Source organism: Shewanella sp. Isolate8, from assembly GCF_022398495.1.
In the GTDB taxonomy this organism is placed as follows: domain Bacteria; phylum Pseudomonadota; class Gammaproteobacteria; order Enterobacterales; family Shewanellaceae; genus Shewanella; species Shewanella aquimarina.
Genome location: NZ_JAKEVI010000002.1, coordinates 519045 through 576715, shown reverse-complemented (window position 1 = coordinate 576715; position 57671 = coordinate 519045). Strand labels below are relative to the sequence as shown.

46 protein-coding genes are annotated in these 57671 nt (G+C 53.3%); 27 read left to right on the top strand and 19 right to left on the bottom strand.

Going from position 1 to position 57671, the window contains the following annotated elements:
- Positions 1–266: 266 nt before the first annotated feature.
- A complete protein-coding gene (locus L1D43_RS11735) occupies positions 267–917 on the top strand; it encodes a hypothetical protein (protein ID WP_239851779.1) in 651 nt (216 codons plus the stop codon).
- 74 nt (positions 918–991) lie between these two features.
- Here the strand turns inward: L1D43_RS11735 and L1D43_RS11730 are convergent, their stop codons facing one another.
- Complete coding sequence (locus L1D43_RS11730; RefSeq protein WP_239851769.1) at positions 992–1837, bottom strand: U32 family peptidase; 846 nt, start codon at positions 1835–1837, stop codon at positions 992–994.
- A 56-nt stretch (positions 1838–1893) separates the two neighbouring features.
- A complete protein-coding gene (locus L1D43_RS11725) occupies positions 1894–2895 on the bottom strand; it encodes a peptidase U32 family protein (protein ID WP_239851767.1) in 1002 nt (333 codons plus the stop codon).
- Positions 2896–3091: 196 nt separating this feature from the next.
- On the opposite strand from L1D43_RS11725, the gene L1D43_RS11720 reads away from it, so the two are divergent.
- The gene (locus L1D43_RS11720) at positions 3092–3604 is read left to right on the top strand and encodes an SCP2 sterol-binding domain-containing protein (protein WP_239851765.1); all 513 of its coding nucleotides are present in this window, start codon (positions 3092–3094) and stop codon (positions 3602–3604) included.
- A 103-nt stretch (positions 3605–3707) separates the two neighbouring features.
- Here L1D43_RS11720 and L1D43_RS11715 read toward each other — a convergent pair whose 3' ends face one another.
- On the bottom strand, positions 3708–3965 hold the full coding sequence (locus tag L1D43_RS11715) for a YfhL family 4Fe-4S dicluster ferredoxin (protein WP_011866582.1): 258 nt from the start codon (positions 3963–3965) through the stop codon (positions 3708–3710).
- A gap of 647 nt (positions 3966–4612) precedes the next feature.
- Entirely contained in the window at positions 4613–5452 is an 840-nt protein-coding gene (locus L1D43_RS11710) for a helix-turn-helix domain-containing protein (RefSeq protein ID WP_239851757.1), read from the bottom strand.
- Positions 5453–5692: 240 nt separating this feature from the next.
- On the opposite strand from L1D43_RS11710, the gene L1D43_RS11705 reads away from it, so the two are divergent.
- Both L1D43_RS11705 and L1D43_RS11700 read left to right on the top strand, forming a co-directional pair.
- The gene (locus L1D43_RS11705; protein ID WP_239851755.1) at positions 5693–6766 is read left to right on the top strand and encodes a redoxin domain-containing protein; all 1074 of its coding nucleotides are present in this window, start codon (positions 5693–5695) and stop codon (positions 6764–6766) included.
- Positions 6767–6817: 51 nt separating this feature from the next.
- Entirely contained in the window at positions 6818–8896 is a 2079-nt protein-coding gene (locus L1D43_RS11700) for a protein-disulfide reductase DsbD domain-containing protein (RefSeq protein ID WP_239851753.1), read from the top strand.
- A gap of 123 nt (positions 8897–9019) precedes the next feature.
- Here the strand turns inward: L1D43_RS11700 and yegQ are convergent, their stop codons facing one another.
- Positions 9020–10378, bottom strand: coding sequence for a tRNA 5-hydroxyuridine modification protein YegQ (yegQ, locus tag L1D43_RS11695; RefSeq protein ID WP_239851751.1), 1359 nt, complete (start codon positions 10376–10378; stop codon positions 9020–9022).
- A gap of 291 nt (positions 10379–10669) precedes the next feature.
- Between yegQ and L1D43_RS11690 the strand changes: the two genes are divergently transcribed.
- Both L1D43_RS11690 and L1D43_RS11685 read left to right on the top strand, forming a co-directional pair.
- Complete coding sequence (locus tag L1D43_RS11690) at positions 10670–11512, top strand: HDOD domain-containing protein (RefSeq protein ID WP_041509138.1); 843 nt, start codon at positions 10670–10672, stop codon at positions 11510–11512.
- Positions 11513–11583: 71 nt separating this feature from the next.
- Complete coding sequence (locus L1D43_RS11685) at positions 11584–13089, top strand: bifunctional diguanylate cyclase/phosphodiesterase (RefSeq protein ID WP_239851750.1); 1506 nt, start codon at positions 11584–11586, stop codon at positions 13087–13089.
- An 84-nt stretch (positions 13090–13173) separates the two neighbouring features.
- Here L1D43_RS11685 and L1D43_RS11680 read toward each other — a convergent pair whose 3' ends face one another.
- Together L1D43_RS11680 and L1D43_RS11675 are read right to left on the bottom strand one after the other, a co-directional pair.
- Positions 13174–13614, bottom strand: coding sequence for a thioesterase family protein (locus L1D43_RS11680; protein ID WP_239851748.1), 441 nt, complete (start codon positions 13612–13614; stop codon positions 13174–13176).
- Between the two features lie 196 nt (positions 13615–13810).
- On the bottom strand, positions 13811–14620 hold the full coding sequence (locus L1D43_RS11675) for a transporter substrate-binding domain-containing protein (RefSeq protein WP_239851747.1): 810 nt from the start codon (positions 14618–14620) through the stop codon (positions 13811–13813).
- Positions 14621–14945: 325 nt separating this feature from the next.
- On the opposite strand from L1D43_RS11675, the gene L1D43_RS11670 reads away from it, so the two are divergent.
- The 5 genes from L1D43_RS11670 (at position 14946) to L1D43_RS11650 (ending at position 23243) form a co-directional block, all read left to right on the top strand.
- A complete protein-coding gene (locus tag L1D43_RS11670) occupies positions 14946–17978 on the top strand; it encodes an EAL domain-containing protein (RefSeq protein WP_239851745.1) in 3033 nt (1010 codons plus the stop codon).
- Positions 17979–18062: 84 nt separating this feature from the next.
- Positions 18063–19388 carry a DEAD/DEAH box helicase gene (locus L1D43_RS11665; RefSeq protein ID WP_239851743.1) on the top strand — a complete coding sequence of 442 codons (1326 nt, stop codon included), beginning with the start codon at positions 18063–18065 and terminating at the stop codon, positions 19386–19388.
- A gap of 85 nt (positions 19389–19473) precedes the next feature.
- Positions 19474–20541 carry a GTP-binding protein gene (locus L1D43_RS11660; protein WP_239851742.1) on the top strand — a complete coding sequence of 356 codons (1068 nt, stop codon included), beginning with the start codon at positions 19474–19476 and terminating at the stop codon, positions 20539–20541.
- A 59-nt stretch (positions 20542–20600) separates the two neighbouring features.
- Positions 20601–21959 (top strand): MATE family efflux transporter, encoded by a 1359-nt coding sequence (locus tag L1D43_RS11655; protein WP_239851741.1) that lies wholly within the window; start codon positions 20601–20603, stop codon positions 21957–21959.
- Between the two features lie 219 nt (positions 21960–22178).
- Entirely contained in the window at positions 22179–23243 is a 1065-nt protein-coding gene (locus L1D43_RS11650; protein ID WP_239851740.1) for a TonB family protein, read from the top strand.
- A gap of 207 nt (positions 23244–23450) precedes the next feature.
- On the opposite strand, the gene nadK is transcribed toward L1D43_RS11650, so the two are convergent.
- Complete coding sequence (gene nadK, locus L1D43_RS11645) at positions 23451–24329, bottom strand: NAD(+) kinase (protein ID WP_041509146.1); 879 nt, start codon at positions 24327–24329, stop codon at positions 23451–23453.
- A gap of 100 nt (positions 24330–24429) precedes the next feature.
- On the opposite strand from nadK, the gene grpE reads away from it, so the two are divergent.
- Positions 24430–25047 (top strand): nucleotide exchange factor GrpE, encoded by a 618-nt coding sequence (gene grpE, locus L1D43_RS11640; protein ID WP_041509147.1) that lies wholly within the window; start codon positions 24430–24432, stop codon positions 25045–25047.
- A 108-nt stretch (positions 25048–25155) separates the two neighbouring features.
- On the opposite strand, the gene dxs is transcribed toward grpE, so the two are convergent.
- Genes dxs through xseB form a run of 3 tightly spaced genes read right to left on the bottom strand, consistent with a single transcriptional unit; the run spans position 25156 to position 28168 of the window.
- On the bottom strand, positions 25156–27024 hold the full coding sequence (gene dxs, locus L1D43_RS11635; RefSeq protein WP_239851739.1) for a 1-deoxy-D-xylulose-5-phosphate synthase: 1869 nt from the start codon (positions 27022–27024) through the stop codon (positions 25156–25158).
- Between the two features lie 22 nt (positions 27025–27046).
- A complete protein-coding gene (gene ispA / locus L1D43_RS11630; RefSeq protein ID WP_239851738.1) occupies positions 27047–27928 on the bottom strand; it encodes a (2E,6E)-farnesyl diphosphate synthase in 882 nt (293 codons plus the stop codon).
- Entirely contained in the window at positions 27929–28168 is a 240-nt protein-coding gene (gene xseB / locus L1D43_RS11625) for an exodeoxyribonuclease VII small subunit (RefSeq protein ID WP_011866566.1), read from the bottom strand. It lies immediately after the preceding gene.
- A gap of 395 nt (positions 28169–28563) precedes the next feature.
- Here xseB and pomA point away from each other — a divergent pair, with 395 nt between their 5' ends.
- From pomA to thiI, 3 genes are all read left to right on the top strand, one after another.
- On the top strand, positions 28564–29331 hold the full coding sequence (gene pomA, locus L1D43_RS11620; RefSeq protein WP_041509150.1) for a flagellar motor protein PomA: 768 nt from the start codon (positions 28564–28566) through the stop codon (positions 29329–29331).
- A gap of 4 nt (positions 29332–29335) precedes the next feature.
- On the top strand, positions 29336–30280 hold the full coding sequence (locus tag L1D43_RS11615) for a flagellar motor protein MotB (RefSeq protein WP_041509151.1): 945 nt from the start codon (positions 29336–29338) through the stop codon (positions 30278–30280).
- A gap of 240 nt (positions 30281–30520) precedes the next feature.
- Positions 30521–31978 (top strand): tRNA uracil 4-sulfurtransferase ThiI, encoded by a 1458-nt coding sequence (thiI, locus tag L1D43_RS11610; RefSeq protein ID WP_144203758.1) that lies wholly within the window; start codon positions 30521–30523, stop codon positions 31976–31978.
- Positions 31979–32332: 354 nt separating this feature from the next.
- Here the strand turns inward: thiI and L1D43_RS11605 are convergent, their stop codons facing one another.
- On the bottom strand, positions 32333–32563 hold the full coding sequence (locus tag L1D43_RS11605) for a hypothetical protein (RefSeq protein WP_041509153.1): 231 nt from the start codon (positions 32561–32563) through the stop codon (positions 32333–32335).
- A gap of 182 nt (positions 32564–32745) precedes the next feature.
- On the opposite strand from L1D43_RS11605, the gene L1D43_RS11600 reads away from it, so the two are divergent.
- From L1D43_RS11600 to rlmM, 4 genes are all read left to right on the top strand, one after another.
- Positions 32746–33657: a transcriptional regulator GcvA gene (locus tag L1D43_RS11600; protein ID WP_011866561.1), complete on the top strand. Its 912-nt coding sequence runs from the start codon at positions 32746–32748 to the stop codon at positions 33655–33657.
- A gap of 338 nt (positions 33658–33995) precedes the next feature.
- Positions 33996–34691, top strand: a complete 696-nt coding sequence (locus L1D43_RS11595) for an alpha/beta fold hydrolase (RefSeq protein WP_239851737.1) — start codon at positions 33996–33998, stop codon at positions 34689–34691.
- Complete coding sequence (locus L1D43_RS11590; protein ID WP_041509171.1) at positions 34684–35073, top strand: DUF423 domain-containing protein; 390 nt, start codon at positions 34684–34686, stop codon at positions 35071–35073. Before L1D43_RS11595 ends, L1D43_RS11590 begins: the two co-directional genes overlap by 8 nt.
- A gap of 99 nt (positions 35074–35172) precedes the next feature.
- Positions 35173–36264 (top strand): 23S rRNA (cytidine(2498)-2'-O)-methyltransferase RlmM, encoded by a 1092-nt coding sequence (gene rlmM / locus L1D43_RS11585; RefSeq protein WP_239851736.1) that lies wholly within the window; start codon positions 35173–35175, stop codon positions 36262–36264.
- 120 nt (positions 36265–36384) lie between these two features.
- Here the strand turns inward: rlmM and L1D43_RS11580 are convergent, their stop codons facing one another.
- Entirely contained in the window at positions 36385–37392 is a 1008-nt protein-coding gene (locus tag L1D43_RS11580) for an isocitrate dehydrogenase (RefSeq protein WP_041509173.1), read from the bottom strand.
- A gap of 300 nt (positions 37393–37692) precedes the next feature.
- On the opposite strand from L1D43_RS11580, the gene L1D43_RS11575 reads away from it, so the two are divergent.
- Complete coding sequence (locus L1D43_RS11575; RefSeq protein WP_239851735.1) at positions 37693–40506, top strand: prolyl oligopeptidase family serine peptidase; 2814 nt, start codon at positions 37693–37695, stop codon at positions 40504–40506.
- 143 nt (positions 40507–40649) lie between these two features.
- Positions 40650–41120 (top strand): isoprenylcysteine carboxylmethyltransferase family protein, encoded by a 471-nt coding sequence (locus L1D43_RS11570; protein WP_239851733.1) that lies wholly within the window; start codon positions 40650–40652, stop codon positions 41118–41120.
- A gap of 23 nt (positions 41121–41143) precedes the next feature.
- Here L1D43_RS11570 and L1D43_RS11565 read toward each other — a convergent pair whose 3' ends face one another.
- The 5 genes from L1D43_RS11565 to L1D43_RS11545 all read right to left on the bottom strand — a co-directional run bounded on the left by L1D43_RS11565 (position 41144) and on the right by L1D43_RS11545 (position 47803).
- Complete coding sequence (locus L1D43_RS11565) at positions 41144–41530, bottom strand: DUF3192 domain-containing protein (protein WP_144203755.1); 387 nt, start codon at positions 41528–41530, stop codon at positions 41144–41146.
- A gap of 152 nt (positions 41531–41682) precedes the next feature.
- Positions 41683–42453 carry a flap endonuclease Xni gene (gene xni, locus L1D43_RS11560; protein ID WP_239851732.1) on the bottom strand — a complete coding sequence of 257 codons (771 nt, stop codon included), beginning with the start codon at positions 42451–42453 and terminating at the stop codon, positions 41683–41685.
- Between the two features lie 18 nt (positions 42454–42471).
- Positions 42472–43824, bottom strand: a complete 1353-nt coding sequence (gene ppnN / locus L1D43_RS11555) for a nucleotide 5'-monophosphate nucleosidase PpnN (RefSeq protein WP_239851726.1) — start codon at positions 43822–43824, stop codon at positions 42472–42474.
- A gap of 74 nt (positions 43825–43898) precedes the next feature.
- Entirely contained in the window at positions 43899–45455 is a 1557-nt protein-coding gene (locus L1D43_RS11550; RefSeq protein ID WP_041509179.1) for a GGDEF domain-containing protein, read from the bottom strand.
- A 191-nt stretch (positions 45456–45646) separates the two neighbouring features.
- The gene (locus L1D43_RS11545; protein WP_239851725.1) at positions 45647–47803 is read right to left on the bottom strand and encodes a tetratricopeptide repeat protein; all 2157 of its coding nucleotides are present in this window, start codon (positions 47801–47803) and stop codon (positions 45647–45649) included.
- Positions 47804–47930: 127 nt separating this feature from the next.
- Here L1D43_RS11545 and L1D43_RS11540 point away from each other — a divergent pair, with 127 nt between their 5' ends.
- Positions 47931–49727 carry a PDZ domain-containing protein gene (locus tag L1D43_RS11540; protein WP_239851723.1) on the top strand — a complete coding sequence of 599 codons (1797 nt, stop codon included), beginning with the start codon at positions 47931–47933 and terminating at the stop codon, positions 49725–49727.
- A gap of 167 nt (positions 49728–49894) precedes the next feature.
- Here the strand turns inward: L1D43_RS11540 and rdgC are convergent, their stop codons facing one another.
- A complete protein-coding gene (rdgC, locus tag L1D43_RS11535; protein WP_239851721.1) occupies positions 49895–50806 on the bottom strand; it encodes a recombination-associated protein RdgC in 912 nt (303 codons plus the stop codon).
- Positions 50807–51107: 301 nt separating this feature from the next.
- Here rdgC and L1D43_RS11530 point away from each other — a divergent pair, with 301 nt between their 5' ends.
- The 5 genes from L1D43_RS11530 to L1D43_RS11510 all read left to right on the top strand — a co-directional run bounded on the left by L1D43_RS11530 (position 51108) and on the right by L1D43_RS11510 (position 57614).
- A complete protein-coding gene (locus tag L1D43_RS11530) occupies positions 51108–52058 on the top strand; it encodes a porin (RefSeq protein WP_239851718.1) in 951 nt (316 codons plus the stop codon).
- 187 nt (positions 52059–52245) lie between these two features.
- Positions 52246–52935: a phosphate regulon transcriptional regulator PhoB gene (gene phoB, locus L1D43_RS11525; RefSeq protein ID WP_041406681.1), complete on the top strand. Its 690-nt coding sequence runs from the start codon at positions 52246–52248 to the stop codon at positions 52933–52935.
- A gap of 318 nt (positions 52936–53253) precedes the next feature.
- Positions 53254–54546: a phosphate regulon sensor histidine kinase PhoR gene (gene phoR, locus L1D43_RS11520; RefSeq protein ID WP_239851717.1), complete on the top strand. Its 1293-nt coding sequence runs from the start codon at positions 53254–53256 to the stop codon at positions 54544–54546.
- A gap of 313 nt (positions 54547–54859) precedes the next feature.
- Positions 54860–55831, top strand: a complete 972-nt coding sequence (locus tag L1D43_RS11515; protein WP_041509185.1) for a phosphate ABC transporter substrate-binding protein PstS family protein — start codon at positions 54860–54862, stop codon at positions 55829–55831.
- 886 nt (positions 55832–56717) lie between these two features.
- Entirely contained in the window at positions 56718–57614 is an 897-nt protein-coding gene (locus L1D43_RS11510) for a hypothetical protein (protein WP_239851715.1), read from the top strand.
- Positions 57615–57671: the final 57 nt, after the last annotated feature.

The window sequence follows — 57671 nt, the reverse complement described above, 5'->3', positions numbered from 1 at the left end:
TTGAAAACAAGGTTATGTAATTGTTGCTGAGCTGTTGCGTGGTGGCGGGCTGTTGGGGCTGGGAGGTCTCATAACTGGGATGGTGCGCTATTATTCTCAAGGTATGATTTCTGCCGAGATTTTATGCAGTTCGTGTCAGAAATATGCGCTAGACCTCTGCAAAAATTTCTGATTCCATATATGGTTAACCGATGAGTGTGTTAAATGATAAAGGACCTATGACTTCAAAAGAGCAGAAACTGTCTAAATTAGCATTTAGGTTTGGCTTGCTTGGACTCTTAGGACATCTTATCGGCCTGCTGGCGGCTAGCTTAGGATTTAGCGATTACAGCGGCCAGGGCTTTAGCTTCTTTAATTTTTCCCTGAGTGAGTTGGGTCAGTATGGCCACTCCGAGCTTGCCGTCGTGTTTAACGGTGGTCTCTTCTTTGGCAGCCTGAGCCTGGTGTTGTTTGCCCTGTTTGCCCTGCAAAACAGCGATGGCCCCTGGGTGCTAACTAGTTTCTCTGTGTTGGTCTCGTCGTTGCTGGCGCTGGCCTGTGTCGGCCTGTTTCCGGTTAACGTCTACCATTTGCATATCTTAGGCATAGAATATTTCTTCTACTTCGCGGCGATGAGCGTGGCGGCCTATCTTATCTATCTCCTAAGACGCAGAGGCAGACCCAAGCGATTTGCCCTGCGCGGCAGCCTGTTGCTCTCTGGCCTGACGCTGGGGTTGCTCTTGGTGTTTATTCTGATGGCCCATACGGATGATGGCATGGTGGCTAACGGGACCTGGTTTTATCATGATCTCGTGATGGTCGAGCCAAGACCCGAGATCCGTTTTCCGGTGATCATGGAGTGGGCGGCCCTGTTTAGCTTTATGGGGTGGTTGCTCTCGCTGGTGTGGACCCAGCGAGAGATGCGTCGACTCGATTAACCTTACGCGAGTGGGTTAAGCCGAGCTTTCATTTCCTTAATCTGGCCTAATCCTGATTAGGCTCTATCTTTCAACTAGCTTTGTGTCAGACCCGGCAGCTGGTGCCAGTAGCCGTTACACTGCCTGTCGTGGCTGGCCGATTTGGCCGGGAGTGCATCGGCCAAGTCGATGGATGCCAGTGACGAGGGGGATATGCGGAAATAGTCGACCCCCAGCGTCTGCATCTGAGTCTGCTGGTCGCACAGATCCATATAGTTCGCCGACTGTGTCTGAATACCGTTGAGACGCAGTAGCGGCTGATCTTCCTGAGTCTGCACCAATAGGCCCTCGGAGTTTTCGATACAGATGGTCTGACACTTATCCTTGGTCAGCCCCTTGTGGCGGGCGGTAAAGCAGCGGGCCGAGTGGGCCAGCGGCATGTAGCCGTGACCGAACACCTCGACTTCGACCTGGCGCGGGGCGAGATCGTCGAGCACCTGGGTGAGCCAGGCCTTGGACAGTTCCAGCGGCATCACGAAACGCTGCATGCCCCAGCTGGCAAACTTCTTCAGGGTCGCGGCGTTATAGCTGTTGACGCTGGGGCCACAGACGAAGGGGATCCCTTGCTCCTTGGCCAGGTAGATGGCACCCACATCGTTGGCTTCGATGGCGAATTCGCCATTCTCCACCTGCTTCTTTAGCTCGGTAAATTCCGATTGTGCCTCGATGAGTGTCAGGGTCGAGAGCACCACCTCCTTGCCGGCCGCCTTTAGCATGTGTGCCAGGTCGAGATAGTCACTAAACTTGAGCTCCCGGCGGCGACTGCATACTGTCTCGCCCAGGTAGACTAATGGCACGCTGCTCTGGGCCGCTGTTTCATAAAACTCGATCACCTTCTCTTTGGGCCAGCAATATTGAATCGGTCCTAATGAGGTTTTCATCTTGTTATCCTTTTGTCTTTTTGCTCGCGGCTTTTGTCCGCAGTTATTGCCCGCAATTATTGCCAGGTGCGCTCATAGGCGCCGAGTGTGGTGACCTGTCCTTCGGAGACTTTGGCCAGGGCCTGGTCCCACTGAGCCTGAGTGGTGTAGGCCTGAGGGGCGTTCAGGTAGGTGTCTATCGCCTGACGCCACACCCGAGTGACCTGCTCCACGTAGGCCGGGCTGCGCTGACGCCCCTCAATCTTGAGAGACACCACACGGGCCTTGGCGAGCTCAGGTAACAGGCTGAGCGTATTGAGGCTGGTGGGGGACTCCAGCAGGTGCGAGGCTTCCTGGCTGTCGCTGGTGGTGTAGCGTCCCTTGCAGACCACTGGATAGCCCATCTGCTCATCCTTACCGGACTGGTCGATCAACACATCATTGAGCCGGGTCTGTTGGCTGTCGCCCACATCCTGCCAGCGTACGTGTTTCGCCGGTGAGCAGGAGCCGCCCGTGTTGGGGGATTGGCCCGTCACATAGGAGGAGAGGTGGCAGCGCCCCTCGGCCATGATGCACAGGCTGCCGAAGGCGAACACCTCTAGATCTACCGGGGTCACCTTGGCAAGGTCTCTGACCTGCTTCATCGACAGTACTCGTGGCAGTACCACGCGGTCGATATTGAACTCCTGCTTATAGAGGCTAAGGGCGCCCAGGTTGGTGGCACTAGCCTGCACCGACAGATGCAAGGGCAGGTGGGGATAGCGGCTGTGGGCATAGTCCAGCAGGGAGAGATCGGCCATGATCAAGGCATCGACGCCCGTGTCGGCCGCCAGATCGATCGCCTGGTACCAGCGCTGTTCCTCGCCCGGTTTAGGGAAGGTGTTGATGGTGAGAAAAATCTTCTTACCGGCCCTTTGGGTCAGCCTGGCCGCCTCGGCCAATTTTTCCGGTGTAAAGTTAAGCCCGGCAAAGGAGCGGGCATTGGTATCGTTTTTTAGCCCAAGGTAGACGGCGTCGGCACCGGCGTTTAACGCGACCTTGAGGGAGGCGAGGTTACCCGCCGGACAAAGAAGTTCCATGTGCTGTTCTCCCTTAAAAAGTGTGCAGTGTAAAAGGGATTGGCTGAACAATTCTTGATGTAAAACAGGTTTGTGATCATAAAATCTGGTTAAAATTGATTTCCTTATCACTCTCGACAGCAGTTGTCGGGAACCTGACTAAACATTGATCGAGGTCACGATTTCGGTCCGCAAATTTGGTAGGAGAACGTCAGTCATGCAGCGAAGTGTGTTGGCAAATATGGCCAAACATCTATTGCAATATGGCCCTAAGGTCATAGCTAAGCCTTTAAACTTAGTGCCTTTTTCGATTAAGGCTCAGCTTCTTGAGCGCATCTTAAATCTGCTGATGTCGGCGCAGGTCAAAGATGGTGAACTGGATTTCTTGCAGGGGCGCTGGGTGAAGATCTCTGTGACCGATCTCGAGTTAAGCTTCGAGGTGAGTTTCGATGAGCGTCTCATCGTTCGCGAAAGTGGCGAGGCGGAGGTGAGCTTCAGCGCCTGTAGCCAGGCGCTATTGCTGATCGCCGCCGCGAAGGAAGACCCTGACACCCTGTTTTTCCAGCGCCGTCTGGCCATCGAAGGGGATACCGAGCTGGGTCTCGAGGTCAAGAACCTGTTGCTCAGTATAGAATTCGATTCCATGCCGCTGATTATGCGCCAGAGCATCACTCAGGCGGCGAGCATGCTGACCCAGTTGCAGCGTCAGGCCGACATGTCTTGGGCCTGATAGCCTTCTGAAGGCGGGCGGCAATAAAAAAGCGAAGCCTGAGCTTCGCTTTTTTATTTGTTCATATTTGACCATCTGATGATAGCTACCTGTGCTTGGCCAGTTAGTCGATCGGCTTGCCGGTGATCAGGTGATACTTGACCAGGAGTTCATCCTGGGATTCCACATGGGCTGGGTCCGGGTCGATACAGTCGATGGGGCAGACGGAGACGCAGGTTGGCTTGTCGTAGTGGCCGACGCATTCGGTGCACAGGTTAGGATCTATCTCATAGATCTCTTCCCCCATGGTGATCGCCTGGTTGGGACACTCAGGTTCACACATGTCACAGTTGATACAGCTGTCGTCGATCAGTAATGCCATTTTGTTTGTAACACCTTGTTTCTGTCTTTAATAACAATCGCTTACATATAGTTCGGATTGTTGTCGATACTTTACGTTAGGCCGTATAAGGGCCCTTGCTTCACTTTGATTTTCTCGTGCCAGTTATATAAGACAGTCGCACAAATAGTCACACGAGTAGTCACACAAACAGCTACTCAGATTCGGCCGAGTTTGTCGTGGTGCTACTCGTCCAAATGAGGCGGAGTGCGCGCTTATTTACCGCAGAAAATCCATTAAGGCCCATTGTATCACAGGGCTCGGCTATCTGATGACAAATTAGCTTTGGTTAGGTGTGCGTCGATTTGCTTTTATTTTTACTTTAGTTTGCAGATCACACATATCTGCTTGCGTGACAGGGCAATAGATACGGGTCCTAGGGCCTGTTTATCTTTCGCGTTCATTTTTGCAGCACTCTGTATTGATTTTATACAAGGCAGAGCGATTGTAATCTAGTGCACTACATCAATGAGCGATAACGCAGTAGAAAAATGATACAGACGCTGCCCGCAGGGGTCTTCTTGAGCACGTTCAACTCTTTGTTACTCGGCTTTTATACTCCAAGCCTCATGCCGCGATTTGAACGTGCTCAATTAGAACAAAATTTGTTCTCAAAAGGTCAACAGGCCCTAGCGTTTTTGATTGTGCAAGGCCTTGTTCCTGTAACTCCCAGGCGTAATACCTATCACCTTCTTAAATTCTCGAATGAAGTGGGCCTGGTCGTAGAAGCCAGCGTGATAGCCTATGTCAGTGAGCGATTGGGCAGTGTCCTGCCTGAGCAAGTCTTTGGCGAAGCCGGTGCGCTGTAAGATGCTGAAGTATTTGGGCGATAAGCCTAGGTTTTGCTGAAACAAGCGTTCGAGCTGTCGTTGACTTATGTCTATCTCAGTCAGTAATTTGTGCAGCTCTCCCTGACCTTTCTGCTTGGTTATCCAGTTTAATGCATATCGCATGCTGGGCTCGCTTGTTTCGGCCAATGGCGTTTTGCCAGCCAGATATTGCATCAGCCTGGTTTCCAGAAGGGTGATACGCTCCTGTAGTGTCGGCTGTATGGCCAGGCGCTCAACCAATTCATCGCTAAGCAGCGTCAGGGATAGCTCCTCTGGTGTCAGATTTTGCCCCAGCATCTCAGAAAGAGGCGAGCTTAAAAACGCGCGTCCTGTGCCGGGCCAGAAGCGGATCCCCAATGCGTCCACCTGGCCAAACAACTCCAATTTTGTGCTTTGCCTCGTAGGGCCTGTGACCAGACACGACGACCTATGGGGCACGCCGTCAAGGTGGATGGGCGCACCAAAATTGAAGATGATGCCACTGCCGCCCTCTGGATGCATAAATTCCGTCGATGAGTACTCAGATCCCGCCGCTCTATATATGTGCCAGTAGCACTTGATATATGGCTGCAGCGCGACGCTGGGTTGAAGGCGCTGAAAGCCAAGGTGTGGCAAGGGGGGCATGTTAATCTGCTCCATTAACCTCTCTGTCCAGTCTATCTATGTCCGAATGGCGGTAAAACCTCGTCGTTCTCTTTCGAATCTTAATCAAATGTCGAAATTTTACAATTCGCATTTCCAAACTTTACATAAGATTCCTATCGCCGTGTTACCCGTCATTTCGTTGCCCTGCCAACGCCAGACGATGCAGTTATTAGCTGGCATGGCCAATAGGCTCACGGCCTTTATTTGTTCATTACCTAACTATGGGAATACAGCATGACACATCTAACCCTTAAACGATCCAAGTTGCTGATTAAGAGTTTTTCTGCCTTGTTTCTGTTCACAGTGTTTGCGGGGCAGGCCTTAGCAGAAGATGATTTTGCCGCAGAAGGGGAGAGAAGGGCCAAACTCGCCGGCAGTGAACTGCTTGGCACGCCGGCGCCACAGCGACAGCTGACGACACTGGCCGGAGAAACGCTCAATCTGGGCGAGCTTTATGGTAACAAGCCGGTTTACATCAAGTTTTGGGCTACCTGGTGTGTACCATGTCGCCAGCAAATGCCCGGATTTGAAGAGATCTATCAGCAGTATGGCGACAAGCTACAGGTGATTTCCGTCAATACAGGGATCAGCGACGACATCAATTCTGTCAGTGCCTTTATAAAGAAGGAGGGGCTGACCATGCCGGTAACCATAGACGACGGCAGCTTGGCTCGGGCCTTTAAGTTGAGGGTGACCCCACAGCACTTCTTGATCGATAAGAGTGGCCGTATCGCATACGTGGGGCATCAGGATGACGAAGCCTTTCATCAGGCATTGGAAGAGGTTGCCAGCGGCAGTGTTGCCGACGCGGCGCCGCTTAGCGGCGTTGTGGCAGAGAGGGTCTCGGGCTACCAGCTCGGCGATAAGCTGGCCTCTTTGGCATTGAGATCGATTGATGATACCTATCACCCGCTGCCGTCCTCCGATCAACAGGGTAAAGCGACGGGGTTGGTGTTCTTCTCTCCATGGTGTGAGTGGTACCTAGTCGATTCAGAGCCGGAAACGGCCAAATCGTGTCAGTTGGTGCGGGAAATGGTTGAGCAGTCAGCCTCTAACAGCAAAACCCAGTGGCTGCATGTTTCCACCAACCTCTGGGCATCCCAGGCCGAGCTGGCTCAATACCAGACCAACTACCACACGCGTTTGCCAATCGTCTTTGACGAGGAGGGCACTCTTTTCGGACGATTTGGCGTGACTCAGTTGCCAACCATAGTCTATATCGATGAGTCGGGCAGGATAACTGAAAAGGTCAGTGCCAAAGCAGCTGATTTTATCGATCGCCTCAAATCCTTGTTCAACAAACAATAAACGGTTTGGAGTGCAAAGCATACGATGAGAACAACCTCGTTATGGATGAAAATGATTGCCAGCTGCCTGCTCATGGTGTGCTTTGCAATATCGGTACAGGCTAGTGAAGAAGATAGCCAAAAGATGGCGGCGTCGCTTTTACTCGAATCCCTTTCGCCTGCGGCTGGCACTGAGACCAGCTTGGCAATACGTATGTCGCCGCAAGCGGGCTGGCATGGCTACTGGTTAAATCCGGGGGACGCCGGATTCCCCATGCAACTAGAGTGGCACCTGCCTGAAGGGGTGACTGTAGGCGAGCTGCAATACCCGGCGCCGGAGCCGATGGTGTTAAGCGACCTGATGAACTACATCTATCATGGTGACTATGCTCTCTTGGCACAGCTTAAGCTTGCTGACGATCTGCCCGAGGGCATTCCCATTAGCCTTGCCGTGGATATTCGCTATCTGGTGTGCAGCCCCAAGCTCTGCGTTCCCGAGCAGCAAAGCTTGCAAGCTCAGTTTAACGTGGGGGAGTCAAGCGCTCCCAAGGCTGCCCAGGAGCGCTTCGATACCTGGCACAGGCAAATCCCTAAGCCCTTGGAGGCCAGTGCAGCGTTTTCCGTTAACGACGGGCAATTTGTGTTGTCGCTGCCACTACCCGAATCCGTCGAGCTGGCCGAGGATATTCGCCTCTATCCGGAAATTAACGGGGTGATATCTAACACGGCGCCACAAAGCTTTGTTCGACGCGGGGAGCGCCTCTTCATGACAACCGTGGCGGCCGAGGGGAGCGCCAGTCACTTTCACGGCGTGATAGCCCTCAATGAGTCGATGGCTGTCAGGGTGAATGCCATCCTGCAGGCAGAGGGGCTTGTTTTTCCGACTCAGGTCAGCTTGCCACCCAAGGAGGACGATCATCTGATTGTCGTTTCTACGGTGGCCGTGCTCGGGGCGATATTGGGCGGGCTTTTACTCAATCTGATGCCCTGCGTATTTCCGATCCTCAGTTTGAAGGTATTAAGCCTCGCCAACCTAGGGGATGAACGTGTGGCAAGGTCCGGTGCGCTGGCCTACACCCTGGGAGCCGTGTTGGTGTGTCTGCTTCTCGGCGGCCTCATTCTGATGTTGCGCCAATTCGGTCTTCAGGTGGGGTGGGCGTTTCAGTTGCAGCGCCCGGAAATTATCGTGGCGCTTATCCTATTGATGATGGCCATAGCGCTTAATCTCGCCGGTTTGTTTGAACTCGGCACCCTGAGTTCGGGCGGCAAGTTGCAACATAAGCAAGGGCCGGTGGGAGATTTTTGGACCGGCGTGCTGGCCGCATTTGTGGCGACACCCTGCACCGGCCCCTTCATGGCCACCGCCTTGGGGGCCGCCCTGGTACTGCCGACGGGTGTCGGACTCATGGTGTTTGCCGGACTGGGGTTAGGGATGGCCTTGCCCTTTTTGCTGGTGGGCTTTATACCTGCGCTGCGTCGACGCATGCCTAGACCCGGCGCCTGGATGTTGACGGCAAAACGCTTCTTCGCCGTGCCCATGTTTTTGACTGCCCTAGGGCTGGTCTGGGTATTGATGCAGCAGTCTGACAATCAATACGTGCTTCTTGCGCTGCTGCTGGTCTTGCTGCTGAGTCTGGGATTATGGCTCACCGGACTATTCCAACAGGCGGGGCGCCAAAGGCAGTGGTGGCCTCTGGTGTTGGTGTTGATCATCGCGGGCGGGAGCCTGATGACTGTATCTCCCAGCATGAGCGCCAAGGCGGCTAACTCGGAGACAGCGGCTAAGGCGATAGAGGCGGATACCGAAACCTCAGGGGTTATGGCGTTCGATGAACAGCTTCTCTCGGCCCTGGTCAAAAAGCAGGATGTCTTCGTCTATTTCAGTGCCGACTGGTGCTTAACCTGCAAGGTGAATGAGAAGACGGCCATAGAGCGGCAGGCGACCCAGGCCGCTTTCGCCCGCAGCAACACGGCGGTGATGTTAGGCGACTGGACAGGTGGTGAGCCTGAGATCACCCGTTTTCTGGCAAAACATCAACGCTCGGGTGTGCCCTTATATCTCTGGTATCAAAAGGGAAATCTTGAGCCAAGTGTGCTACCACAAGTATTAACCTCTTCGCTCTTGATTGAGCAAGCCACGGGAGCTGGGTGACTTGTCGCAGTGGCAGGCAGGGGGCTTGGCAATGAGCTAGAGGCTTTAGATGGTTTTTCGTGAGTAAAAAAATAGCCCGAGATTCTCGGGCTATTTATTAGGTGTGTTTACGCTAGCTGGCACTTATGGGTGCGGCTGACGTGTACTCTGCTCACCGGTGAGGTTACGCATTAAAATGGCGCGCTCAACCTCGACCTCGGCCGGTACCGGCAGATAAACGAAGTGCCCCGAACCTAGCCCCGCCTCGACGCTCTCGCCTTTGCGGTTTTCCAGGTGTTCTATGGTCAGGTTGATGTTGCCCTGAGGGGTCATCAGCTCGACGCTGTCACCGACGGAGAACTTGTTCTTCACGTCGATCTCGGCCATCCCCTTAGCGTTACGCTTACCGGTAAATTCGCCGACAAACTGCTGGGTATCGCTGATGGAGTAGCCGTAATCATAGTTCTGGTATTCGTCGTGTACGTGACGACGCAGGAAGCCCTCAGTGTAACCGCGATGCGCCAGTCCTTCGAGTTGGTACATGAGTGCCGGATTAAATTCGCGGCCGGCCGCGGCATCTTCGATCGCCTGGCGGTAGAGCTGGGCGGTACGGGCCACATAGTAGAAGGACTTGGTACGGCCTTCGATCTTCAGTGAGTCTACGCCCATCTTGGTCAGACGCTCGACGTGCTGGATGGCGCGCAGATCCTTGGAGTTCATGATGTAGGTACCATGCTCATCTTCAAACGCCGGCATATATTCGCCCGGACGTCCCGCCTCTTGCAGCAGGACAATTTCGTTGCTTGGCGCGCCTTCGCCCAGGGTTGGGTTGTGCATCTGCACATCAGGGTTAACCGCCACTATGTCGCCAGTTTCTGTCTGCACCGCCTCATGGGCGTCGTACTTCCAGCGGCAGGCGTTGGTGCAGGTACCCTGGTTAGGGTCGCGCTTGTTGATATAGCCCGATAGCAGGCAGCGACCCGAGTAGGCCATGCATAGCGCGCCGTGAACGAAGACCTCGAGTTCGATGTCTGGACAGCGCTGGCGTATCTCTTCTATCTCATCCAGCGACAGCTCGCGGGAGAGGATCACGCGCTTGATCCCCTGTTGTTGCCAGAACTTGACCGAGGCCCAGTTGATGGCGTTGGCCTGCACTGACAGATGCACCGTCTGATCCGGGAAGGCCTCGCGTACCATCATAATAAGACCCGGGTCTGACATGATCAGCGCGTCGGGCTGCATGGCCACCACAGGTTCCATATCCTTGATATAGGTCTTGAGCTTAGTGTTGTGGGGGGCGATGTTGCTCACCACATAGAGTTTCTTGCCCAGGCTGTGGGCCTCTTGGATACCCGTTGCGAGGTTTTCCATCTTGAAATCGTTGTTTCTGACACGCAGGCTATATCTCGGTTGGCCCGCGTAGACCGCATCGGCGCCATATGCGAAGGCATAACGCATATTTTTTAGGGTCCCGGCAGGAGACAGCAGCTCAGGTTTAAACATCATTTCTCTCAATTAACAGGTATCGAACAAACTTGGGGCGGGCATTTTACTCAATGGGACAAGGCTTATGCAAATTAGAAGTTGTTTATTTTATCGACAGCGCGCCATAGCCTAAGGTAAAACCTCAGATGAAGGATAAAATTAAGCCAATTAATAACCAATAATCTGAAACTTAGCTAAAATTACACAAATTCTTAACTAGATGGACGATTTTTACCATCACGGTTAGCAAGAGTGCTGATATACTCTCTGGCAATATCAATATGGGCATAGGTTTATTAAGGAGTTTGCATGTCTAGCGAGCATCAACTACTGGTGGGGTTACTTAAAAAGTTAAAGGCAGATGCGCTGATCTTGCCAACTTTGCCCGAGGTAGCAATGCGCGTTCAGGAGGTGGTTTCCCGCCCCGACTCCAGCCCTAAGCAGGTGGCCGAAATTATCGGTCAGGATGCTGCCATCTCGGCCCGTATGATCAAGGTGGCCAACAGTGCCATGTATAGCCGTGGTATCAAGGCGGAAAACATCAATGCCGCGGTGACCCGTATCGGCCTGACACAGATCAAGGCGATCGCGACCTCTGTGGCCATGGAGCAGCTGTTCATCTCTACCAATGAGATGGTCTGGGAGGTGATGGACGAGGTCTGGCGTGCCTCTATCGAGGTGACCTCGGCGGCCTGCGCCCTGCTACTCAAGTATTCCAAGACCCACAAGGCTTGTGGGCTCAACTACGATACCCTGACCCTGGCGAGCCTGGTGCATAATATCGGTGCCTTGCCGGTATTGACCGAGGCCGAGGCCAATCCCCATCTGTTTACCAGCATAGAGCAACTCAGGGCGCTGGTGAGAAAGATGCAAGGGCCACTCGGACGCGCGGTGCTGAAGAGCTGGGACTTCTCTCCCGAGGTGATGGAAGTGGTCGAGCGCTGGGCGGATCTTCCCTATCTGCCAGAGCAGGTGACCTACCTGGACTTCGTGCGTGCGGCGGCCTTCTATACGGGCGAACTGCGCGCCGGTCATGAGCTGGAAGAACGCCTGGATGTGTTCGTTAAGCGTGGTCTACCCGTGAGCCCAGAATATCTGGGATCGGATGAGTTTCTCGACAACTACCATTCGATTAAATTAAGTTATGAATAGATAAGGCCCGGTCGGCAGCGTCTGCCGATCCGTCTTGTCGTTTCTTTATCTATCAAAACATTAGGGATAGTGTGACGGCAACTGAGCTGATTTGGTTAATTGTTTATCTGATAGCAATCGGCATCGCTGGTATCATCTACTGGTACTGGCATAGGCGCACTGAGCTCAAGTTTCTTAAACGTCTGGTGACTCAGCTGAGCCAGCAACATAAGGTGCGTCAGCCCCTCAATATTGCCACCATTCCCTACCGTTTTATTCCCCTATATGTGCAGCTGCAACACCTGCTGAAACAGCTGCCGCCGCCCAAGGGCTGCGACAAGCTGACCGGACTGCTCAATCGCGTCGGCCTAAAGGCCAAGCTGACCCGTAAGATGCCCCTCACTCAGGGGATGTTTGTGCTTATCGATATTCACCGCTTTCGCTATGTGAATGATCTCTTTGGTTTCTCCCTGGGAGACAAGTTGCTGCAGGCCCTGGCCGAGCGGCTGGAGCGGCGCATCGGCGACAAGGATATCTTGGCGCGGATGAATGAAGATGAGTTTCTGATCTATTTCCATACCCCCATGAGCGAAGCCGAGCTTGTCGTCTTTCAGCAGGGGCTGGCGCAGCCCATCAGCATCAAGGGCACAGTGATCAATTTACAGCTGCAACTTGGCTATCTCGACTTGTCCATGCACCACGCCGACGTCAGCCAGATGCTGCGCCGTTTGGACTTGGCATTGGTGCGGGCCAAGTCTGCCAGTAACTATATTGCCGCCTATCAGGAGGGAGACGATCGCAGTCAGCACAGGCAGTTGACCATAGTCAGTTGTTTTCCCAAGGCGCTGGAGCAGAACGAGCTCTATCTGGTGTTTCAGCCCAAATATAATCTGGCCACGGGAGATTGTACCCATGCCGAGGCCCTGATCCGCTGGGACAGCTCAGTGCTTGGCCCCATCTCTCCGGGCGAGTTTATCCCGCTGCTGGAATACGCTGGGATGATCAGCATGCTCAGTCAGTGGGTGATCGATCAGGTGTTGTTGCAACAGGTGCGCTGGCAGGAGAGTGATATTCGCCTGCAGCTGGCGATTAACCTGGCGATTGATGATCTGAGCGAAAAGCAATTGAGCGAGCGGATAATTAGCCGTCTAAAACAGCATGGGCTCAGCGCCCAGGTGCTGTCGATCGAGATCACCGAGAGCCAGCTGATGACAGACATGGTGCGCACAGTGGCCGTGCTCAATCGCCTCAAGCGCGCCGGGGTCAAGGTGGCCATAGATGACTTTGGTACCGGCCACTCTTCGCTGGCCTATCTCAAGCATCTGCCGGTGGACGAAGTTAAGATAGACAGGGCCTTTCTCACCGGAATTGAGTCCGATCCTCGGGCGCAGCATATCGTTCGCAGCGCCGTCGAGCTGGCCAAGGGGCTGGACTTTTCGGTGACCGTCGAGGGCGTCGAGCAGATGCCTGTGTTTGAGCTATTGCAAGAGATGGGAGTCGATAAGGTGCAAGGGGAGATCTATGCCAAGCCGATGCGGGCGCCAGAGCTTGAGATGCACTGGCGTAAGTTGAATCGACCGCTGGGCGATGGTGGTTAAAAAGGCTTAGGTTTTAATAAAGGCACTTGGATTTACTAAGGCTCTAGATTTAATAAAGCGCTAGATTTAATACAGGCTTAGATTTCAGAGATTGACGGTCTGGCTGAAGTGGCGACTGAGCTCCTCGATGAGGGGCGGCGTCATGGGGCTGAGCTGCCTCGCCTTATTCATACAGACCATTTCGATATGGGCGGTGACCGCCGGCTTGACGCCATTGGGTCGCCAGATCTCCTGCTGCCAGACGGTGCGATACTTGCTCTCGAAGTAGAAGCGGGTACGTACATCCACTACATCGGCAAACTCCACCCCTTCATGGCAGAGCATGTCGCTGCGATAGACGGCGAAGCCCAGGCCGTGTTGCTGCCAAAGCGCCGCCAATCGTTCCGCGCCGATCACATGTTCGCGGGCACGCTCGAAGTATTTCAAAAAGTTGGGATGGTACACCACGCCGGAGAAGTCGGTATCTTCGTAGTAGATCTGCACCGGAAAGTGAAAGGTTGGGCTGAACTTATCGTCTGGCTTCATCTGGAGTCTGGGTTAAATAACGCTATATAAGAGAGGCGCCAGCATAGCATACTCTGGGGCTGGCGCGGCACTTCTTGCTTGTGGGCGATTAGCTGGCGCGGCACTTCTTGCTTGTGGGCGATTAGCTGGCGCGGCACTTCTTGCTTGTGGGCGATTAGCTGGCGATCTACTTGCAGGCTATTTACTTAAAGGCCATCTACTTACTGGCGATCGCCTGTAGGCTGTTCATTATGCGCTGATAGCTGCCGTCTTGCTTGAGGGCCTTGAGGCCTTGATCCAGTTTGTCGGCAAATAGCTGAGCGTTGGGGCGCTGCTTGGAGAAGGCCACGTAGAGATCGCCTGTATGGTTATGTACGCTGCGGCTAATCACCTTGGCGACCCCCATCTGACCAAGATATTGATTGGCCACCTCGTCGTACATGATGGCGGCATCGATGCGGTTGAGCAGCAAGAGGTTAATCAGCTGATTGTGGTTATCTACCTCAACCAGCCTGATCTGCTTAAGCTGCGACAGCTCGTCGCCATATTCATAGCCCTTGATGATGCCGACCAGCAGCCCCTGGGGCAGGTGCCATTTGTCTTCTGCCTGTAGCGGATGGGCGTTATTTTGGTAGAAGGAGGCTGAGGTGGTAAACAGTGGCTCCTTGCCGAAGACAAAGGCCTCCTGAGTTTTACGCTCCTTATGCAAATTGAAGACGCCATCGACTATGCCCTGTTTGGTCATCACGACACCGCGGGCATAGGAGACAACCAGACTATCGACGTCGACATTGCTCCTAGCAAAGGCCTGTTTGACCAGGCGATGGGATAACCCCTTGCCATAGGGATCGGCAAAAGGGGCCCAGTTATCTTCGGCGGCCAGCTTGACCTTTAGCGGCGTCGACGTGCCATCGATAGAGGCCATATCCAGCTCTTGGCTGGTGGCGGTGAGACTAAAAAGCGCCAGCATGAATATCAGGCCAGAGATGAGGTAATTGATTTGCCGAGATAAGATGGGGTGCAACATCAGATTCCTTGCAGCGGTCGCGTCCTTATTTTGCTCATAATAAGGGGTTTTCGAGGGAGATCAACCGCATTACTGCGGCAATCGGCGGGAATTTTGTAGCATGCTGGCTACATCTGCTCGCTCCCTAGGCGATTTGGACTGCAAGATGGGGGTTAGACGGTGATTTGTATTGTAGGGCAAAGGCTTAGGGAGAAGGTCGAGAGGCTTTCAAAATCATTGGCTTATTATGATTTAGTGGGTATTTTTTTCGAGGCTTCTGCTACACTCTGAATGATGTTATCAGGTTGATAATAAAAAACTTAGCCCCGAGAAAATTAAAACTTGTATGAATCAAGATACGTTATTTTCGCTCTCTCAAAATGCCGCGCTCTTGTTGATTATGGTATTTATCTATGACGCGATACCGCGTCAGCAGCGTCGTGAGCATTTTCTGTTGTGGCGTCTCATCATCGGGATGGTCATCGGCAGTGTGACCGTGCTGACCATGATGACCTCTTGGGAATATCAGCCTGGGGTATTTATCGACACCCGCTCTGTGGTGTTGGCCATCAGTGGCCTCTTCTTTGGCGGCCTTCCCACCTTCGTCGCCGCATCTGTAGCCTGTGCCTATCGCATGTTTCAGGGGGGAGAGGGGATGTTGGTGGGGGTGACAGTGATTGTGGTGTCGGCCCTGTTTGGTAGCCTGTGGCGTTACTATCGAAAGACCACCATCGCCGATCTCAATTTTCTCGAGCTATATCTGTTTGGTTTCCTGCTGCACTTCTCGACCCTGTCGCTGCTGTTTATTCTTCCCTTCTCCATGTTTGTCGATCTCCTGTTGCAGATCGCCGCGCCTGTGATGCTGATCTTCCCCATAGTGACCGCCTTGCTGGGGATGTTATTGGCTAGACGCCTGGAGGTTGAGAGAGATGCCAAGATCCAGCTGCAGGACGATTTTATTTTTCGTTCCCAATTCAATGTCGGCAACATGGGGATCGCCATCACCTCGGTGGATCAGCATTGGGTCAAGGTCAATCCCCGCCTGTGCAAGATGCTCAAATACTCTGAGACCGAGCTGCTTAACCGTACCTGGAGCGAGCTGACCTATTTTGAAGATCTTAAGGCGGACATGGCCGAGTTTCAGCGCATGCTGAAGGGGGAGATTGATGCCTATGAGATGGACAAGCGCTTCGTCGCCAAGGATGGTGAGATAGTCTACACCCATCTCACGGTGGCCTGTCGCCGTAACCATAACGTGGTGGACATGGTGATTGCCGGGCTTATCGATATCACAGAGCACAAGCGGGCGGAGATGGCGATGCGCACCAGCCAGGAGCGTTTGACGCTGGTGCTGGAGAGTAGCGATCTCGGCATGTGGGACTGGGATATCAAGAGTAATGAGACTAGGCGTAACCCCTGGTGCGCCAAGGTGCTGGGGTGCGATCTCGATAAGCTTAATAGCGACAGCCGCATCTGGGTCGATGCCATCCATCCCCAGGACAGGATGGCGGTGCTTAATTCCATCGACCGTCACCTCAAGGGGGAGACCCAGAAGCATTACATCGAATACCGGCTGATAAGCCTCAGCGGCGAAGAGCACTGGATGTTGGATACGGGTAAGGTGGTGAGTCGCGACCGCAATGGCCTGCCGACCCGTATGTGCGGCGTTCACTCGGACATTACCGAGCAGAAGAAGGTACAGGAATCGCTGGAGCTGGCGGCATCCGTGTATAACAACTCCAGTGAAGCCATGAGCGTGCAGGATCATAAGGGCAATATCATTACCATCAATGCCGCCTTTACCGCGATCACAGGTTATAACGAGGCGGAGGCGCTGGCCAAGAATATCCGGATCTTGCAAAGCTCCCGCACCCCGAGGAGTCAGTACGATGAGATGAACCGCTCTATTCGCGACACCGGCTACTGGCAGGGAGAGCTGTGGATTAAGAGCAAGAACGGCGAAGAGTATATGGTCTGGTTGACCATCAACACCATCTTCGATCAACACGGTGGTGTGTATCGCCGGGTGGCACTGTTTTCTGATATTACCGAGAAGAAAGAGGCGGAACATATCATCTGGAAACAGGCCAACTACGATCCCCTGACCGGCCTGCCAAACCGGCGCATGTTGCTGGAATACCTCAATACTGAGATATTGCGTATCGACCGTAATCGAAGCCATTTTGCGCTGATGTTTCTCGATCTGGATTTCTTCAAGGAGGTCAACGACACCCTGGGCCACGACATGGGCGATCTGCTTTTGCAGGAGACGGCCAAACGCCTCAAGGGCTGTATCCGTGAGTCGGATGTGGTGGCGCGCCTGGGGGGCGATGAGTTTACCGTGGTGCTCTCGGGTATCGATTCACCCAGCGGCGTCGAGCGAGTGGCCCAGAGTATACTCGAGCGCATCGCCGAGCCTTATAGCCTGGAGGATGAGACCGCCTACATCAGCGCCAGCATAGGCATTACTATCTACCCAGATGATGCCACCAGTATCGAGGGGCTGCTCAAGCACGCGGATCAGGCCATGTACGCCGCCAAGGAGCAGGGACGCAACCGTTTCCATTACTTTACCCCTTCGATGCAGGAATATGCCCGTTATCGTATGGCGCTGATCAAAGATCTCCGCAATGCCATCAATCGTAAAGAGTTTGAGCTCTTCTACCAACCTATCGTCGATATGGAGAAACAGCAGGTCTATAAGGCGGAGGCCCTGATCCGCTGGGTGCACCCCCAACGTGGTCTGGTCTCGCCGGGCGAGTTTATTCCCGTGGCGGAAGAGACTGGGCTGATCAACGACATAGGTAACTGGGTATTTGAGAAGGCCGCTCAGCAGAGCGCCCGCTGGCGAACCCAGTATGGGGTCGAGATCCAGATAAGCATCAACAAGTCGCCGATTCAGTTTAGGGACGAGGGAGATAGCTTCAGCGACTGGCTGGCACTGCTGCGGCATCTCGAGCTTTCCAGCAATGCCATCTGTGTCGAGATCACCGAAGGCCTGCTGCTGGACGCCTCGATGGGAGTGACCGACAAGTTGCTCTCCTATCGCGATGCCGGTATTCAGGTGTCTCTGGATGACTTTGGTACCGGCTATTCGTCACTGGCCTACCTGAAGAAATTCGACATAGATTATCTCAAAATCGATCAGTCATTTACCCGTAACCTCGAGTCCGATAGCGATGGCGTGGCCCTGTGTGAGGCGATCATCGTCATGGCCCACAAGTTAGGGATCAAGGTGATAGCCGAAGGGGTGGAGACCCAGTTCCAGCACGATATTCTGGCCAAAGCGGGGTGTGATTTTGCCCAGGGCTATCTCTACTCCAAGCCGGTCTCGCTGCCGGAGTTTGAGCGCCGCTATGTTAATCCGCCGGCGCACTAACCCTTGATGTGAAGATAGCGTTACCTTTATGGGGCGCTTTTTGCTAGACTCCGCGCTCACTTTTTGTCAGCTTGCAGGTTGCCCATGAATTTCGATGCCCTCCCGTTAGATCCTTTACTGGCCCAGGCGGCCGAGGCCTGCGGCTACACCAGCCTGACACAGGTTCAGGCCAAGGTGATCCCCTGCGCCCTTGGCGGGCGGGATCTGATGGCCTGCGCCCAGACGGGAACCGGTAAGACGGCGGCCTTTAGCTTCGTGTTGTTGCAGCGCCTGCTGAATCAACCCAGACGGCTTGGACAGCTCAGCGCCCTTGTGCTGACTCCAACACGGGAGCTGGCGATACAGGTGGCTGAGAGCATAGTTCGCTATAGCCAGTTCACCGAGCTCACCACCCTGGCCGTTTATGGCGGCGCCAACATCAACCCACAGCGTAAGGCTTTGGCGAAAGGGGTCGATATCCTGGTGGCCACGCCGGGGCGGTTATTCGACCTATTGGGGCAACATGGGCTGAGCCTGGAGACGGTGGAACAGCTCATTATCGATGAGGCAGATCGCATGCTCGATATGGGCTTCGTGAGAGATATCGAGCGAACCAAGCGACTGCTCTGTGACACTCACTCGACCATGCTGTTCTCGGCAACCTTTACGACGGAGGTGAAGGCGCTGGCTACTAAGATGCTGAATGAGCCTGAGTGGTTTAATGTGGCCAGCACCAGTGGTGGTCCGCAGATTGAGCAGAAGGTCTATCCCTTAGATGGGCGGCGTAAGGCAGAGCTGCTGGCGGAGCTTATCGGTCGCAATAATTGGCAGCAGGTGTTGGTTTTCGTCAACACCAAGGAGAGCGCCGAGCGGCTGCATCGCGAGCTGAAACTCGATGGCATTAAGAACGCCGTGTTTCATGGGGATAAGACCCAGGGCGCGCGCAATAGGGCGCTGGAGCAGTTTAAGGCAGGCGAGCTGCGGGTTCTGGTGGCGACAGATGTCGCCGCCCGCGGCCTGGATATCACCGCCTTGCCCCTAGTGATCAATCTGGAACTGCCGGACGAGCCCCAGGACTATGTGCATCGTATCGGCCGTACCGGCCGCGCCGGTCTCAGCGGGGTCAGCATCTCCTTCGTCGCCAAGCAAGATGAGGCCGCATTGGCAGAGGTCGAGGCCCTCATTGGCAAGACCTTGCCCCGCGAGGTGCAACCTGGATATGAACTCGGGGCGCCGCTACCGGCCAGGTATCGCGAGCTTGACGCCGCCGCGCAGCCTAAAGCCAATCATTTCAAGAAAGGCAAGGGGCAGAAGTTTGGCCGCCAGGATAACAGAAGGGGACAGAGTCGCTCTAAGGCGCCCCAGCGCAAGGCTGGTAGTGACAAGGCGAGACGCCCATCAAGTGATAAGGGCTTCAGGGGCAAGCGCTAGCAGGTTAAGCTAGGGCTGCTGAAAAGGATTGCAATCTCAGGTCTGCACTCTACACTGGGGGCGATTTTTCAGTGCGGAGCCGCCAATGATCCTAAAGCCTATTCCTACTCATGTCGTCACTGGTTTTCTCGGTGTGGGCAAAACCAGTTTTATCCAGTATCTGCTCGCTCATAAGCCGGTGGGGGAAACCTGGGCCGTGCTGGTCAATGAATTTGGCGAGATAGGCATAGATGGCGAACTGCTCAGGGGCGAGGGCGGTGATGTGGCCATCAAGGAGGTGGCGGGGGGCTGTCTCTGCTGCGCCGCCGGGGTGCCCACTCAGGTGGCGGTCAATCAACTGATTGCCAAGGCCAAGCCGGATCGTCTGTTTATCGAGCCCACAGGCTTGGGCCATCCTAAGGCGATCGTTGAGACCTTGAGTCAGGGACATTTTCAGCAGGTGCTGTCGATGCGTGCCAGCCTCTGCCTGGTAGACCCGAGAAAACTCAACGACCCGCGGTATCTTGAGAGTGAACTGTTTACCCAGCAGCTTCACATCGCCGACCTTATCCTGGCCAATAAGATGGATCTGGCTAGCGACGATGACGTTAAGCGGCTAGAGGCTTACCTGACGCAGCAAGCAATCAAAGCCGAGGTCATGCCTGTGCAGGTGTCAAAGCTGCTCTTGGAAAATGACGCCGCCTTATATCAATCTCTTAATCAGCACTATTTTCAGCGGCCCACAGCCTGGCGTGCCCAGATTCCAGCAAGGCAAACATTAGGATCTAGCCTGACTGGCGCGCTGCAACGACCCACTTTGCCCTTCGACGAGGCGCCAGAGGCACAAACTCTGCATTTTGACGAGCAGGGGATCTACCGTGCCAGTAATCAACATGAAGGGCGATATACCCTGGGCTGGGTGTTCGACTATCGCTACGAGTTTGATTTTGAGGCGCTCCTAGCCTGGGTAAAACAACAGGGTTATTTACGCCTCAAGGCGGTGATGATCACAGATGAAGGGATTGCCGCCTTAAACTTTGTCGATGGACAGCTTAGCGTGCAAGAGCTGGACGATAGCCTGGATTCGCGTCTGGAGATGATAGCATCTGAATCCCTGTCACAGACTGAGGTTGAGACGGCGCTGCTCAGTCTATCTAAACGCCTGTCTATCTAAACGCCTGGCTATCTGATATCTTCGCTCTCCAATAGTCGTTTCTGTGTCGATTCAATACCATGTCTGAGAGTCATGTCGTCTCCGGGAGTGATGCGCACTCCGATCTAGCCACAGCCCCCATTCCTAAATTGGTGTGGCGCTACGCCATTCCCACCATACTCTCCATGGTGGTGACCGGCGTCTATGTGGCTATCGACGGCATGTTTGTCGGCCACTATCTTGGCGAGGTGGGCCTGGCCGGTATGATGCTGGCCTATCCCGTCGGCGCGATACTCTACGCGGTAGGTGCGCTAATTGGCATGGGCGCTGCCTCACTGGTATCGATCAACCTGGGGCTAAAAGATGTCGCCCGGGCGCGGCACCTGCTGGGTAACGCCTTCACCCTGTGTCTCTTGGCTGGGACAGGCCTGGCCTTGCTCGGCACCCACTGGAGCCAGACGGTACTCATTTGGCTCGGCGCCGAGGGAGAGGTGCTGGCCAGCGCCGAGCAGTATCTGTTCTGGTATTTTGCGCTCGGGGTCTTTCCCGTGCTGGCAATCGCCTTTACCGCCTTGCTGCGTAACGATGGCCGTCCCGGTTTCGTTACCCTTGTCCTCATTCTCTCCGGTTGTCTGAATGTCCTGCTGGATTGGTTGCTGATCGTGGTCTTCCCATACGGTCTCGCGGGCGCCGCCATCGCCACCATGATATGTCAGGCCTTTACGGCGCTCGCCTGTCTGCAGCATTTCTTCACCAAGCGGACCCGCCTAGGGATCGACTGGCAGCAGATGCGCCTGAATCTGGATCATTGCAGCAATATCCTCAGGGTCGGTGTGCCGAGCTTCTTGATGAACCTCTATCTGTCTATCGTCCTGACCCTGCACAACATGGCGTTTCTCTGGGTCGGCGGTCCCATCCATGTGGCGGCCTATGGGGTCGTCAGTTACGCTGAGGCCTTGTTCTATCTGATCTTCGAGGGGATCGCCTTCGGCACCCAGCCCCTGTTTAGTTTCAATACCGGGGCGAAGCGGTTCGACCGGGTGTTCGAGACCCTGAGGCTGGTGATCATCATGACCCTGGTGACCGCGCTGGCGGGTGTCGCCTTCATCTACTGGGCGCCTGAATATCTGGTCTACATCTTTGCCGGTGACAATCCTGAGCTGACGCCGGTGGCGACAGAGGGGATGCGTCTCTACTTCTGGGGACTGCCGTTTGAGGGGCTGATTCTGGTCGGGGCAGCCTTCTTCCAGGCCATTAATCGCTCTAGGGAGGCCTCGATATTGACAGGTAGCAAGCTGGTGTTGATTGCCATGGTGCTCTATCTATTTGCCTGGCTCTTCGGCGTCACGGGTGTGTGGATCTCCCTCGCCAGCTGCTCCTTACTCCTGACTGTCTGGATGATTTACGCTTTAACTAGGCTTTCCAAAGATTTAAACTAGGTTTTCCAAGGGATTAAGTTAAGCAAGTAATTTAAGTTGGCGTAGATTCCTGTTACCCTAGAGGGGATTTTAGTTGGCCAGCATGAGTCGATACACAGGGTGTGCCAAGGCGGGCGTATCCTAACTGTGTTAGGCAAGGCTATTTCTGGCAGCTAATTTTTCTAAGCCATTCTCCCTGAGAGAAGGCCTCAGTATCACAAATAAGGATATTTGTTCACTATGAAGAAGTCATTATCAGGTCTTGCCCTGATGTTGTGCGCGCAGTTTGCCGCGCCTCTTTGTGTCGCTTCCCCCTTTAGCGAAAGCTACGCCGCCTATCAGCAGGCACTGGTGGGACAAGACAAAGCTCAGGTGGCGCTTACAGCCGCCAAAGCCTATGAATTGGGCCAGGGCTATTTCGAGTCCGACAGTATCGATCTGATTAATCTCGAGCTTAATCTGGCCACCGCGTTACAGGAAAATGGCGATACCCAGGCCGCGCACAAGCATTTCGATAATGTCATCCAGGTCTACCGAAAACACTTCGGCCGCGATGCTATCGAGCTTGTCGATCCGTTAATTGGCGCCGCCCAGACCATGGAGGCGTCAAGAGAGAAGGTGGATCTGTTTAAGCAGGCGATCTCCATCGCACAGGATGCCGACAAACCTTTGCTGCTGGCCGAGGTGAAGATGTTGACCTTCCATGGTTTAGCCTCGACCCGCTTTTATACCCGGGATATACGTGACGAGGCGCTGGAAGCCTATGAGATCTATCGTCATGAGATGCCGGCCGATGCGATGGCAAGGCTCAAGGCCACCTATTATGTGGGCATGATCAAGGCGGCAGAGAAGAAGTACGATAGGGCCATCCCCCTGCTGGAAGAGGTGATCAAGCAATTCTCTGTGCTCGACTTTAGCCACCCCTACAAACTGGCCGCCCATGCCCGTCTGGTGGAGATTTTTGAGGCCGAAGGCGAGAGTGATAAGTCGACCCAGCATTGTGTGGCGATCGGCAGCATGAAGCCCTGGTCCGATGAACAGGAGCAGTCCCCCCTCTATCGGGAAGCGCCAAAGTATCCTATCTCCTATGCCAGAGATCGCCGGGAGGGCTGGACCCAGATGTCCTTTACCGTGGATGAACAGGGATTCGTGCGGGATCCTGTGGTGTTGGCCTCGGAGGGCGGGCAGCAGTTTACCCGCGAGTCGCTAAAGGCCATTAAGCGCTGGCGCTACGCGCCTAAATTTGTCGACGGCAAGCCTGTACCGGCTGAGGTCAGTGTGCAGCTGGACTATAGAGTTAAATAACAAAAAGCCCGCGAATATGCGGGCTTTTTAATGAAACATTGACCTTATACCAATCGTAATAAACAATTGATCATTCTAGCTTGTTAAAACGCTCGATAACTGTATTAGTATTTTTAATTGTAGAATAACTACTTATCTAAAAATCCTGCTTTGTTCTCAAGCGTTTTTCCTGCGCTATTTCTGATCACATATTTACTGTGATTGGTATTAAAACAGTTTGCTGCCCCAGCCTAGTTTATTTCTCAACACGTGGAAGTAGTTGTAGCCCTTGGGGTGGATCAGTCTGAGTCGCTCCTTGCTGCGTCTCACTATGATCTCATCTCCCGGCAAGACGGGTAGGGTGACGTGACCATCACAGCTGACCTCTAGTGCATCGCCGTTGTCTGGCGACACGACCAGCTTGATGATGCTGCAGGCGTCTACCACGATAGGGCGGCAGGAGAGGGTATGGGGAAACATGGGCACCAGGATCAAGGCTTCCAGGTTTGGCGTCAGGATGGCCCCCCCGGCCGACAGCGAGTAGGCGGTCGACCCTGTTGGGGTGGAGACTATCATGCCGTCGGCGCGTTGGCTGTACATGAACTTGTCATCGATATAGACCTCAAACTCGATCATGTGGGCAATCTTGCCCGGGTGGAGTACCGCCTCGTTGACCGCGGTATTGCTCGACTTCATCTCGCCGTGTCTGTGGACCTCTGATTCCAGCAGGAACCTGTGCTCCGTCTCATACTCGCCCTGGAGTACCTTGCCCAGAGCCTCTTCGAAGGTGTCTGGCGGCAGGTCGGTGAGAAAGCCTAGGTTGCCGCGGTTAACGCCTATCACCCCAACATCGAAGCGGGCTAGCACGCGTGCGGCGCCCAGCATATTACCGTCACCCCCTACGACTATGGCCAGATCGCAATGTTCGCCAATCTGCAGCAGATCCACCGATTTCACCTGTGGCCCTATCTCGCCGGCAACGCGCTCTTCGACATAAACCTCATAGGACTGCATGGTCAACCAGTGGTGCAGACGTTTTAGGGTCTTATGGGTCCCAGAGTGGTGGGGTTTGCCGATTAAGCCGATTGTGTGAAACGCTTTGGTCATATTTCTGTTTGATCCATGCCTTAGGGCTTGAAACCTCAAATTTGATCCCCATAATATGCCCAGAGCATGCAGAAACAAAGCATTTTTAGCTGGAGTAACAATGAGCAAAGAGTCAAACAAAGCCCAAGAACCACAGATTGAAGAAACTGAAGCTGTAGAAGTTGAAACCGAGGTGGTTGAAGATGCAGCCAGTTTGATGGACGAACTTACCCAAGCTAATTTCCGTGTTGAAGAGCTGGAGCAAGCCCTGGCCGCTGCCGAGGCTAAGGTGGAAGAGCAGAAAGATTCTGTTGTTCGTGCTGCCGCCGAGGTAGAGAACGTGCGTCGCCGTGCGGCGCTCGATGTCGAGAAGGCCCACAAGTTTGCCCTGGAAAAGTTTGCCAACGAGCTGCTACCCGTTATCGACAACATGGAGCGTGCCCTGCAAGGCACCAGCAGTGAAGATGAGGCCACCAAGGCGATCTACGAAGGGGTTGAGTTGACACTGAAGAGCTTCACCAGCGCGGTTGAAAAGTTTGGTCTGACGCAGGTCGATCCTCAGGGGGAAGCCTTTAACCCGGATCATCACCAGGCGATCGGTATGCAGCCTAGCGAAGAGTTCCCGGCTAATACCGTGATGATGGTGATGCAAAAAGGTTATATGCTCAATGAGCGTCTGTTGCGTCCAGCCATGGTGATGGTGTCTCAGGGCGGTGCCAGCGTCGATACTCAGGCGTAAGCTAGTCAACGTACGCTAGTTAACGCAAGTTAGTTAATGTAAGCCAGCCCATTGGCGGTATAAAAAAGGCCTCAATATGAGGCCTTTTTTGTTATTAGCAGTTTTCGTTTAGTCCGCCAGATAGGCGCGGATCTGCGCCTCAATGCCTGGGCCATCCAGTTGTAGCTCGGCCAGGATCTCGCCGCACTCACCGTGCTTGATAAACTCATCGGGCAGGCCGATGTTGAGCACAGGCATAGGCAGCTTAAGTTGCTGTAGCAGTTCGAGTACGCCTGAGCCGGCGCCGCCCATGATGGCGTTCTCTTCAACAGTCACCAGCAGATCATGGCTGGCGGCCAGTTGTTTCACCAGCTCCACATCCAGCGGCTTAACGAAGCGCATGTCGGCCAGGGTGGCATCGAGCGCCTCGGCTGCCTGACTCGCCGACGCCAGCGTGGTACCGAAGTTAAGGATGGCAATCTTCTTGCCTTCGCGCTTGATGAGGCCCTTGCCAATCTCATAGGCGGTCATGGTCTCGACCTGAGGCTCACCGGTGGCGCTGCCACGTGGGTAACGGATCGCCGTTGGTCCCTCGTTGTAACAGTAGCCTGTGTAGAGCATCTGGCGACATTCATTCTCATCCGACGGCGCCATGATCACCATGTTAGGAATGGCACGCATATAGCTGAGATCGAAGGCGCCCTGGTGGGTCGGGCCGTCTGGGCCGACGATGCCGCCGCGGTCGATGGCGAAGATCACCGGCAATTTCTGCAGCGCCACGTCGTGGATCAGCTGATCATAGCCGCGCTGCAGGAAGGTAGAGTAGATCGCCAGCACCGGCTTATAACCCTCACAGGCAAAGCCTGCCGCGAGTGTCACCGCATGCTGCTCGGCGATAGCCGCATCGAAATACTGTTTCGGGAAGCGCTGTGAGAACTCCACCATGCCTGAACCTTCACGCATGGCCGGGGTGATCCCGAGCACCTTATCATCCTTCTCTGCCATGTCGCACAGCCAGCGACCGAACACCTGAGAGAAGGTGGGGTTAGCCGGTTTCGCTGCGGGCTTGGCAAAGGTAGATGGATCGAACTTAGGCACGGCGTGCCAGCCGATGGGGTCTTTCTCCGCCGGCTCGTAGCCGCGTCCCTTCTTGGTCATGATGTGCAATATCTGCGGGCCGGAGAGGTTACGCATGTTACGCAGGGTCTCGACCAGTGCATCGACATCGTGGCCGTCGATAGGGCCGATATAGTTAAAGCCCAGCTCCTCAAACATGGTGCCGGGGACGACCATGCCCTTGAGATGCTCCTCGGTACGCTTGGCCATCTCCTTGATGACAGGCATCCCCTTGAGCACCTTCTTGCTGTTCTCGCGGATCGTAGTGTAGAGACGACCGGACATCAGCTGCGCGAGGTGATTGTTCAGCGCGCCGACGTTCTCGGAGATCGACATCTCGTTGTCATTGAGCACCACCAACATGTCGTTATGCAGATCGCCGGCGTGATTCATGGCTTCAAATACCATGCCGCCTGTCATGGCGCCATCGCCGATAACGGCCACCACCTTGCGCCCCGCCTGTTCCTTCTCGGCGGCGACGGCCATGGCCAGCGCCGCACTGACTGAGGTGCCAGAGTGGCCGACACTGAAGGTGTCATATTCGCTCTCTTCACGCCAAGGGAAGGGGTGAATACCGCCTTTCTGACGTATGGTCGGCATCTTGTCTCGACGACCCGTGAGGATCTTATGGGGGTAGGCCTGGTGGCCCACGTCCCAGATCAGGCGATCGAATGGGGTGTTGTAGACATAGTGCAGGGCAACCGTCAGCTCGACCGTGCCAAGGCCAGAAGCGAAGTGGCCACTGGAGATGCCTACCGACTGTAGGAGATAACTTCTGAGTTCGTCAGCAAGTTTTGGTAGCACCCCCTGGGGAAGCTGTCTTAATTCATCTGGGGTGTCGGCCTGTGCCAGCACAGGGTATTTCGTAATATCCAAACTCATAGCGAGATTCTTTGGCTCTTTATTATACTCTTCGCTCTATGATGAAACGGGCGAATTCGGCAATTAACTGGCTATTGTATGGTAATTTAGCCAGCGCTGATAGGGCGTCTTCGATCAAACTTTTCGCGGTCGCTTGGGCCCCGGATAAACCGAGTAGTTTCGGATAGGTACTCTTGTTCGATTCACAGTCAGAGCCCTGGGGCTTACCCAGCTCTTCGGTGCTGGCGATAATGTCCAGCACGTCGTCTTGTACCTGGAAGGCGAGGCCGATGGCTTCAGCAAAGGTTATCAGATGGCTTGCCTGCTCATCTGTGACCTCGGCAGCAATGATAGGTAATTCCACTGCGCAGCGGATCAAGGCGCCGGTCTTTAATCTGTGTAACTGCTTTAGGGTCTCGAGATCTATCTGTTTGTCTGTGGCGTTAAGGTCCATCGCCTGACCACCGCACATGCCGCCGTAACCAGATGCCTTAGCAAGGGCACGTACCATGGCCAGTTGTTGATTGGCGCTTAGCTCGCTGCCTTCCTGACTGATGATCTCGAAGGCCAAGGTCTGCAACGCATCGCCGGCCAGTATGGCGGTGGCCTCATCGAAGGCGATATGTACGGTTGGCTGGCCGCGGCGCAGCGCATCGTCGTCCATGGCCGGTAGGTCGTCATGGATCAGCGAGTAGGCATGGATACACTCGATGGCAGCGGCGCAGGCATCTAGCCTTTCAAGGGGCACACCCAGCATCTCACCGACGGCATAGACCAGAAAAGGGCGAATACGCTTGCCGCCAATCAGGGCGCCGTGTGTCATGGCGGCCTTGAGTTGTGGCTCGGTATCGTCTTGTGCATTGATAAAATGGCGCAGCTGGCCGTCGACGCGCTGCTGGTATCGCGTTATCGCTTCATTTAGCAATTATTCGCCCTCTGGCAGATAGGGTTGCAAGCTGGGTTGATCTTGTTCCTGAGTCAAGATAGAGACTTTCTGTTGGGCCTGTTCGAGTTTGCCTTGGCTGTTTCTGACCAGATTGATGCCGCGCTCAAATTGTTTGAGGGCGTCATCCAGAGATACATCGCCCTGTTCCAGGCTAGTGACGATGTTTTCTAATTCTGTGAGTGACTCTTCGAAGGTCAGGTTTTCAGGTTTTTTGGCCACGGTGATTTTCCCAAGAATTTAGCGACAGACAAAGTATCTCAGTCAACCCTAGGGGTCAAATTGCGCTGTCGTATATTTGTGCAATAGCACGCTTTAAGGAGGTTTTTTTATAAAAAATTGAATTTGTAGCTAAACTTGCGTGTAAGCTGTCCGATAATTGAATTAGAACAATACTCAATTTTGTCAGATATTATATCGTAAACTCCTGCCCGCGGTTAGGCGAAATACCGTCTAATTGACGACTTTTGTGTCGTCGCGCTGGGGCGAGGAGATGCCTTTCATTGCAAGAATGAGTAGAGTAGAGACCTGTCTCGAGATGATTATGGTGTTGACTGAGAGCTTGATCCCTAGGTCAAGGTATTAGCAACGGCCGATACTGTATATGAGGAAGAGTTGTGGATTTAGCGACCCTGATAGGCCTGATTGGTGCATTTGGTTTTATTATCGGAGCTATGGTCAGCAGTGGTGGTATCGCCATTTTTGTTGATGTGCCCTCTGTGCTTATCGTAATGATAGGCTCTTTGTTTGTGGTGATGATGAAGTTTAACCTCAAGCAGTTCCTCGGTGCGGTCAAGATCGCCGCCAAAGCCTTCATGTTCAAGATAGATAAGCCCGACGAGTTGATCGAGCAATCGGTCACCATGGCCGATGCGGCGCGTAAGGGGGGCTTTCTGGCGTTGGAAGAGGCGGAGATCAGCAACAGCTTCATGCAGAAAGCGGTCGATATGTTGGTGGACGGCCATGACGGTGATGTGGTGCGCGAAGCCCTTGAGAAAGATATCGCCCTCACCGAAGAGCGCCACAAGACCGGCATCAGCATCTTCAAGGCGCTGGGTGATGTGGCACCCGCCATGGGGATGATAGGTACCCTGATTGGTCTGGTGGCCATGCTGTCTAACATGGACGACCCTAAGTCTATCGGCCCGGCGATGGCGGTGGCCTTGTTAACCACTCTCTATGGCGCCATTATCGCCAACATGATCGCCCTGCCGATCGCCGATAAACTCTCTCTACGCATGGGGGAAGAGATGCTCAACCGCAACCTGATCATGGATGCGGTGCTCGCCATTCAAGACGGACAGAACCCTAGGGTCATCGAGGGTTTCTTGAAGAATTATCTCTCGGAGAAACTGCGGAATATAGACACGACGGACGGGGAATAGCCAGATGGCTAAGAAGGTCAAATGCGATTGTCCGCCCGCCGGGGCGCCTATGTGGTTGGCAACTTTTGCCGACCTCATGTCGCTATTGATGTGTTTCTTCGTTCTGCTGCTGGCCTTCTCCGAGATGGACGTGATGAAGTTCAAGCAGATCGCCGGTTCGATGAAGTATGCCTTCGGTGTACAAAATAAGGTTGAAGTCAAAGATATTCCCAAGGGCACTTCGGTGATCGCGCTGGAGTTTCGCCCGGGTAAGCCAGAACCCACCCCCATAGAGATTATCAATCAGCAGACCAATGAGATGACCGAGCCCACCATTGAGGTGCAGGCCGGTGATGATGACAGCGCCGGCGGCGTGCAGCAGCAGCGGGGTGAGCAGCGCGGCGGCGAGGCGTCATCTACCGCGCAGGAAGAGGCGGATGCCGAGGCTCAGGCCAAGCAGGAGAAACAGGATGCGGCGTCACAGGATCAGATCAACGATCAGGTGAAGAAGATGGCTCAGGAGCTCAACAAGGAGATCATCGACGGCGCGATTGAGATCGAGTCTCTGGGGCAGCAGATCATCATTCGCATCCGTGAAAAGGGCGCCTTCTCATCCGGTTCTGGCTTCCTACAGCCCAGGTTTAAGCCGGTGATCCGCCGTGTAGGGGAGCTATTAAAGGATGTGCCGGGGATCATTACCGTCTCGGGTCATACGGATGATATGAATATCAGTAACGAGCTCTACAGCTCGAACTGGGATCTCTCCAGCAAACGCGCCGTGGCCGTGGCCCATGAGCTGGTGCGTGTGCCAGGATTTGATCAGCAGCGCATGAAGGTGGTTGGCATGGCCAATACCGCCCCCCTGGTCGCCAATGATTCCGCCGCCAACCGGGCCCGTAACCGCAGGGTTGAGATCGCCATCGAGCAGGGTAAGGCCAAGGAGTCTGATGAGATCTTGGTCGGCCAATAGCCGCATTTAATGGCTAGGCTTCATCCATCAATAGAAAGTCCACTTAGGTGGACTTTTTTGCTTTAAGCGGTGCAGGCGTGTGACCTGTGCTATGGGGATAATCTTAATTTGGACAAATTATGCTCATCTTTGGGCTTGGTGGCATAAAATCCTTGCCGAGTCGCTGATTTATGGGCATTTGTGCACCGGCCTTGGTATAATGGCTAAATTGCTGTTTAAAATTATTCCCGCGGAACGCCCATGAAATTTATCGTAAAACTCTTTCCTGAAATCATGATGAAAAGCAAACCGGTAAGAATGCGTTTTACCAAGATGCTTGAAACCAATATCCGAAACGTGCTGCGCAAGGTCGATGAAGAGGCCAGGGTACAGCGCCAGTGGGATAAGATCATGGTCAGGGTGCCAGAAGACAAGCCAGAGATGATTGAGCGTTATGCCGAGCGTCTCGCCTGTATTCCGGGTATCGCTCATGTGCTGCAGGTGCGTGAGAGTACCTTCGAGTCGGTGGACGATATCTACCAGCAGACGCTGGCACTCTACAAAGAGGAACTGGCCGGTAAGACTTTCTGTGTTCGGGTTAAGCGTAGCGGTAAGCATGAGTTTAACTCAATCGAGGTGGAGCGTTACGTGGGCGGTGGACTCAACCAGTTTACCGAGGCGGCCGGTGTCAGGCTGAAGAACCCCGACATGACGGTCAACCTGGAGATAGATAACGAACATCTCTATCTGGTGGAGAAGCGCATCGACGGCTTGGGCGGTTTCCCTATGGCGACTCAGGAAGATGTGCTGTCGCTGATCTCTGGTGGCTTCGACTCTGGCGTCTCCAGCTTCCAGTTTATCAAGCGCGGCTCTCGTACCCATTACTGTTTCTTTAACCTAGGCGGCGATCAGCACGAGATAGGCGTTAAACAGGTTGCCTATCATCTGTGGCAGAAATACGGCGAGTCGCACAAGGTGAAATTTATCTCAGTGCCGTTCGACCCCGTGGTGCAGGAGATCCTTGAGAAGATAGATAACGGCCAGATGGGCGTTATCCTCAAGCGCATGATGATGCGTGCCGCCAGCCGTATCGCCGAGAAGATGGGCATTCAGGCGCTGGTGACGGGTGAGGCTATGGGGCAGGTGTCCAGCCAGACTCTGACTAACCTGAATGTGATCGACCGCAGCACCGATATGCTGATTCTGCGTCCGCTGATCGTGATGGATAAGCAAGATATCATTAACATGAGCCGCGAGATCGGCACCGAAGACTTCGCCAAGTCGATCCCTGAATATTGCGGCGTGATCTCGCAGAAGCCGACGGTGAAGGCGGTGATGGGTAAGATCCTCGCCGAGGAGGAGAAGTTCTCCGAAGACTTGATCGACCGCGTGGTCGAGGCGGCCGAGGTGATCGATATTCGCGACATCGCCGTCAGCATGGATACCAAGATCACCGAGACTGAGACGGTCGATGCGGTCACGGGTGGTGAGGTTGTGGTGGACATCCGCTCGCCGGAAGAGGAAGAGCAGAGCCCACTTAGCCTCAACGGTATCGAGGTGAAGTGTATTCCTTTCTTCAAGTTGGCCACCCAGTTTGCCGATCTCGATAAAGAGAAGACCTATCTGCTCTACTGCGACAGAGGCGTCATGAGCAAGCTACAGGCGCTTTATCTGCAGGAGCAGGGCTATCACAACGTGAAGGTCTATCGTCCCGCATAAGCGCCTCGAAGCGGCTTTCTCGAAAAGAGAGACAAGGATTTAGATAAAGGCTGCCATGAGGCGGCCTTTTTTATTGGCCGCTTTATCCAGAGCAGGCTTCATGGATATTTTGGCCTTAAGGAGATAAAACCTTGGATTTGCATGGGTTCTCGCGTAACTTATTTGATAAATTTATCTATAGTCGACTGCCAAGCAGACTGTCTGCGTCAGGTGGTGAGCTGGCTGGCGAGTTAGATGATGAGTTAGGTCCTGTGCTAGTTGGTATGAGTCTTCGGCGGACATAAAAAAGCCGCATCTTAGACGCGGCTTATTACTATTGTTTGTAGCGAGTCGTTAGCTCAGGTGGGCTAGCTATTACTCTGCGCGCTGGGCACTAACGCTGGTGTCCGTCTGCTCATCTTTCTGAGCAACCAGAATGGCGTTGAGGTCTTCATTCAGATCTTGCTGCATCAGCTCCAGGCCTTCGGCCAGTTGCGCGCTGATGGTGGCGTGCAGATCTGTGGTATCGATAACGATTTCATCGGCAGTGGCAGCACTTGAGGCTGAGAGCAGTGCGATGGCAAATACAGTTTTAAAGTTAATCATAGTGGTCGCCTCCGGGCGGCATATCTTGGGGTGTCAGACACTCCCCAAATACGTCGTAGAGGCTGTCTAACTTCAATCATTTCGTTGGCGCAAAATTTAACCAAAACCCCTTCCCTTTACAAACGATAAAATGTAACAATACGGATTAGAAAAACTAATTAAAATGTGAGACAAGGATCACTATGTCGAGACGTTTACCTCCATTGAATGCGGTGAAGGCTTTTGAGGCCGCAGCCCGTCACTTAAGCTTTACGCGCGCCGCGGAAGAACTTTTTGTGACACAGGCCGCGGTAAGTCATCAGATTAAGGCATTAGAAGAATATTTAGGGCTAAAGCTCTTTCGTCGTAAGAACCGATCCTTGCTGCTGACCGAAGAGGGGCAGGGCTACTTTCTCGACATAAAAGATATCTTTGTACAACTGGCCGATGCCACCGACAGATTGCTGGCCCGAAGTGCCATAGGCTCGCTCACGGTAAGCACTTCGCCTAGTTTCGCCATTCAGTGGTTGGTGCCCCGTCTGGCGAATTTCAGCGAGAATAATCCCGACATCGACGTGCGGATCAAGGCGGTGGACGACGAGACCAGCAGCCTGACCGACGACGTGGATGTGGCCATCTATTACGGCATGGGCAACTGGCCAGGGCTGCGTGCCGACAAGCTGAGAAACGAGGTGTTGATCCCTGTCTGTTCGCCTATGTTGCTCAGCGGCCCCAAGCCGTTATCTCAGCCGAGCGACCTGAAACATCACACCCTGCTGCATGACTCCAGCCGTCATGATTGGCAGGCTTGGTTTAGACAATGTGGAATTAATGACATTAATGTGAACCAGGGGCCTATCTTCAGTCACTCTTCACTGGTTTTGCAGGCGGCGGCTCACGGTCAGGGGGTAGCGCTGGGTTACAGCGTATTGGCCCGTCCCGATATCAAGGCCGGGCGTCTGGTGTGCCCCTTCCCCGAGGTCTTGGTGAGCAAGAACGCCTACTATCTGGTGTGTCAGCAGAATCATGCCGAGATAGGCAAGATTGTTGCCTTCAGGAAATGGATGCTCGACATGTTCGAAGAGGAGTCTCGCAGCGAGCTGTTGCCGGGCTAACCCTCTAGGGCCTGTTTATCTTTCGCGTTCATTTTTGCAGCATTCTGTATCGATTTTATACAAGGCAGAGCGATTGTAATATAGTGTGCTACATCAATGAGCGATAACGCAGTAGAAAAATGATACAGACGCTGCCCGTAGGGTTCGTCTTGAGCACGTTCAACTCTTTGTTACTCGGCTTTTATATAGAATAACTATACTCCAAGACTCCTGTCGCGATTTGAACGTGCTCAATTAGAACAAAATTTGTTCTCAAAAGGTCAACAGGCCCTAGCTATTCATTAAATCAGTTGCGAGTCGTGCCTCTTATGGGGCCTGACCAAAGATAAAGAGTTGAGATGAGTTTTACACAAAAATTAGATGCGCGGCTTAAGCTGGCGGAGCTGCCCGCGAGTCAGTGTCTGTTTTCCGGCGCCGTCGATGACAGTGGCCTTGGTTGTGACACCTTAGTGGTGCTGGCCCATGGGGCTGGCGCCAACATGGCACACGATTTCATGACGCAGATGGCCGAGCGTCTCGCAGGCCAGGGGCTTGGGGTGATCCGCTTTAATTTTCCCTACATGCGCAACAACGCCATAGATGGTAAGCGCAGGCCGCCGGACAGGGCGCCCAAGCTGATTAAGGATTTTAGCCTGCTGATAGAGACGGTGCGTGAGGTATACCAACCCAAGCGTTTGATTGTGATGGGCAAGTCCATGGGCGGGCGCATGGCGGCGATGCTCGGTGCCGAGCAAGCGCTCGATGGCGTGATCTGTCTTGGTTATCCCTTCGTGCCGCCTAAAGGGGGCGAGCCTAGACTCGAGCCTATTGCCGAGTGTCGGGCGCCGCTGCTGGTGATACAGGGCGACCGCGATAAGTTTGGCGCCAAGGGCCAGGTCGAAACTTGGCTTGCACCTTTTAAGGTCAAACTCGAGTGGTTAACCGATGGCGATCATAGTTTTCTGCCAAGAAAGTCGTCAGGCACGACCCAAAGCGCTAATCTGGATCGGGCAGTCTCACATAGTATTCAATTTATTAGGGGGTTAGATGCGTAAAGGTTTTCTATTGCTGGCAGCCTTGAGTGGTTTCTTAGCCGTGGCACTGGGTGCCTTCGGCGCCCATGGACTCAAGCAGGTGACCACGCCAGAGATGATCGACATCTTTAATCTGGGTGTCGAGTATCAGTTTTATCACACCTTTGCCCTGATCGCCGTGGCCTTTAGTGGTCACTGGCTCAAGTCTCGCCTGATCGACTGGGCGGGTTATCTGTTTCTGCTGGGCATAGTGATGTTTTCCGGCTCGCTCTATCTCTACGTGCTGGTGGGCAGCAAGTGGACAGGGCCCGTGACCCCCATGGGTGGTGTCTGCTTCCTGCTGGGCTGGTTGTTCATCGCGGTGGCCGTGTGGCGTAATCGAGTGGTGGAGCTGGACGATTAGCACCGCGAGCGGGCGTTAAGATAATCGTATTCATTTTCGAGAAAGTGTAGAATGGCGGCCCAATGATATGGGTCGCCATTTTTTATTCAGGATCTTCCTATGATAAACCTATTTTTATATTGCCGTGCCGGCTACGAGAAAGACTGCGCAGCCGAGATCCAGCAGCGAGCCGCAGAGCTGAATGTTGGCGGCTTTGTAAAGACCAATCGTAACGACGGTTACGTGATTTTTCAGTGCTTCCAGGCGGGTGATGCCGATCTCTTGGCCGAGCAGATCGAGCTGGACTCGCTTATCTTCACTCGTCAGATGTTTGCCGCCAACGAGCTGCTAAAAGATCTGCCCGAGGGCGACAGAGTTAGCCCTATCGTCGATGCCCTGGCTAAGGTGAGCAAGGCAGGTGAGCTTAGGGTCGAGACGCCTGATACCAATGAGGCCAAGGAGCTGTCGACCTTTTGTCGTAAGTTTACCGTGCCCCTGAGACAGGCGCTAAAACGCAGCGGCGCGTTACTTGAGAAGGAAAATCCCAAGCGTCCCATCGTCCACGTCTGTTTCGTCGGTCCGGGCACCGCCTATGTGGGCTACTCCCTGAGTCACAACAGCTCTCCCTATTTCATGGGGATCCCAAGGCTCAAGATGGCCAGCGATGCGCCGAGCCGCTCGACCCTCAAGCTGGACGAGGCCTTCATCCACTTTATTCCTAAGTCGGAACAGGAGCAGCGTCTACGCAGCGGCATGAACTCGGTCGATCTCGGTGCCTGTCCAGGTGGCTGGACCTATCAGCTGGTTCGCCGCGGCATGTTCGTGGCGGCGGTCGATAATGGCCCCATGGCGCAGAACCTGATGGACACAGGGCAGGTGAGGCACTATCAGGCCGACGGCTTCCGTTTCGAGCCGCCGAAGAAGAATATCTACTGGCTGGTGTGCGACATGGTAGAGAAACCCTCGCGTGTGGCCGAGTTGATGGAGGCCTGGGCGATCAACGGCTGGTTTAAGGAGGCTATTTTTAACCTCAAGCTGCCGATGAAGAGTCGTTATAAAGAGGTGTCGACTATCCTGGCCACCATGCAAGAGGTGCTAAGGGAAAATGGTATCGATGATTTCCATTTGGCCTGTAAGCATCTTTATCATGATAGAGATGAGGTGACTGTGCATCTCTGGCTGCGACCCAGCGTCGGATTTAACTTTGGTTAACAGCAGAATCCATGGTTAACAACAGGATCATTGGTTAACTTAAGAAATATCGGATAATAAAAAGCCCCGCGATTGCGGGGCTTTTTGTTTTAGCTTATTCGCTTACGGCTACTTGGTCTATTACAGACGCTCCAGTACCGCCTGGGTGAAGTCAGAAGTACCGTGGGTACCGCCAAGGTCACGAGTCGTGCGATCGCCTTCTTCGATCACGGCAGACACTGCTGAGCGAATGGCTGCCGCCTTGTCAGACATGCCCAGGTATTCCAGCATCTGGATCGAGGCCAGGATAACTGAAGTCGGGTTAGCCAGGTTCTTACCTGCGATATCTGGCGCACTGCCGTGAACCGCTTCGAAGATCGCCGCGTCCTTACCAATGTTAGCGCCAGGCGCCATGCCCAGGCCGCCTACCAGACCGGCACACAGATCCGATAGGATGTCGCCGAACAGGTTGGTGGTGACGATCACGTCGAAGTTTTCTGGGTTCATTACCAGCTTCATGCAGGTTGCGTCGACAATCATCTCTTCGGTGGTGATGTCTGGGTAACGCTGGCTGACTTCACGAGCCACCTTCAGGAATAGGCCTGAGGTCGACTTCATGATGTTGGCCTTGTGTACGATAGTCACCTTCTTACGACCCTCTTTGCGCGCTAGCTCGTAGGCGAAGGTGGTGATCTGCTCGGCACCCTGACGGGTAATGATACTCGTGGCTTCTGCCGTCGCACCATCTTCAGAAACGGTTTGACCTAGGCCTGAGTACATACCTTCGGTGTTTTCACGTACCGTGATGATGTCGATGTTGTCATAACGTGCCTGAGTGCCTTTAAAAGACAATACAGGGCGTACGTTGGCATATAAGCTGAATTTTTTACGTAAAGTGACGTTGATTGAGGTGAAACCTTCGCCAACAGGGGTCGTTAATGGCCCTTTAAGCGTGATACGGTTCTTTTCGATCATATCCAGTGTACGTTGAGGTAGAAGTTCACCTTGTTTCTCAAGTGCGGCTAGACCAGCATCGGCAAACTCGTATTCGAAATCACATCCTGCTTTATCTAAGATCTTGATTGCTGAGTCGATTATGCTTGGGCCAATCCCATCACCCGGGATAACGGTAATAGTTCTTTTTGACATGGAGAGTCCTTCCACGGTTGGTCGTTACTGCTATTGTCTGACCATGTCGAAAGACACGGTGTTATGACTATGAATTTTTAGAATCTTTATCGGCTTTATTTTAACTACTTTTGCGCAAATTTCACAGGAATTAGTGAGCAATCTCACGTTTTTTTGTGTAGGCTAACTTGCAATAACAAAGGCTAATGACGATGATTGATCCTTAACCGTTAAAAAAGTCTACTTTAGTCTAATACCCCAGGCTACACACGTTAATGACAAGCTGCATCCGTTAATAATAAGTTAAAAATGAGGAAGACCTTGAAGCCATTACCGACCCTATCTCTCCTGTGCGCCAGTCTCTTTTCCTGCGCTGCCTTTAGCGCCGATGTGACACCCGATGTCATCATGAAATTCGAATCCCTCAAGAAACCCGTGCTCTCGGCCAATGGCAGTGCCTTTGCCGTCGAAGTGAGTCCGGATCGGGGAGACAGTCATGGCATGGTGAAGCGCCTGGACGGCGAGCAAAGCTTTACCGTGACGGGAGGCAGTAAGCCGCTGATCAGCCATGATGGTCGCTTTGCCGCCTTCGTTATCGAACCTGCCTTGCTTGAGCAGGAAAAGGCCAGCCCTAAGGCCCGCAAGAAGCTCAAGGCCGGTTTGGCATTATTGGATACCGAGTCTGGTAAAGAGACGCGTTACGATAAGGTCAAGGAGTTTGCCTTTAACGAGGCGGGAACCCATCTCGCTATCTGGTATGAGGCCGGCGAAGAGGCCGATGGTGACAAGCAGGACGAGGGCGAGGCCAACGACAAAAATAGTCAGGCCAAGGCCAAAGAGAGCGAAAGCAAGCCAAAAGTCGACAAATATGACAAGGGGCGCACCCTAGAGGTGGTTAACCTCAAGGCGGGGAGAAGTGAGAAACTGGCCCATGTTACCGCCTACTATTTCGATAAGGCGGGCCGCAGCCTGGTCGCTGCCCAAAACGATATCGCCAATAATCTGCACAGAGTGCAGCGCATGGACCTTGCCAGCGGTGAGCTTGAGGTGGTTGCCGGGTTTGTGGATCAGCAAATAGGCGCCGTCTCTGCCAGTGAAGACGGCAAATATGTCGCCTTCACCTATGGCCAGGCCGGCGAGGCGCCTTGGGGGCGTGAATATCATCTCGCCCTGCATCAAGCGGGTAGCGACAAGCTGCATAGGGTGGCCAACACCAAGGAGTGGACCCTAAACCGTTATAGCGAGCTGACGTTTTCTGAAGACAGTAAGCGACTCTTCTTCGGCCGCGTGCCCGAGGTGAGCCAGCAGCTGGAGTTACCTAAGGTGGCCAAGGCTGACGATCTCTATGATGCGGATGTGATAGCTGGCCAGCGCGATCTGCGCGTCTGGCATGGGGACGACCCACGCATCAAGCCAAACGAGGTAAAGCAGTACAAGAAAGCCCTTAAACACACCTATTTGGCGGTCTTGCATCTTGGCTCAAAGCAGGTGGTGCAGCTGGCGGATCAGGCGGTGCCGGATATTGAGCTTGGTCAGCAGCAACGCTTCATGCTCGCCAGCACAGATGTGCCTTACCTTAAGATGATCACCTGGGCCGGTTTCTACCGCGACTATTACCTGGTGGATCTCAACACGGGACGCAAGCAGGCGTTTCTTATCCAGCAGCCGGTAGGCCAGGAGCCATCGCTTTCACCCAACGAGCGCTTCGTGGCCTACTATCAGCAGGGCAATATCTTCCTCTATCAGATAGCGCAGGATAGCCGAGTCAAGCTGACCAAAGATTTCAAGACGCCATTTGCCGACGAAGATCATGACTATCCTTCGGTAGCCCCTGGCTACGGACTGGGCCCCTGGGTCGAAGATGGCTCGGCCTTCCTCGCCTACGACAAGTATGATATCTGGCAGTTTAATACCGACTCATTAGATGCATTTCGCCTCACGGCCGCCAAGGGACGCAAGGCGCAGATCCAGTATCGCGTCACGGGTCTGCTAGAAAAGGCGGATAAGCCGGTTCGATTACAGCCGGATCAGAGCCTACTGCTTCATGGTTATAACGAGCGCACTAAGGGCGATGGCTTCTATACCGCCAAGGTGGGCGTCTCCGGCGTTAAACCTCTGATGCAGGGCGATTATAAGCTCAAGCTATTGGCCCGCGCCGAAGAGAGTGACAAGGTGCTGTTTTCCAAGCAGCGTTACGATCTCTACCCAGACCTCTATGCCAGCGATCTGCAAAGCCCTGAGCAGGCGACCCGCCAGACCCGACTCGATGATCAGAAGCGTCAGCTCGATTGGGGCAAGGCCGAGTTGGTGCATTGGACCAATGGTGACGGCAAGCCACTCGATGGCGTGCTGATCAAGCCCTCTAACTATGTGGCGGGTAAGCGTTATCCCGTGCTGGTCTATTTCTACCGATTCATGAGCGACAGGTTGCATGCCTTCCCAGACATGAAGCTCAACCACAGACCTAACTTCGCCTGGTATGCCGATAACGGCTACGCCATCTTCCTGCCGGATATCCGTTTCGAGGTGGGCTACCCAGGTGCGAGTTCGGTACAGGCGCTGACCTCGGGCGTACAGAAGCTCATCGATATGGGGATTGCCGATGCGAACGCGGTAGGTATTCAGGGTCACTCCTGGGGCGGCTATCAGACCGCCTTCGCGGTGACTCAGACCTCTATCTTTAAGGCGGCGGTCACCGGCGCACCTGTCTCTAACATGACCAGCGCCTACAGCGGTATTCGTCACGGTACCGGGCTTGCGCGTCAGTTCCAGTATGAGACGGGGCAGAGCCGCATCGGTGAGAGCCTGTTTAAGGCGCCACAGAAATATATCGAAAACTCACCCGTCTTCTATGTCGAGCGGATCAAGACCCCTATGATGATCATGTTTGGTGATAAAGACGATGCAGTGCCTTGGGAGCAAGGGGTCGAGCTGTATCTGGCCATGCGCCGTGCGGGTAAGGATGTGGTGTTCCTTCAATACCAGGATGAGCCACATCATCTGAAGAAATACCCTAACAAGCTCGACTATAGCCTGCGCATGATGCAATACTTCGATCACTACCTGAAGGGCAAACCAGCGCCTAAGTGGCTGTCTGAGGGAGAGGCCTATCAAGAGTATAAGAAGGCGGGCTAAGCCCAACTTGTCTACCTTAAGCCGGGCCTAGCCCGGCTTTTTTATGGTGTGTCTTAATAGTGTGCTACACCCTAAGATAATTAAGCGTCTGGGTGTTTGAGGAATTAAAGGATTAAGGAGGGTGAAACAATATGGAGCAGGGCATGACAGAAACCGACAGCAAGGGGGCCAGCGTCAAGGTGCCGCCGCCTCTAATCTTTATCTTATCTATGCTGGCGGCATTGGGATGTGAGAAGCTCTTTCCCCTGGCCTTGCCCACCCATCCAATCGGCCAGGTTGCCGGTGTCGCCTTGCTGGTCACGACGACTCTGGTCTTGTTACATATCTTATTGATCTTCAAGCGGCGCCAGACGGCTATCGAGCCCTGGAAGCCCACCTCCAACATCATCACCTCTGGCTACTACGGTTATAGTCGTAATCCTATCTATGTGGCCTTCTGCGGTTATCCCCTGGGACTAGGGCTGCTGCTGGCGTCCCCCTGGTTGGTGCTGAGCATATTGCCGGCCTGTATTGGGGTCTATTGGTTGGCGATTCGCCGTGAGGAGGCCTACCTGCTGGCGAAATTTCCCAAGGAGTATGGGGCGTATCTAAAGAGTGTCAGGCGCTGGTTGTAACAGCGCCTGTTCTATCTTGGCGGTTAGCCGCCGATGGGGGAGTCGAGATATTGCTGATAGGTGTCCTGGCCCCAGGCGATCAGCTTGTTGTTCTTAAACAGTAGCGGCGTACATTCGTCGCGGGTCGTCTCACCGTCTGACTTGCTGTGATGGGTGCGATAGAAGAGCACCTGCAGGGTATCTTGGTTACTGCTCTTGGCCTCGGAGAAGTCTGCCTTACCCATGAGTGTCTTGATCTGTTCTATCGGCTGGCCTATAGAGAGCTCGGTTAATTTAGCGTTGTTGTAGGCCTGTCTGTCTTCCCAGTCCATATCATCTGGCGTGGGTTCATAAACCAGGACGACGACGGCGACAAAGGCCAGATAGGCCGCGAAGATTGAGCCTATTATCACTGGAACTTTAGATTTCATCTTACCTTGGGATCCTTCCATGCTGCGGGTGTATCTGCAGTGGATTAAACCACTGCAACATATTGGTTACAATATAAAGCAGATGAAAAAGGGATGGTAGTACCCTTTTCGCTTGCGGCGCCGACAAAGCCAATAAATAAGTAAGCGAATGTTTACGCCTTGGCCGTCTGCTCAACCCTGAAGTTCGCCAGGCGGGTATTGAGGGGGATATCCGTCTGCAGTTGCACCAGCTTGTAGCTTAACCTCGCTAGCGCCCGTCCCTCTTCGAGCTTCTTAGCCTGCTTAGCGCCTATTTTATCCAGAGAGGCGTAGACGTTGGCCAGGGTGCGGAAGGTTTTCAGCAGCTCACAGGCCGACTTAGGGCCTATGCCTGGGATGCCGGGGATCTTGTTACCGCTGTCGCCCGCCATGGCGAGAAAATCGATAAACTGACTGCGATCGACGCCCAGTTGCTGCTCACGATCTTCTATGCTGATGACCTGCTGATTAAAGTGATCCCACAGCTGTATTTGGGGAGAAAGCAGCTGGGTAAAGCCCTTGTCGGTGGAGACGATGATCGCCTCACCCTTGGCCTTCACCATCTTGCTGGCCAGGGTGGCGATAACATCGTCGGCCTCGGCAATGGCGTCGATGGAGTGAAAGCCGCGCTCGGCCAGGTGCTGCTTAAGGGCGGGCAGTGCCTGACTCAAGGCCTCGGGCATCGGCTTGCGCCCCTTCTTATAGTCGTCATAGAGCTTCTTGCGCCAGGAGATGGCATCGCCATCCCACACCAGGGTGACATGGCTGGGATCGTGTTTGCTTAGCAGCTTACGGCAGGCGGAGGTGACCCGCTCCGGCAGGCCATTAACATCGTTCTCGTTAGGCTGGGCGGCGTGGATGCGCCGCACCAGGTTGAGTCCATCTATGATTAAAAATCGGTTCATCTTGTCTCTAACATAGGGTTAAGTGGCGATCCGATAGCAGGGGACATAGGCACTGCCGGGCAGCTTCATCCGCTGTTGATCCACGAAGGCCTGCAGTAGGGTGTCCATCAACTTCATCAACTGCTTATCGCCCCTGAGCTCGAAGGGACCGGAGCGCTCTATCTCGCGCATTGTGTCCATCTTGACGTTGCCCGCCACTATACCAGAAAACGCGCGTCTCAGGTTGGCCGCCAGATCCGCCTTATTGGGCTGGAAGTAGAGGTTGAGGTTGTTCATGATCTCATGATCCGGCACGAAGGGCAGCTGAAACTCGGGTTCTATCTTCAGTGACCAGTTGTACTGGTAGGAGTCGCCCGTGTCTCTGCGGTGCTGCTTGATGACCGTCATGCCGTGGCTCATGATGCGCGCCACCCGCACAGGGTCATCGATGACGATCTCATACTTGCTCTGGGCCTCTTCGCCCAGGGTGGCGGCGACAAACTCATCTATCTTGATAAAGTAATCGGCACTCTCCCTTGGGCCAGTGAGCACCAAGGGGAAAGGGATGTTGGCATTTTCTTTGTTAAGCAGGATCCCCAGCAGATAGAGTAACTCTTCTGCGGTACCTGCGCCGCCGGGGAAGATCACTATGCCGTGTCCCAGGCGGACGAAGGCCTCGAGGCGCTTCTCAATATCGGGCAAGATAACCAGCTCGTTGACTATCTGATTGGGGGGCTCGGCGGCGATGATGCTGGGTTCCGTCAGGCCGACATAGCGGGCGGTGCGCACCCTCTGCTTGGCATGGCCGATGGCGGCGCCCTTCATGGGCCCCTCCATGGCGCCCGGGCCGCAGCCGGTACAGATATCCATGCTACGCAGGCCCAGCTCGTAACCCACCTCTCGGGTGTATTGGTATTCGTTGGCGTCTATGCTATGGCCGCCCCAGCAGACCACTAGATTGGGATCCTGACGCGGGATCACTTGGGCGTTTCTCAGTATGTCGAACACCACGTTGGTGATATGGCTGGAGTTGGTCAGGTTGATATGTTTCAGGTTGTCGTAGCGATCGCTGAGGTAGACGATATCCCTGAGGACGGCAAACAGATGTTCCTGGATCCCGGCGATGATGTGGCCATCGACGAAGGCGGCCTCAGGGGGATTGACCAGCTCTATCTTGATGCCGCGCTCGCGCCTGAGCACGTTGATATTGAAGTTACTGTACTGCTCAAACAGGGTGCAGGCGTTGTCGCTCTTTAATCCTGAGGCGAGCACCGCCAGGGAGCAGCTGCGAAAGAGTTGATAGAGTTCACTGCTAGCGTTTTGCTTGAGGCGATCAACTTCCAGCTGGGAAAGTTGATCCATACTGCCTCTGGGACTGATATTGACGATCATGGCGACTCCTTAGCTGCAGACTCGAGCCATGACGCCGGGGAAAAGGATGGAGAATTTCTGGGGCAACCCCAGGATTAGGCGTCAATAATTACTCTGTCTCTGCTCTCATGTTTGGCCTTATAGAGTGCTGCGTCGGCGCGTTCGAAGGTTTCACTTATCTGCTCGTTTTCAAGAATTTGTGCAGCACCTATTGATACTGTAACTGTAATTCTCTGATTTTTAAACTTAAAGGGAATATTTTTTACTTTCTCCCTCACGCGATTCAACAGGTGTTCTATGTCGTTGGCCGACACATCTGGGATGATGAGGACAAACTCTTCTCCGCCGTAACGGGCCACAAACTCAGATTCACGCAGAGAGTTTTTCAGCGCCATGGCGATCACCTGTAGTGTCTTATCGCCCGTGCTGTGACCAAAGTTATCGTTGATGGACTTGAAGTGATCTATGTCGGCCACGGCGACCCATAGGGGATGGCGATGACGTTGATAGTTGCGGAACTCCTGCTCCATACGCTCTTCCAGCGCCGCGCGGTTAGGTAGCTGGGTCAGGGTGTCGAGCAGGTTGAGCTTCTGCTGTTCGAACAGACGTTCCTTGTAGGCGTTGGCCTCTTTGCTCAGTTCGTTGAGCTCGTCGCGCATGGTTTCCATCGACTTGCGCAGCATCGCCTGTTCCCGCTGCTCCAGCGCCTCTTTGCGTCCCAGCGCCGTGCGGATAGAGGCCAGTTGTTCGGTAACCTGCAGCTTGAGATGATCTATGTCATCGATGTCTATGATGGCATCGCCCACATTGTCGACCCGCGAGTTGATCTCTCGGTTGAGCTGTTTCTTGAGTTGATAGCTGCGCTGGTTGCTGTTGTAGGAGTCGTTCACCACCTCACGCACCGCAGAGAGGGCATCATTGAGGGCGTAGAGGAACTCCTGGGAGGCACTCTTCTCCAGCGCAATATTATCCAGCAGCAGCGAGAGTATGGTCTGATAGGCGTCGATCAGACCATCGACATCGATTTCGCCGGCCAGATAATCCTTGATCACTAATACCTGGTCGCGTTGATCCTTACGAAACTCTATCTCGGAGATCATCTGTGCCAGTTCGTGGGCCAGCTGCCTGTGTTTGGGCAAGACCTCTAACTTGTCACCCTGGCTAAGCTGTTCATGCATGATGGCTTCGAAGAAACCGACCAGTCGCTCCACCTTAGGGAAGTAGTCCCAGTAGGTGTGAAACGGTTTACCCAGATCCTGCTTGTAGTAGGCGATCTCTTTCTTGAGTTTATCTGGTACCGAGTCTACACGTTGCAGCTGACGTATCACCTTGGCGAGGCTGGCGCGGCCATCTTCGAGCTGGCCCATCACATGGTGGTACTGCTGCTTGAGTAGCTGTTCGACCTCGAGTAGGTCGGGTAACACCTCTTCGATATGCTCGATATTGAGCAGGTTATGACGCAGCTTGGCCAGCTTGTTGTCAAGCTCTATGCTCTGCCCCTTACAGGCGAGACTGAGATGACCGATAAATTGCAGCAGTGAGCTTTGGCTCTGGGCCTTCTGATCGTTGAGTTCAGCCAAGGCAATTTTGGCAGAATGAAGTTTCTGCTGAAGGAGGGATACCTGGGAAAGGCTTGTCATAGCGTCTTTCATTCTAAACCTTGTCAATAAGCTTCAGCGTCAGTTGATGGAAGAAACTTCTATATTGTAAGCCGCTTAGAAGTTGCCGAACAATTTTACCATTGGCTAATGGAGAGCTATTTAACGCCAATGGTATCCGATCTTTTAGGTTATGCAATTGTACCTTCGAGGGGATGTGACCCAAGCTGGATACTTTTATAAAATTATGTGGGGTCTGCATCGTTTGTTCCCTGCCATTTTGGCCATTGGATGAGTGCCTTATTCTCATTGCATTCGACCTTAACCAATCCTCGGCTGATCCCTTTTTCCAAGTGTAAGTATAGCGGGTTAGATAAAATTGCCGCTGGCGCAAAGTTTAGTGGTGTGATGCTGACATAACAATCTTTTTGCGTCCCCAGACTCGTGGCGCCCGCCACCAACATCTGCAGCACATTGAAGTAGGTATCCGGCGCCACCTTGACATCCGGGTTGCCTAGCAGCGGCACCTTGATGCAGCCCAGTTTGAAATGGGCCCCCAGGGTGTGAGGCTGCTCATCGAGTAAGCAGCGGATCTTATCCAGCAGGACTTGATGTTCGCTCACACCGCTAAGGGATAACAGAATAAGCCCAGGGCGGATCAGGTAGGCCTTGCCGCCTAGCGTTCGACTCAGGGTGTCCATCAGGCGCGCCGTGGCTTCGAGATAGGTATCGGCTCCGAGGCGCTGATCCAGCTTATGGCCTTCGTCGAGTGAGAGCAGAGCCAGCTGGGCAATATCAGTGCTGCGTATCATGCGCGCGATGAAGCCATGGTAGCCCGGCAGTTGGGTGATGGGCTCCTGATTCACCTTCTGTCTCAGGCTAGCCAGTTGCTGTTTCAGCTTGGCCTTGCCACGCCACTGGTTGATCCCTACCAGAGCTAACAGCAGACTCACGATAAAGATGATACTGGCCGCCAGCCTAAACTGATGTGCCTGCTTCTCCTGTACCTTGTTCGATGCCTGAAGCTGACTGAGCTGCAGCTTGAGCTGCTGCTCGGCCAAGACGCTTGGGCTATAGTCTGAGGGTTTCTGACTCTCGTGTTCGAGTTCCTGGCTCAGGGAGATCAGCTGATCCAGGGCCACCAGGGCCTTGTCGATATCGCCTAGCTCTTTCAGTGCACGAGTCTTATACTGCAGCGCCTCAAACATCTGCTCGGGTAGTTTCTTCTCCCGGGCCAACACAAAGGCCTTGGCCGCATAGGCGTTGACCATGCTCCAGTCCTCGAGTTGGCTCGCGACCTCGGCGATCAGCAGGTCGTTATAGATAAGGTAGTGTTTACTCTTCTTCTGCAGAAACAGGCCGTTGGCCTTGATGAGGTTGCTCAGGGCGCGCTTGGGTTCCTTATTGTTGAAATAGGCTTCCCCCAGATTGTGCAGGTTGAGGGCCTGGGCGGTCAGGTTGCCGCGTCTGACATCAATCTGCTGGGCATTGAGGTAGTAATCGATCGCCTGATTCCAGCGTTCCTGCTCGCCATACACCATGGCGATGACCGTCATGGCGCTGGACAGATAGTTGTCTTTGCCGACCTTGGTAAATCCATCCGCTGCCTTGTGGGCATAAGTTAACGCCTCGTCCCAAGATTTGAGATCGCGATAGACGCGGGCGAGGCGCAGCGACAAGATGGCATTCAGGAAGGGCTTGTCCAGCCCCTCGGCCAGGCGGATCGCCTCAGTGTAGTGCTGTAGCGCCTTGGCAAACTGCTCATCACCGCTGTAGTAGCGCCCAAGGGTCGCCTCGGCCTTGGCGATCAGGTAGTCGTCTCTGAGCTGGTAGGCCAACTCGCGATACTGGTTGAGATGGGTCAGGGCGGCATTCTTCTGTAGCGTGATGCGATAGACATCGCCTAACTGGTAGTGAATGCTGTGTAGCAGCAGCTGAGTCGCTAGATCTTCGCTGCTCTTGAGCTGGGCGAGCGCCTGCTGATAATGGGTGATTGCCTGCTGGTAATCTTGTTTCTCCCGGCCGACTTTACGTCCTGCGAGCATCAGCAGATAGGCCTTGTCGTAGGGCGTATTGGCGATGATCTCAAGCAAGGTCATCAGCCGCTGCGCCTTGTCCATGGCGTTATCGACCCCAATGCCGGGTTCCAGGTAGACACGGGCCAGCCACTGTAATTGTCGCTCCAGTTCCTCGCCGCCAAAGCCTTGGCTGTCGGCGAGATGGTTGAATTCCACTTCGCTGCTAAATTCGATAGGGAAGGAGAGGCTGGCGATGGCGTCTTGGTAAAACTCGGCGGCCGACTCTTTAAACCTAACCTCTTTACTGATCAATTGACTTGAGGCCGCCTCGACCGAGGCTACACAGCAAAAGAACAGAATCAGACTGTAGATAAAAACGCGCATTTTTTAAGCATTACCTGGCCGCAGGCGGGCATATTATGTTTTTAGAATTCTGTCCGCAGTGTGAGGGATAAATCGGGTTATACTGACGAACTTCACATTACAACTATGATAACAGAAGGAAGCCAGAGTGAAACTAGCTGTACCCTTGATTTTGATTTTTAGTCCTTTTTTCCTAGCTCAAGCTCACGCAGATGTTAATTACCGGATCGATCTCACCCAGCCTCAGCACCATCTGGCTAAGGTCGAGGTCGACTTTCCCCGCAGCGAGGGCAACTTGCTTACGGTGAATCTGCCCGTATGGCGTACCGGCAAGTATCAGGTATTGCCACTTGCCGATGCGATCCGTTATTTCAAGGCCGAAGATGAATCGGGTAAGGCGCTGGACTGGCAACGCAGTGCCAGCGGTGAGTGGCAGGTTAAATTGACTCAGCCGACGCGGGTCAGGGTCAGCTATCAACTCTACGCCAACAGCCTGGGGCAGCGCGTGAGCCATATCGATGGCTCTCATGCCTACCTGGATGCCAGCGGGGTGTTTGTCTACAGCCCGGATTTTCGCGACCAAAAGGTAACCGTCTCGCTAGCGGTGCCAGAGGCCTGGCGCAGCTACTCGGGTATGGATTCGACGCGCGATCATCAATTTAGCGCCGACGACTATGATGTGCTGGTGGACTCCCCCATAGAGACGGGGATCAGTCAGCACAGAGCCTTCTCGGCCGATGGCCGTGATTATGAACTCGTGGTTTGGGGCGAGGGCAACTATGATCTCGACAAGATGGTGGCCGATCTCACCCTGCTCAGTGGCCAGGCCAAGGCTATCTGGGAGGGCTATCCCTTCAAGCGTTATGTCTACATGGTGCACGCCACCAGTGGTGCCAGCGGCGCGACCGAGCACCTTAACTCTACCGTCATCCAGCGTCCGCGCTTTAGTTTTCGGGAGCGCAAAGACTACCTAGGTTTCATCAAGACGGCCTCCCATGAATTTATTCATACCTGGAATGTGAAGGCCTACCGTCCTCAGGGCCTGGTGCCTTATGACTATCAGCAGGAGGGGATCACCGAGCTGTTGTGGATCGCCGAGGGCTCGACCAGCTATTTTCAGAGTCAGCTGCTGCTACGTGCCGGCGTGCTTAGCCCTAAGGAGTTCCTGGAGGATCTTGCCAGACGCATCAGCCGCAACGAGCAGACTCCTGGCCGCGAGGTGCAGTCTGTTGCCGAGGCCAGCGCCGGTCAGTGGGTTGCCGGTGGGGGAGACTATGCCCAGAACCATAGCAGCAACATCTATTCGGAAGGCTATCTGACCTCGCTGGCGCTGGATTTCAGCCTGCTGAGCGACACTCGTCTAGAGGCCTCTTATCGGGATCTGCATGCCAAGCTGTATCAGGACTTTAAGATCCCAAAGGGATATCAGGTGGGCGATGTGCAGCAGATTCTGCGCGAGCTGTCGGGCAAAGATTATGGCGATTGGTGGCAGCGTCATGTTAACCGCCCCCTGGCGCTGGACTTCGATGCCCTGCTGGCCAAGGCCGGATTGAAGAAAGACTATGGCAGTGACAATAAGGCGATCGCCTATGCCGGTATGTCGACTCGCGAGGGGAGCCTGAGATTAAGCCATGTCAAACGTGAAGGCCCTGCCTGGCGGGCAGGCATAGTGGCGGGCGATGAGCTGCTGGCGATAAATGGCCTTAAGGTGACGGCCAAGGGGTTCGCGGCGCGCATCAAAGACTTTGCCCCAGGCGATACCATTAGGGTGACCCTGTTTAGTAACGACCGCCTAAAAGAGGTGGCACTGACCTTGACCGAGCAGCCCAGTGAGAAGCTGAAGCTCACCAGTGTCGATAAGCCTAACCGTCAGCAGAAGGCCTTCTTCGAGGCCTGGCTCGGGATTGACTGGCCCTTCGACGGCGAGGGTAAGTTAAAAGGTTAATCGACCAGTATTACGTTTGTTGCCTCGCAGCCAGGTTTGCCTAAAGCCAGCGATTAAAAAGCTATCTATTAAAAAGCCAGCTAACAAAAATACAGCCAACAAAAAACCACCCCTAGGGGTGGTTTTTTGTTAAATGGTCGCTCGACGAGGCTCTCATCGAGTCTGTCTTACAGACTGTCTTCCAGGCCACCCAGCACTTCTACCAGAGAGTTCATCAGGGCAATGAGTTCGCTGCCCATCAGGGCGAAGTCGGCGTCCAGACGCGCCAGTGGATCTTCTGTGCCCACCTCGTCGTTGTGGGCCCTAAACTCTTCAGAGAACTTCAGACGCTTGATGCCAGCATCTGACTGCAGCACGAAGGCGATAGACTGGCCAAAGTGCAGTGCCAGCTTATGCACCTGCTTGCCCACCTCAAGATGCGCCAGCACCTCATCTTCGGTCAGGTCTTGCTGCTTGAAGCGCACTATGCCGCCTTCATCCGAGTCTGACTTAAGCTCGGCCTCATCTTGCATCTCAAAAGGTGCCGGTGTGCTGTTGCTCTTAAGCCATTCGGTCATCTGGGCTTCGATTGGTGTCTTAAAGCTCATGGGGATCACAGGCAGCGAGCCCAGTGCCTTACGCAGCAAAGCCAGCAACTCTTCAGCCTTAGTCGCGCTGGATGAGTCCACCAGGATCATCTCTATTTCAGGCAGGATCAGGGCGTGGATCTGGCTGCGACGAGAGAAGGCGCGTGGCAGTAGCGTGGTGGTGATCTCCTCCTTGAGCGCATCTTTCTCTTTCTTGGCCAGCTTGCGGTTTTCTTCATCTTCGATCTGCGCCACTTTTTCCTCTAGGGCTTCTTTTACCACCTGAGAAGGCAGTATCTTCTCCTCTTTGGTGGCGCAGATAAGGTGTCTGTTCTCGGCGCTGTGTACTAAGGTGTGGCCGAGTTTACCCAGGGCCTTTGAAAAGCCGAACTTGCTGATGTCCTGGCTGGAGCAGGGAGAAAAAGTAAAGTCTTCAAGGGACTTCTCTAGCGCTTCGGTATCGACAGAGAAAGGTTTATTAAAACGATATACGGTAAGATTCTTAAACCACATGATAGGCGCTCAATGAAAAATAAAGCCGCAGTGTAAGCCATTGTAGGGCGCGGGTAAACCGCTAACAAACTTCCTCAAAATGTCATAAATATTGCTCAAGCGGCATAATTCATCAAACTGTAATATTTCTTTCTGCTCATCTCTATCGCCCATTCCGCCTGGGTTTGTGGCCTGAGTGTGTCGTCCATATTGCCAAATCTATCCAGTTGCTAAATTGATGAAATAAAACTGCAACATAAAAGTTGCACACTTTCGGCCGTCCAAACCAATAACCAAGACGAACAAACGTCGAAAGGATTAAATGATGAACGTTTTTTGTAAAACACTACTCGCTTCTGCGCTAGCAACTGCCACTCTCGCTTCTGCACACGCTGCAGAGCCATTGACTGTTTACGGCAAACTAAACGTAACGGCTCAATCTAACGATGTAGATGATGATGCAACGACGACTATTCAGAGCAACGCTTCTCGTTTTGGCGTGAAGGGTGCTTTCGAGCTGAGCAGCTCACTGGAAGCTTTCTACACAGTCGAGTATGAAGTGGACACGGGTGATGACGTTAAGGAAAACTTCAAGGCTCGTAACCAGTTCGTTGGTTTAAAAGGTAACTTCGGTGCTTTTTCTGTGGGTCGTAACGACACCATGTTGAAGCAGTCTCAAGGTAAAGTTGACCAGTTCAACGACCTTTCTGGTGACCTGAAGAACCTGTTCAAGGGTGAAAACCGTATCGAACAGACTGCGACTTACATGACGCCTTCTTTCAACGGTTTCAAGGTTGGTGTGACTTATGCTGCTGAAGGCGCAAGTTCACAGTATGGCCAAGACGGTTTCAGCGTTGCCGCTATGTACGGTGACAAGAAGCTGAAGAAGTCGCCAATCTTCGCTTCTATCGCTTACGATTCAGATGTTAAAGGCTACGAAGTTGTTCGTGCCACGGTTCAGGGTAAGATCGCTGGCCTGAAGATTGGTGGTATGTACCAGCAGCAGGAAGAGACTTACAAGAAAGACGGTACTGAAGTTGTGGGCGCCGACAGCAAGACAGGTTACCTGGTAAGCGCGGCCTACACTATCGATGCCGTGGTACTGAAGGCTCAGTATCAAGACATGGAAGACAAAGGCGATTCTTGGTCAATCGGTGGTGACTACAAGCTAGGCAAGCCAACTAAGCTGTTTGCCTTCTACACCAACCGTGACTTCGAAGGCGATGACAATACCGATAAGTTCTTCGGTATCGGTCTAGAGCACAAGTTCTAAGTTATTGATAAATAACATCGGCTCGCGAGTCGAGTGCTGAATAAAGGGAGGCTTATGCCTCCCTTTTTGATGTAAGATTTATGACAAAATAAGCCGTTTTATGACAAACTAACCCAGCGGTTTCATAATTTTGTAATAAAAAAGACCAATAATGGACACGTGGGAATTCACAGATAGAAGATCGCATATGACTGCTAGGATTTTGATAGTTGAAGATGAGCTAGCCATCCGAGAGATGTTAGCTTTTGTTTTAGAACAACATGGATTTACGACAACTACAGCAGAGGATTTCGACTCAGCATTGGATATGTTGTCAGAACCCTATCCAGATTTGGTGTTGCTCGATTGGATGTTCCCGGGCGGCAGTGGTATTCAGCTTGCCAAGAAATTGCGTCAGGATGAGTTTACCCGTCACATTCCCGTTATCATGCTAACGGCCCGTGGCGAAGAGGAAGACAAGGTGAAGGGGCTCGAAGTGGGCGCCGATGACTATATTACCAAGCCTTTCTCGCCCAAAGAGCTGGTGGCCCGTATCAAGGCGGTAATGCGCCGCGCGGCACCGACGGCACTGGAAGAGCCGATAGATGTACAAGGATTGGTACTCGACCCTGTGAGCCACCGTGTGACAGTGGGCGATCAGGTACTAGAGATGGGCCCGACCGAATTTAGGTTGCTCCATTTCTTCATGACCCATCCAGAGCGCGTCTACAGCCGTGAGCAGCTGCTGGACAACGTGTGGGGTACCAATGTGTATGTCGAAGACAGAACCGTCGATGTGCATATTCGTCGCCTGCGTAAGGCCGTCGAACCGTCGAATCACGACCGTTTGATTCAAACCGTTCGTGGTGCGGGTTACCGTTTCTCGACCCGACTCTAGGGCCAAATTTCTTTGTGGTTTAAGATTCATCTAAACAGGTTTTGATTGTATGGCTTGGGGTTTGCAATGACAGACTGCTAGTCGGCAAGAAAGCACAGACACTGTTTAGATGAACCCTAGGGGCCGCGCCTCTTGTGTCTTGTTTATCTGTTATCTCATGCCTGTGTAAATCATTGCTGCAGGCGTAGATAGCCGGGGACAAAAACACAAAAGCTCGCCGCCGAAACAAACAGCAAGGGTCGATAGATCCAAGCAAATTGATAGGCACAAGAGGCTATTTGCGCTATCTTGTGCCCATTCGCTCACTATGGCTTATCTATGTTTGATTCATATTCAGGGTATCAACTACTCACTCGGTTAGTGATATATCTACTGCTCTGTCTTGCCGTTGGATTACTCATAAATCAGGTGCTGTGGATCATGTTGCTGGGCAGTATTGCCCTGCTCATTTGGCACTATAAACAGATCTCAAGACTCAATTATTGGTTGTGGCGCGACAAGCGGCTAACGCCTCCCAACGGCAGTGGCAGTTGGGAAGGGGTGTTCAATGGTATCTATCGTCTACAGGGGAAAAACCGTAAACGTGTCAGCCAGCTCGCCTATCTTCTCGCCCGCTTCAGACAAGGGGCCGAGGCCCTGCCCGATGCGGCCGTGGTACTCGATTCCGAGAACAACATCGCCTGGTGTAACAAGCTGGCCCAGCTCATGTTAGGCCTGGTGTGGCCACAGGATAATGGTCAGCGGATCGACAACCTTATCCGTCATCCCGATTTTTCTAAATATCTTAAACAGGCCGAATTCGACGAGCCATTCGAACTTATCGATACCCAGAGTGACAATCGGATCCTTGAGATACGTATCATGGGCTATGGTTCGGGGCAGCGACTATTGATTGCCCGCGACATCACACGTATTCGCCAGCTTGAGGGGATGCGTAAGGAGTTTGTCGCCAACGTCTCCCATGAACTCAAGACCCCGCTAACGGTATTGCAGGGCTATCTCGAGATGATGCAGGGCATGGCCGAGCCGGACTCGCCCAATGCCAAGGCGATGTCGCAGATGCAGCAGCAGACCAACCGTATGCGCTCCATGGTCGAGCAGCTGCTGGTGCTGTCGCGCATCGAAGATGGCAGCGCGGTCAACCTGGATACCAAGGTGAATATGGCACACCTGATGGAGACCCTCAAAGAGGAGGCGCAGGCGTTGGCCTTGGGGCAGTATGAGCTGTCTATCGAGGCGGATCCCGGGCTTAACCTCTATGGCAGCGAGGTACAGCTTCGCAGCGCCTGTTCTAACCTGGTGTCGAACGCCATTCGCTATACCGAGCCGGGCGGTAAGATCAGCATACGCTGGAAGCGTGTGCCTATGGGCGCCGAGTTTAGCGTGACAGATACTGGCGAGGGCATAGCGCCGCAGCATCTTACCCGTCTGACCGAGCGTTTCTACCGGGTCGATAGTGCCCGTTCTCGTCAGAGTGGTGGCTCGGGATTGGGCTTGGCCATTACCAAACACGCGCTGCACCATCATCAGAGCGATCTCACCATAGAGAGTAAGCTTGGAGTGGGTAGCCGCTTTAGCTTCATCATCCCCAATCACCTGTTGGATCTTTAAAGGGGAGGGGTTAGTCGTTGGGGCAAGTGCTAGCCACTTTACAAAGCTTAAACGCCGTCGAGTATGACGGCGTTTTTTATGGAACTTTTTAATGGCGTCTAGGTTATGGAAATCGCCGTCACCCATGACGCAAACTTGACGATTTAATGTCAAACAGAATATGGCGACGCGAAAAAGCGCATTTGCGGCGAATTAATTTGTCATTGTCATCTAAGTGTCACATCACAGTCATAGACTTGTCACCGTTGCGATTGATACTGGCTGCAACTTAAATGAAACGAGTAAGCAAGTCCGCTTAACACTGGAGCATAGAATGAAACTTAAACAGCTTGTCGGTGCGGTGAGTTTAACAGCCGCTAGTGTATTCTCAGCAGCCTCTATGGCCGCACTTGATCCATCACTGCCAACTTATGAAAAAACAAGTGGTGTATCGGGTAACCTATCTTCTGTAGGTTCAGACACTTTAGCCAACATGATGACCCTATGGGCGGAAGAGTACAAAGAGATGTACCCTAACGTTAACATTCAGATTCAAGCCGCGGGTTCATCTACTGCGCCACCAGCACTGACTGAGGGTACTTCACAGTTCGGTCCTATGAGCCGTAAGATGAAGCCTAACGAAATCGAAGCATTCGAAAAGCACTACGGTTACCAGCCAACGGCTATCCGTGTAGCAATCGATGCCCTGGCAGTATTCGTACACAAAGACAACCCAATCAAGGGTCTAAGCATCGAGCAGATCGACGGCATCTTCTCTGCAACACACAAGTGTGGCGGTAGCGATGTTCAGCGTTGGGGCGATGTTGGCCTGGACGGTTCTTGGGCTGCTAAAGACGTTCAGCTATATGGTCGTAACTCAGTATCTGGTACTTACGGTTACTTCAAGAAGAAAGCACTTTGTAAGGGCGACTTCAAGGCTAACGTCAACGAGCAACCAGGTTCTGCGTCAGTGGTTCAGTCTGTATCTCAATCACTAAACGCCATCGGTTACTCAGGTATCGGTTACAAGACTGCAGGCGTGAAAGCGGTTGCTATCTCTAAGAAGGGTGACAACTACATCGAAGCATCAGCCGCCAACGCTGCTGACGGTAGCTACCCACTGTCACGTTACCTATACGTTTACGTGAACAAGCACCCTAACAAAGACTTGGCACCACTAGAGCGTGAATTCCTACGCTTCGTACTGTCAAAGCAGGGTCAGCAAATCGTAATGAAAGACGGTTATGTACCACTACCACGTAGTGTGACTGCGAAAGACCTGGAAAAAGCGGGTATCCGTCTGTAAGACACCAGCTTGAACTGAAAAGGCCTCCTAGTGAGGCCTTTTTTGTCTTCTAAATAAGACGATATTTTGTTTTCTTGAGTCATATTTGACGGCAATCTCATTTGTTGAGTGTGTCTGATTTGTCCACATTCATGGCAACCTATCACCTGCGGTGAGCTTATGTGCAAACACTCTTTTGGCTCGCCACGAGCACATCCTTGTGGGCTCTGCGAAATCATCCATGATTTCGAAGGCCAAAAGCGTGTTTACACTGGAATCTAAACGTTTCTTCGATTTGACCGTGAATGGTGTAGAAAGGGAGCAAAAGCTAACTTGGTTTTGTTTCAAAGTGTGTTGATCTTGGAATGAAGGTTTGGCATCTCTATAGTTTGCTTGATTAGCATTTGGCGACATAGTCATTTATTAATTGAGTTGAAGGTCACACCTTCATGGCTATCTAACGCCTACCCGGCGAGGGATGTGCAGATACGCCTGTGACACGCTGTGCGCCATCCCTGGCCGCTCTGCGGTTTCATCCCTGAAACCGAAGGTCACCGGCGTATCTACACTCGGTATCCAACGTCTCTTCGATTTACCGTCATTGAGAAGACATAGATTCAACTCACTATTTTTTAGAGAGAAATCTTTGATTAAATGTGACCTAGCATGTTGTATAGCCCTGACGAGATAGATTAAAGTATCATCAATTAAGGACAGAGCTAGGCCAACTCGAATCAAACATCGACTACGCCATTCAGGGAATGAAAAAGCCAACCACATGAGCCAATCAGCTCCTTTATAAGATTACTCTGCCCCACTTCTTTACATGCTTGGTCTCCTACCTTACAAGGTAGCGTACCTTGCAAGGTCTCACTAATAAGTTGTTATGTGCTAAGAGAGTTGAACCATGTTTGAGGAACTTTTTAACGTCTTTTCTCGAAGACAATTATCTGACTCAGATCCAAAACTTACGCCGCTCACTAGAACCTTTAGAAACAGGTTGATCATGTTGCTTCGCGATCATCTGCAGAGTCGTTTTGGGGAGTTCCTAGGGCAACTACATACGAAGATTGGCTATTTGCACGGGGAGTTTCAGCTCTCAAATGCGCGAATGCAGCAGCCGGACGACACACTCCAATTCGTCCTCAATTGCAAAGATGAGGAGTTGTTTGATGTCATCGAACTCATCTTTAAGTCAAACCTGCCCGGCATTACTTGGCCGGACAATCCTTTAATAGAAGGGATCAACGATTTTTTTAGAGTTGACAAGTTACCGTACCACCTTACTGGTTATACCTTAGAGGAATTTCAATCTTCGCTTTATGGAACTCCGACGATGGCCACAAGGATCGGCAGTTATCCCCAGATCATTAGGAAAGACAGCGAAGCTCTACACAAGACCGCCATTGAACCGGCACTAACCTTGCTTAAGGGAAAAGAGTTCCACCAAGCAAATACAGAGTTCTTGAATGCCCTGGAAGATTTCAGAAAGCAGGATTTCGGGGATTGCCTAACGAAATGCTGCAGCAGCTTCGAGAGCGTTATGAAAGTGCTGTGTATGCGAAAGTCAGTTGCATACAAGCAAACGGACACCGCATCTACACTGCTCAAGGCGCTGATGGGTGGATCGAACTTGGATTCATTCTGGGAGCAGCCACTCATCTTGATTGCAACACTGAGGAACCGCCTGAGTACATCACATGGCGGAGGAACACAGTCCAAGATAGTGTCTGAAAATATAGCAATGTACTCGATCAATGCCACTGCTGCGGCCATGTTGTTGCTAAATGATGAGTTCAAATGAACGTCGTACATAACAAAGCCATGCAAGGGACTAATTTTCCGCTACGCTCCAAATTTG

Excerpts from the sequence above, each read along its gene's own strand:
- L1D43_RS11730 (WP_239851769.1), bottom strand. The coding sequence starts at position 1,837 with ATGAAAACCTCATTAGGACCGATTCAATATTGCTGGCCCAAAGAGAAG.
- L1D43_RS11725 (WP_239851767.1), bottom strand. The coding sequence starts at position 2,895 with ATGGAACTTCTTTGTCCGGCGGGTAACCTCGCCTCCCTCAAGGTCGCG.
- L1D43_RS11720 (WP_239851765.1), top strand. The coding sequence starts at position 3,092 with ATGCAGCGAAGTGTGTTGGCAAATATGGCCAAACATCTATTGCAATAT.
- L1D43_RS11715 (WP_011866582.1), bottom strand. The coding sequence starts at position 3,965 with ATGGCATTACTGATCGACGACAGCTGTATCAACTGTGACATGTGTGAA.
- L1D43_RS11710 (WP_239851757.1), bottom strand. The coding sequence starts at position 5,452 with ATGGAGCAGATTAACATGCCCCCCTTGCCACACCTTGGCTTTCAGCGC.
- L1D43_RS11705 (WP_239851755.1), top strand. The coding sequence starts at position 5,693 with ATGACACATCTAACCCTTAAACGATCCAAGTTGCTGATTAAGAGTTTT.
- L1D43_RS11700 (WP_239851753.1), top strand. The coding sequence starts at position 6,818 with ATGATTGCCAGCTGCCTGCTCATGGTGTGCTTTGCAATATCGGTACAG.
- yegQ (WP_239851751.1), bottom strand. The coding sequence starts at position 10,378 with ATGTTTAAACCTGAGCTGCTGTCTCCTGCCGGGACCCTAAAAAATATG.
- L1D43_RS11690 (WP_041509138.1), top strand. The coding sequence starts at position 10,670 with ATGTCTAGCGAGCATCAACTACTGGTGGGGTTACTTAAAAAGTTAAAG.
- L1D43_RS11680 (WP_239851748.1), bottom strand. The coding sequence starts at position 13,614 with ATGAAGCCAGACGATAAGTTCAGCCCAACCTTTCACTTTCCGGTGCAG.
- L1D43_RS11675 (WP_239851747.1), bottom strand. The coding sequence starts at position 14,620 with ATGTTGCACCCCATCTTATCTCGGCAAATCAATTACCTCATCTCTGGC.
- L1D43_RS11670 (WP_239851745.1), top strand. The coding sequence starts at position 14,946 with ATGAATCAAGATACGTTATTTTCGCTCTCTCAAAATGCCGCGCTCTTG.
- L1D43_RS11665 (WP_239851743.1), top strand. The coding sequence starts at position 18,063 with ATGAATTTCGATGCCCTCCCGTTAGATCCTTTACTGGCCCAGGCGGCC.
- L1D43_RS11660 (WP_239851742.1), top strand. The coding sequence starts at position 19,474 with ATGATCCTAAAGCCTATTCCTACTCATGTCGTCACTGGTTTTCTCGGT.
- L1D43_RS11655 (WP_239851741.1), top strand. The coding sequence starts at position 20,601 with ATGTCTGAGAGTCATGTCGTCTCCGGGAGTGATGCGCACTCCGATCTA.
- L1D43_RS11650 (WP_239851740.1), top strand. The coding sequence starts at position 22,179 with ATGAAGAAGTCATTATCAGGTCTTGCCCTGATGTTGTGCGCGCAGTTT.
- nadK (WP_041509146.1), bottom strand. The coding sequence starts at position 24,329 with ATGACCAAAGCGTTTCACACAATCGGCTTAATCGGCAAACCCCACCAC.
- grpE (WP_041509147.1), top strand. The coding sequence starts at position 24,430 with ATGAGCAAAGAGTCAAACAAAGCCCAAGAACCACAGATTGAAGAAACT.
- dxs (WP_239851739.1), bottom strand. The coding sequence starts at position 27,024 with ATGAGTTTGGATATTACGAAATACCCTGTGCTGGCACAGGCCGACACC.
- L1D43_RS11615 (WP_041509151.1), top strand. The coding sequence starts at position 29,336 with ATGGCTAAGAAGGTCAAATGCGATTGTCCGCCCGCCGGGGCGCCTATG.
- thiI (WP_144203758.1), top strand. The coding sequence starts at position 30,521 with ATGAAATTTATCGTAAAACTCTTTCCTGAAATCATGATGAAAAGCAAA.
- L1D43_RS11605 (WP_041509153.1), bottom strand. The coding sequence starts at position 32,563 with ATGATTAACTTTAAAACTGTATTTGCCATCGCACTGCTCTCAGCCTCA.
- L1D43_RS11600 (WP_011866561.1), top strand. The coding sequence starts at position 32,746 with ATGTCGAGACGTTTACCTCCATTGAATGCGGTGAAGGCTTTTGAGGCC.
- L1D43_RS11595 (WP_239851737.1), top strand. The coding sequence starts at position 33,996 with ATGAGTTTTACACAAAAATTAGATGCGCGGCTTAAGCTGGCGGAGCTG.
- L1D43_RS11590 (WP_041509171.1), top strand. The coding sequence starts at position 34,684 with ATGCGTAAAGGTTTTCTATTGCTGGCAGCCTTGAGTGGTTTCTTAGCC.
- rlmM (WP_239851736.1), top strand. The coding sequence starts at position 35,173 with ATGATAAACCTATTTTTATATTGCCGTGCCGGCTACGAGAAAGACTGC.
- L1D43_RS11580 (WP_041509173.1), bottom strand. The coding sequence starts at position 37,392 with ATGTCAAAAAGAACTATTACCGTTATCCCGGGTGATGGGATTGGCCCA.
- L1D43_RS11570 (WP_239851733.1), top strand. The coding sequence starts at position 40,650 with ATGACAGAAACCGACAGCAAGGGGGCCAGCGTCAAGGTGCCGCCGCCT.
- L1D43_RS11565 (WP_144203755.1), bottom strand. The coding sequence starts at position 41,530 with ATGAAATCTAAAGTTCCAGTGATAATAGGCTCAATCTTCGCGGCCTAT.
- xni (WP_239851732.1), bottom strand. The coding sequence starts at position 42,453 with ATGAACCGATTTTTAATCATAGATGGACTCAACCTGGTGCGGCGCATC.
- ppnN (WP_239851726.1), bottom strand. The coding sequence starts at position 43,824 with ATGATCGTCAATATCAGTCCCAGAGGCAGTATGGATCAACTTTCCCAG.
- L1D43_RS11550 (WP_041509179.1), bottom strand. The coding sequence starts at position 45,455 with ATGAAAGACGCTATGACAAGCCTTTCCCAGGTATCCCTCCTTCAGCAG.
- L1D43_RS11545 (WP_239851725.1), bottom strand. The coding sequence starts at position 47,803 with ATGCGCGTTTTTATCTACAGTCTGATTCTGTTCTTTTGCTGTGTAGCC.
- rdgC (WP_239851721.1), bottom strand. The coding sequence starts at position 50,806 with ATGTGGTTTAAGAATCTTACCGTATATCGTTTTAATAAACCTTTCTCT.
- L1D43_RS11530 (WP_239851718.1), top strand. The coding sequence starts at position 51,108 with ATGATGAACGTTTTTTGTAAAACACTACTCGCTTCTGCGCTAGCAACT.
- phoB (WP_041406681.1), top strand. The coding sequence starts at position 52,246 with ATGACTGCTAGGATTTTGATAGTTGAAGATGAGCTAGCCATCCGAGAG.
- phoR (WP_239851717.1), top strand. The coding sequence starts at position 53,254 with ATGTTTGATTCATATTCAGGGTATCAACTACTCACTCGGTTAGTGATA.
- L1D43_RS11515 (WP_041509185.1), top strand. The coding sequence starts at position 54,860 with ATGAAACTTAAACAGCTTGTCGGTGCGGTGAGTTTAACAGCCGCTAGT.
- L1D43_RS11510 (WP_239851715.1), top strand. The coding sequence starts at position 56,718 with ATGTTTGAGGAACTTTTTAACGTCTTTTCTCGAAGACAATTATCTGAC.